A 57,310-nucleotide genomic window follows, 5' to 3' on the forward strand; every position below is an offset into this window, starting at 1 on the left:
TGGAAGCTCAGGCGGTCGAGCAACTGGAATTCCATTTGTTCGTCGCTCAGGTTGAACAACTGCTGGATCAGCAGGACGCGAACCATGAGTTCGGTCGGGAACGGAGGACGCCCGCCGCGTTCGCGGCCGGGACGTGGAGCCGCTTCGTCAACCGCATCGGCAAGCGCGATGAAGTCGACATGCTGCCCCATCACCTTGAGCGCATCACCAAGCTTGTTCAGCTTGGCTTCGCGCTCTTGGTCGGCAAACAGACTCGTCTTGATCATGAAATTGGGGCAGCAACGTGGAGCCGCTATGATGCCACGGCTGGGTCGGTTTTTCGAGGTCCCCGCCAGTTGTATGCCAGCTTCGATTCGTCATCGTAATACTGCCCCTGGAAGCGGATCGGACAGTCTGTCTTGCTGACAATCGTTTCTTCAACCTCGCCCCACAGATTGCTTTTCGCCTGCCAGGCAATAGCTCCGTCGGCATCGATCAGTTCCTTCGGCGTGCCGATGTGGTCCAGCACCACCGCGTACGTCTGGCTTGTTTCCTTGCCTTTGCGCCGGATCGTCTCGGTCTTGGCAAGCGGGCGGAAGCTGTCGGGCTCGTAGTCCCAGGTGGCGCAGATCTCCTCGATGAGCTCCGAGCCGCCATTGCCATCCGGCTTTCTTCCAAAACGCCGCTCTTCCGCAACCGTGTGACCATCCCACAGGTAATTAACCTCTGTAAAGCGCGCGGCGCTATCGCTCGGAACCTGCTTTTTGGTCAGCCTGCGGCCTAAGGCATCGTATGTGTATTCCCAGGCATCGCCGTCGGGCGTGATCACGCGCTTGAGACGGTTTTCGCTATTCCACACATAGTGCCAGTGCTGTTGCCGGCCCCAGCGCTTGCCTTCGATACGGGCAATCACGCGGCCTTCCGGGTCGTATTCATACTTGACCTTTCCAGCCTGCATGAGCCTGCCGCGCTGGTGAACGCGCTGCCCCAGCGTATCGGCATTGCTGTCGTCGGTGCCCAGCATCGCTTTTTGCTTGATGGCGTCGATCAGATTGCCCGCCAGATCATAGGCATATTGCTCGCCGCCATTGTCACGGCGCGCTTGCGTCACCCGGCCAACTTTGTCGTAGCCGATGTCGATGACGCCAGCGCTGCGCTCGCCCAGCTTGCGCGGGTTGCCGTTGCCGTCGTAATTGACAGCACGTTCCTGCAGCGTGCGCCCCTGCTGGCCCTGGTCCGACGCAATGCCGGTCCACTGGCGCGTCAGGCGGTTCAGCTGGTCATATTGCTGATCGATGCGGACGCCACCCGGCAATTGACGGCCCGTCTCGCGCCCGCTGCCGTCATGGCGGAAGCTGAACGTCTGCGCATCGGGCAGCGTCAGCTCGATCGGCAGGCTGTTGGCGTCGAATTCCCACACGCTGCTATGCCCGCCGGAACTGGTGCGCTCGGTACGCCGGCCCATCAGGTCGTAATCGCTGGTGATGCTGCGGCCGTTCTGGGTTTCCCTGACAACACGGCCCTGCTCATCGCGCTCGAAGCGGATGTCGCTGTCGGCGTTGACGGCGCTACTCAAGCGGCCCAGGACATCGTAGGTATAGCGGGTGCTGCCCTCGCTGGCGATCTGCTCGAGCAACTGGCCCGCGTGGTTGCGCAGGTAGCGCGTGTGCTGGCCCGAAGGCGTGCGTTTCCCGATCATCAGACCGTCGGCATCGACCTCGTATTCGACCCTGCGGCCGGCGAAATCGGTTTCCGCGATCACGTCGCCGGTGGCGTTCCGCACATAGCTCCAGCGCTCGCCGGTCGGGTTGATAACGGCAACCAGACGCAGCTCGGTATCGTACTCGTAGCGCGTGACGGCGCCGTTGGCCTCGGTGGTTTGCTTCAGCCTGTCGAAGACGCCGTAGGCATGGCGGGTCACGTTGCCCAGTGCATCGGTGCGCGCGATGCAATTGCCTTCAGGATCGTACTTGGCAAGGTGGCGCGCGCCATCGGGCAAGGCGATCTCCAGCGGCTTCCCTTCGACGTTGTAGACGTAGTGGCTGGTATTCTGATGCGGATCGGTACGCGCGGTAACGCGGCCAAAGGCGTCGCGCGTGAGCCGGGTGGGGTTGCCCAGCCAATCGGTGGCACTGGTCAGCAAGCCGCGCTGATCGTGCGCAAAGGCCGCCGTGGCACCGGCTGGATTGACGACGCGCAGCACATTGCCGTGCGCGTCGTGCTCGAAGCGCGTCCACGCGCCGTTCTCTCCGATCTGGATCAGGTTGCCGCGTTCGTCGTAATCGCGTTCGACGCGCTTGCCGTCAGGCGAGGTCATGGCGACCGGAAGGTCGAGCTGGTTGTAGACGACGACGGTTTCTTTGCTCAACGCATCGATGTGACCGACCAGATTGCCACGCGCATCGTATGTCCAGCGCAGAACCGCCTCGCCCGGCGTGAGCGCAGTGATCAGGTTGTAGTGCGCGTCGTAGTCGAACTTGCTCACCCCGCCGCGCGCATCGACTTCCTTGATGACCTGGAGTGCGTCGTTGTAGTGGAATTCGGTTGGGTGACCCAGTGAATCGGTGTAAGTGTTGACCTTGCGCATGTCGTCGTAGACAAAGCCGCCGGTCATGTGGCCGCCGCGACCGCCGCTGGTCTGCTCGCAGCGCCCCTTGGCGTCGTAGCGGTAGCCGATCCAGACACCGTTGCGGTCTTGCCAACGCGTCAACCGATGGGCATCGTCATAGGTGTAGGTAAGCGGCAAGCCGCTGCTGTTGACGATGGCCGACAGCTCGCCGTCAGCATGATAGGCGTAGCTGACCAGTGTGGTCTGTGCACCGCTCGCGTCCAGCAAACTGATGCGGGTAATGGTGTGTTCGCTCGCCTCGACCTTGAGCCGCGTGCCACCGCTGTGGCGCACCTCGGTCAGCACCGCGCCGTCGTAGATCAGCGCAATCTGGTTGGCGTTGCGGTCGGTAATGGCCGACAAATGCCAGTGGGTCGCATCGCGCTGATCGAAGCGCAAGGTGGGCTGATGGTGTTGCTCAAGTAAAAAGTGGCCGTCGTGTCGCGTGACGCTGTAAGTTTGATACACGCAATGAATGACGCTCGCCCCCGGCTCCGGCAAGTCGAAACGCATCGATGCGCCGTCCTCGGCGTGGAAGACCAGTTCCGCCTCGCCGACGACTTCGATCCATTGGCCCCAGGTGCTGGCCCAGGCTTTGCCAAATACCGTGCCGCTCGGATTGCCCGAGTTGTGGAGGCGGCGCAGCACGATGGGCAACGCGCCCGGCAAGGCGAGATCGGTCTGTTCCAGAATGACGTTGCCGGTGATGACGTCGATCGGATCGCCGCACTTGCAGATTGTCCCGTCCGGACGTTCCTTGGCGGGGTTAAATTTGCTCATGCCAGGCACGCCTTCTTTGATAAAGGCAGTGGCCGGTGTCTTCGGATTGGCAATGAACCTGTTGCCAAGTCCAGTCCCGATTTTTGCGCCCCGCGCGCCCCCGCGCCAGGCGCCGAGCAGCATCATCGCCTTCTGGCCGTCCGAACCTTGGCCGAAAAGCTCGCCGCCGGCCCATGCCCCGACCTCAGCGCCCGCATAGCCGGCCGCAAATGCGGCACCCACGACCAGCGGGCCGGCCAGCAACAAGCCCGCACCCACGCCTGCGACGAGCAATACCGTGTGCACATCGTCCGATACCTCGGGCGTGATCAGTTCGGCAAGCGTAGTGTCCGTCGGGCCACCCACGAAGACATTTGGCGAGCCGGACTGTATCTTTGCGCTGCACAGAATCAAGTCGCCCACGCGGGCGAACGGCTTGCCGTTGACGAACACCGTGGACGAGCCTTCCGCCACAAGCTGAGGCGTGGGGGCGTGGCTGGCGCAGACCGCGGTATCGACCTGGGCACGCGCCACCGCCTTGCCGTTCGCAAACACATTCGGCGAGCCGGTCTTGACCTGCCCAGTCACGTTGGCGCCAAAGATCTGACTGGTCACGTTCATCGAGCCGACCACTTCCCCGACACCGGCGCCACCGGCCGCTGCGGCTACCACCCCAGCGACGGCGACGAGAGCCAGTCCGCCGGTGGCGACGACGACCGCACCGACCAACACGCCCGCCAGCGCGCCCGCGACCAAGCCGACCACCAGGCCGGCCACGGCATGGCTATGCGCAATGGGATCGTCGATACGTCCGGCCGCCGCGCCCAATCACGACTCCTGCGCCGGCTGGGCCACGGCTGGCATCGGCGCGTGCAGGCGCATGCTGCCAAGCATGGCCTCGAACGCCAGATTCCACTCGTCCTTGAAGGGGCCATGACTGGTACCGGTCAACAACAATGCCTTGGCACGGTCAGCGCTTGCGCTCTGGACGAACACGGCGACCTGGCGCTGGTGCATGTCGCTGTCACCGTTGCGCCAGGTAAAATGCAACTCAACGGCCGCCGAGCCGTCGACGACCAGCGCGCGCTGGCCTATCAGTTCGAATTTCGGCAATGCCTTGCGCATCTCGTTGGCCAGTGTGCCGGCGAAAGCTTCCACGGTCGTTTCGGCGAAGGCCTCGGCGCGCGAGATGACGAACGAGAAATCGCTCGGGCCGCTGTCGTTGATGATGAATTGATTGACCGTGCGGTCTTTCAGGCTCGGGTGCAGGTCGAAGCTTGCTTCGTCGAGATTGTATTGGCTCATTGCTGTGGTTGTTGTTGGTGGAATAGGATCGTGGGCTCAAGCCGTAGTGGACGTTTTGGCCCCGCTGAGCTCATCGCCAGCCAACCGGCTGATCGAGAATTGGACTGTGGCCACGCTTGCACAGGAAAAGGCAAATGTGCCGCATTTCCCGCTCTGCCCGAGCCGATAAGCTGGGCCTGGCGGTGTCGTCCAATCTGCTGTCATTCTGCCATCGGACTTGCATTACACTTAACTCTTAGCAATTTTTCTAGTGTTAATGTTATCATTTACAAATCAGAATGCAGTGATAGCCCTTGATCCTCCAGCCGATGCAAACCGCTGTATCCGGCTCCCGCCGTTCAGGCCGCGCCGCCCAGGATGTCATTTCCGGACAGCTCTGCCGACAACTTCCAGAACAATAACGAAAAGCAATATGCACGCCAATCCCGCATTCCCGCCGCCCGCATCGACAGCCCGGCCCGCTTACCTGCCCTGGTATGTCCACGTCGGCTTGATGGTGTTCACCTTGAATACCTTCTTCTTCGCGCACGTCTTTTTCGGAACCAGTTTCTATTTTTGGGTATGGTCGACCATCATTCCCGGCATGCTCCTTGCCGTTGCAGGAAAGGGCAACCGGCTGTTTTTCGCGGCGCTCCTGGTGCTGGTCAATGCGATTGCGTTCGCCGGGCTGGGATTGCTGGAGATCGATAGCAATGCCATCGGCGTGTTCTCAGGCATGCTCATCTGCATCCTGGTGGTACTGTGGCCCGCCCTGCTCTTCTGGCTGGCGCATACGCTCAATATGCGCCAGCGCACGCAATCCACCCAGGCCGGCGGAACGGTTGCACATGGTGGGTGGCAGCAGTCATGACATACATCATTGTCGATTTCGAGGCAACCTGCTGTAACAACGGGCACATTGCGCGCGATGAGATGGAGATCATCGAGATCGGTGCGGTTGCCTTGCACGGCAATGGCCCGTTTACGCTCGGCGAGTTCCAGGCCTTCGTCAGGCCAGTCCGGCACACGCAACTGACAGCCTTTTGCAAACAGCTGACCAAGATCCCGCAGCAAAAAGTCGACAGCGCGGATGGCTTTGGCGCAGTGATGGAACGCTTCTCCATCTGGATAGCCTCATTCGATCAGGCGATTTTTTGCAGCTGGGGCGACTACGACAAGCATCAACTACGGCAAGACTGCGAATACCATGGCATTCGCTATCCGTTTGGGGATGAACACATCAACATCAAAAAGCGCTTCGCCGACAACATGAGCATGCGCAAGCCTTGTGGACTCGAACAGGCACTGGCCAAGGTCGGCCTGGAGTTTGAAGGCCAGCCGCACCGGGGCATCGACGACGCCCGCAACATGGCCAATTTGGCGCCGTATCTGTTCTTTTGATGCGCCGGGATCATCCAGTCGATCAGGATATTGGTGTCGAACAGCACTAGTCCCGCCATGCGGACCTCAACTCTCTTTGGTAGTCCAAGCCGTCGGCCGGGATATCCGGTCGCCGCGCCCAAATATCTGCAACTTTCTTTAGAGCAGCCATACGGCGGGCACGACGTTTTTCGATCGACTCTTCCGCTAACGCGTCGGCTACCGCGTTGGCTGGCGCGGTGGCAGCGATGACATGAGGGTCATCGCGCGATTGCTTCAAAATTGCCATAGCGGACCTCCAATCAGGTGAATGCCGGTGTCGGCATAGCGTATCGCAAACCGGAAATACCCCCTTCCCCCCTCTTGCCAAGTTCACGTCGCCGCTAGAAAAACTGCCGCCAGTCCGCCAGCCAATCCGGAAAGCGCTGCGCTTCCATCGGCCGGGCGATGTGATGGCCCTGCGCGTACGTGCAGCCCAGTCCCTGCAAAAAGTCCCAGTCCTGGCGCGTCTCCACACCCACCGCGCACGACTTGCGGTCAAGGCTGCGCGCCAGTCCCAGGCAGGAACTGAGCACGGTCGCCAGCGAACGTTTGCGCGAGGCGCCGTCGACAAAGCTGCGGTCGATCTTCAATTCCGAAAACGGCACGCGCGCCAGTTGCTGCACGTTCGAGCGCCCGGTGCCGTAGTCGTCTACCGCCAGGCCGTAACCCATCATGCGCAGGCGCAGCAGGCGTTCCAGAAAACTCGGGTCATTGGTCAGCACCGCCGATTCGGGCAGCTCGAAGGTAAGAAGCGATGGCGCCACGCCGTGCCGGCCGGTGCACACGCCAATCTGGCGCAGAAAATCCGGATGACCGATGGTTTCCGCCGACAGATTGAGCGAGATCGCGGCGGGCAGTCCCTTGTCCTGGAAGGCGCGGCAATGTTCGGCCGCGCCTTCAATCATGGTCCAGTCGAGAAAGTCGATGCGGTGGTTCTGTTCCAGCGCGTCGATAAAGGCGGCCGGCCCCAGCACGCCGTGCTCGGGGTGGATCCAGCGCGCGAACACTTCCAGCCCCTTCACCTCGCCGCTGGCCAGCTCGATCTTGGGCTGGAAAAACGGCTCGAACTGGCGCGCCTGCAGGCCCACGCCCACCTGCGCAAAGCTGAAACGCGGCACCGCGCGGCGCTCCTGCACCGGGGCTGCCGGCGGCGTGTAGTGCGACAGCACCGCTTCCAGATGGCCGCCGGTGAGCGGCTTGGGGATGGTGCCGAGCAGGTCGAGCCCATACGCGAGCGCCAGGCTTTCGACCGAAAACAGCAGGCTGGCGTGACAGCCGCCGGTGATGATGGCGCGCGTGCCGGTATTGAGCACGGTGATGTCGCGTATCAGCTCCAACCCGTCGCGCCCGGACAGGGCCAGGTCGATCACGGCGATGTCGATCGGCGGGCCGGCCGGCGCTTCGATCTGGCGCAGCGCGGCGTCGCCGTCGGCGGCCACGCTGATGCGGCTCGCGCCCAGGCGCCCAAGCATGTCGATCAGGGTCTGGCGCTGCGCTGGGTCGCCGTCGGCGACCAGAAAATGCAAGTGGGCGATGTCCATCATATCTCCGCTGAAGTCCGAGTATTGACATTACCCCGGGATTGCAGCGTCGTCTATGCTGTCAAGAAACTGTTTCGCCTGACTTTGATGAAATCTGCCTCGACTGTTCAAAAAAACCCACAGGTGCACAGGCGGCTAGCTTGCACAAGAACCAGCCCCAGACGCAACGGGGCCTTCCTCAAGTAGCAGGTCTGTGCAGGCAATCCAACACCAGCGCATCCAGGTCCACCCACGCATCTTCCAGACGAGCAAATTGTTCCAGGCGGACCGTCGGTGGCCCGTCATAACTGAGGAACATATTGCGCACAACCTGAGGCAGGGTATACAAAGAGCCCACAAGGTCCTTATCGATCACAGTTTCGTGCTGCAATACGTCAGCCAGCTCCGACAGCAGCCCCTTGAGCCTGTCCAGCTCCGCATCCTCGTACAGGCGCGTCATGCGCACGGTAAAGGCGAACTCCTCCATGCAATCCATGACTTCCCGCTTGAATTCGCTGTTCATTCAACAACTTCCAGGACGCGGACGAGCTTCATGCCGATTGAATCTGCCGCAACTGTTCAAAGAAACAGACAGCCGCGCACGCGGCCACGTTGAGCGATTCGATCTGGCCCAGGTGCGGAATGACGACTTGATGGGTTGCCAAGGCCAGCAAATCGTGCGCCACGCCCTGCCCTTCGTGCCCGAGCAGCCAGGCCACCGGGCGCGCCAGGTCGACGTCGTACAGGCGCTGCTCGGCGTAGCCGCTGGTGGCCAGCACCGGAATCGCGGACGCCTTGACCAGTGCGGCCAGGTCGACGTTTTCGTGGATGTCGACCACGAAGTGCGCACCCATGGCCGCGCGCAGCACCTTGGGCGACCAGCAGAAGGCCGTGCCGCTGCTGCAGTAAACCTGGGTGATGCCGGCCGCCGCCGCGCTGCGCAAAATCGAGCCGACGTTGCCCGGGTCTTGCAGGTTGTCCAGCAGGACCGCCGAGGCGGTGAGCACGCCCGGCGCGGCCAGCACCGGGGTGGCGATCAGGAACATCAGGCCGACGCCGTGTTCGACCTGGCTTAAAGCGTTGTACAGCGCGTCCGGCATGGCGGTGACATGCGCGCGTGCTGTTTCGCACTGCATGACGATGTCGGCCACTTCCGGATTGGCCAGCGCGCCTTCCGAGACGATGCAGTGCAGCGGCGCGCCGCGCAGCGCCAGGTACGACTGGCACAGGTGCACGCCGTCGAGCAGGGTCTGGCCGGCCTTGCGCCGCGCCTGCGAACTGCCGGCGAGGTGTTTCAGGTCCTTATAGAGCGGATTGTCGCGCGAGGTGATGGTTTTCATGCGGCCTCGCCAAAATCGAACGACATGTCCATGCCGACGATGGTGTTGGCCACCGATACCGGCAAGGTGGCGCGCACGGGCGCGAACGAGCGCCGGTGCACCGGGCAGGCACCGTGCTCGCGCAGGCGCGCCAGGTGCAGCGCGGTGCCGTAGCCCTTGTGCTGGTCGAAGCCGTACTGCGGATACAGTTCGTGCAGCGACACCAGGGCGGCGTCGCGCGCGGTCTTGGCCAGGATCGAGGCGGCCGAAATGGCGTGCACCTTGTCGTCGCCTTCAATAATCGGGTGGCAGCGCACCTGCATCACCGGGCTGCGGTTGCCATCGATGAGGGCGATGGTCGGCATGGTGGACAAGGCTTCCACCGCGCGCCGCATGGCCAGCATGGTGGCCTGCAAGATGTTGATGCTGTCGATTTCCTCGTGCGAGCATTCGGCAATCGCCCAGGCCAGCGCGTATTCCTTGATCTGCGGGGCCAGCGCTTCGCGCTTCTCGGCGCTGAGCTTCTTGGAGTCGCGCAGGCCCTCGATCGGGCGGTCCGGATGCAGGATCACGGCGGCGGCGAACACCGGGCCGGCCAGCGGGCCGCGCCCCGCTTCGTCGACGCCGCAGACGATATCGTCCGGCGTGAACGGATAGGCGTTCTTTTTCAGCCCCGGGTAGAAATTGACTTTTTTGGTTCTCATGATGACTTCTTCGATGCCGCGATAACGCGCATGACGGCGGCCGCGCTTTCCTGCGCGCTGTTGCGCAGCAGGCTGTGGTGCATCTCGGTGAAGCGCTGCACCAGCAGCTTGCGGTTGGCCGCGTTGTTAAGTTGTTCCCACATGGCGTCGGCCAGTTTTTGCGGGGTGACATCGTGCTGCAGGATTTCCGGCACCAGGAATTCGCGCGCGAGGATGTTCGGCAGCCCGATCCACGGCTGGTAACCCATGTGGCGCATGATCTCGTACGAGGCACGCATGACTTTGTACGCAATGACCATCGGCTTCTTGAACAGCGCCACTTCCAGGGCCGCCGTGCCGGACGCCACCAGCACCGCGTCGGCGGCGGCAATCGCTTCGTGCGAGCGGCCGTCCAGCAGGTCGATGCGCACCGACTGCAAGCCGGCGTTGGCGATCAATTCGGTGAAGTACTGGCGCTGGCGCTGGCCCGCCATGGGCGCCACGAAACGCAGCTCCGGGTCGCGCGCGGCCAGCAGCTTGACCGCGCCCACAAACGGTTCGGCCAGGTATTTGAGTTCGCCCATGCGGCTGCCCGGCATGAGCGCGATCACGCGCGCATCGAGCGGCATGCCGAGCGCCGTGCGCGCCGCCGCCACGTCGGGCTCCGTGGGAATGAGCTCGGCCAGCGGATGGCCGATGTAGGTGCATGGCACGCCGGCCTTGCGGTAGATCTCTTCCTCGAACGGGAAAATCACCAGCATGTGCGAGACCGCCTTGATGATCTTCTTGATGCGCCCACCGCGCCAGGCCCAGATCTGCGGGCTGACAAAGTGCACGGTCGGGATCCCGGATTCTTTGAGCTGCTGTTCGAGCCCGAGATTGAAGCCCGGGTAGTCGGCGCCGATGAACACGTCCGGACGCTCGGCCAGCAGGCGGTCGCGCAGCGTGTTCTGGATGCCCTTGATCTCGCGGTAGCGCGGAATGATTTCGAACAGGCCGCGCACGGTCAGGCGGTCCATCTCGATGTCCGACACGAAGCCTTGTTCGGCCATGCGCGGGCCGCCAATGCCGTGGAAGCGCGCGTCGGGAAGGAGCGGGCGCAGGCCGGCCAGCAGGCGCGCGGCGAGCATGTCGCCGGATACCTCGCCCGCTACCAGTGCAACAGACACCCCGGCCGAAGCGGCGCCGGCGCCCCGCCCTGAATCAGCGGACAATGCCACGGGACGCAGTCCCCAAAAATGCCAGCATGGCGCCGATATCAAGCGCGGCATCGGGCGATTCGTGCTGCTGGTCGACCAGGGCCGCCTTGGCTTCTTCGAGCGTCATGCCGGAGCGGTAAATGAGCTTGTAGGCGGCGCGCACGCCGTCGATCTGCGGCCGGGTGAAGCCGCGCCGTTTCATGCCTTCGATGTTGACGCCGTGGGCGCTGGCCGGATTGCCCGAGACCAGCACGAACGGCGGCACATCCTGCGTGAGGCTGGTGTACATGCCGATAAAGGCATGCGCGCCGATCTTGCAGAACTGGTGCACGCCGGCGAAGCCGGACAGGATCGCCCAGTCGCCCACTTCCACGTGCCCGGCCAGCTGGGCGTTGTTCGAGAAAATCGTGTTGTTGCCGACCTGGCAGTCGTGCGCCAGGTGGCAGTAGGCCGAGATCCAGTTGTCGTGGCCCAGGCGGGTGACGCCTTCATCCTGCACGGTGCCGGTATTGAAGGTGCAGAATTCACGCACCGTGTTGCGGTCGCCAACTATCAGGCGGGTTGGTTCGCCGTCCCATTTCTTGTCTTGCGGCGGTGCGCCGATCGACGAGAACTGGAAGAACTTGTTGTCCTTGCCGATCGTGGTGTGGCCTTCGATGACCACGTGCGGACCGACCACGGTGCCCGCGTCGATCGACACGTGCGGGCCGATGATCGAAAAGGCGCCGACGTCGACGCTGGAATCTAGCTGCGCGCGCGGGTCGACGATGGCGCTGGGATGGATCGTGGCCATTTAGTTCCCCATCGGCTGGCTCGCGTCGCTCGCGCTGCGGATGGTGCACATCAGTTCCGCTTCGAGCGCGATGGCGCCGTCGACGCTGCCGACCGCCTTGTATTTCCAGATGCCGCGCGAGCAGCGAATGATCTCGATATCCATGCGCAGCTGGTCGCCGGGACCGACCGGGCGCTTGAAGCGCGCGTTGTCGATGCCGACAAAGTAGACGACCGAATTCGCATCGGGTTTCACGCCGATCGACATGAACGACAAAATCGCCGCGGTCTGCGCCATCGCTTCGATCATCAAGACGCCCGGCATGACCGGCTTGTGCGGGAAATGGCCGTTGAAGAACTCTTCGTTGGCGGTGACGTTCTTGATCGCGCTGATCGACTTGTGCGCTTCCCAGTCCAGCACGCGGTCCACCAGCAGCATCGGATAGCGGTGCGGGAGGTATTCCTTGATCTGGCAGATGTCGAGGGTCTTGCCGGGTACGCCTTTGTTGTCGGTAATGGTCATATGTCTTCTATTTTTGTTCTGTGAGTGCCTTGACGGCTTTTTCGAGCGCGCGGATTTTTTCGCGCATCGACGTCAGGTTGCGCAGCAGGACCGCGTTCTTTTCCCAGTCGCTGTTCTTGGCGATCGGGTAGAAGCCGGTGTACTGGCCCGCTTCCTTGATCGAGTTGGCCACCAGGCTGCCGGCGGTGACGTACACCTTGTCGACGATGGTGATGTGGCCCGAGACCATGGCCGCGCCGCCGAAGGTGCAGTACTTGCCGATGGTGGCGCTGCCGGCCACGCCGACGCAGCCGGCCATGGCGGTGTGCGCGCCGATGTGGCAGTTATGGCCGATCTGGATCAGGTTGTCTAGCTTGACGCCGTCTTCGATGACGGTGTCGGCCATGGTGCCGCGATCGACCGTGGTGTTGGCGCCGATATCGACGTCGTCGCCGATCATCACGCGCCCGGTCTGCGGAATCTTGACGTACACGCCGCCTTCGTTGGCAAAGCCGAATCCGTCGGTGCCGATCACGGCGCCCGAATGGATGACGCCGCGCTTGCCGATCTGGCAGCGCGCATGGAAGGTGGCGTTCGCGAACAGGCGGGTGCCTTCGCCGATGACGGCGTCGCGTCCGACGAAGCTGCCGGCGTCGATGACGGCGTTGGCGCCAATCACGGCCCCTGCTTCGATGGTCACCTGCGGGCCGATATGCGCGCTCGGATCGACTTTGGCGCTCGGATGCACGCTCGCGCTGGGATCGATGCCGGCCGGCGCCGCGATCGCATCGAGCGAGGCGAAGTACTGGGCGGCGTAGGCGAAGTAGACGTGCGGGTTGTTGACGACGATGCGCGCGCCCGGAAAGGTCGCGCCGACCAATTCGTCGTCGGCGCTTGAGACGATCATTGCCGCCGCGCCGCTCTGCGCGGCCTGGGCCCGCAGTTTGCTGTTGCTGAGATAACTGATGTGCGAAACGCCTGCGTCAGCCAATGACGCGACACCGGATACCTCGGTATCCGGGTCGCCAATCAGCTGTCCTCCCAAGCGTTCGACCAATTCACCTAGTCGAGTGCCCATCTTCGATTCCTATCTTGTTGTGGGGACCTCGCTAAACCTACTGCGCGGCGCCATTTTCGCCCTGCGATGCTCACCGTACCTTCGTACGGCTGCGCTTCTCGGACGAAACTGACGCTGCTCGCTACGGTTTTTCGGGGTCCCACTGTTTGAATTTATTTGTCGAGCTGTTTCAGGATCTTGTCCGTGATATCGATGCGCGGGCTGGTCCAGGCCGATTCCTGCAGCACGATATCGAGCTTTTCCTGCTCGGCGATCTGTTCGATCAGCTTGTACGCCTTTTGCGCGATGTTGGCGCGCTCTTCGCTTTTCCGCTGGATCAGGTCTTCGCGGAACTCGCGCTGGGTACGCTGCACGTCCTTTTCGAGGTCGAGCAGTTCGCGCGCGCGCCGCGTGCGCTCCAGTTCCGGCAGGGTCGGCGCGTCGGTCTCGAACTTCGCTTCCATCGACTTGAAGCGCGTCACGGTGTCCTGGATCGACTTCTGGCGCTTGGAAAACTCGGCCTCGATCTTGGCGTCGGCGGCCTTGGCCAGCTTGGACTCGGTCATCAGGCGTTCGGTGAAAACGTAGCCAATCCTGCTCGGCGCGGTTTGCGCCTGGGCCAGCGAGCACGCGCACAAAGCCAGCAGGGCAAGATGCTTGGGCCAGGAGGCAGTCACAGTGTTCAACATAGTTCTCCGCAATCTAAAATGGAAACGGTCGCGTGATGCGATCAGAAACCGGTACCCATCTGGAACTGGAAGCGTTCCAGGCGATCGCCAGGTTTCGCGTTCAAAGGCTTAGCATAACTCAACTTGAGCGGACCGACCGGCGAAATCCAGCTCACGCCCAGGCCTGCCGAGTAGCGCAGTTCGTTCAGGCGCATTTTCTGGTCTTCGCTGTAGACCTGGCCGGCATCGGCAAAGCCGAACCAGCGCAGGCTGCGGTCGGTACCGCTGCCCGGGAACGGCATCTGCAGTTCGGCATTGCCGATGATGCGCTTGGCGCCGCCGACGGCGTCGCCGTTGCGGTCGACCACGCCGAGCGACTGGCTCAGGTAACCGCGCACGGAACCGATGCCGCCGCCGTAGAAGTTCTTGAAGACCGGGTACGGGCTGCCCTTGATGCCCTGGCCGTAATCGAGTTCACCGCGCAGCGCCAGGGTGATCTTGTTGGTCAGTGGACGGTACCATTCCTGGTTGTAGATCGCGCGGTAGTATTTGGTGTCGCCAGCGAGGTCGAGTTCGATGTTGAAGCGCTGGTAGCGGCCCGCCGATGGCGTGATCGCGCTGTCGCGGCTGTCGCGCTGCCAGGCGGCGGTGAGCGGCAAGGCGTTGGTGGTGGCGGTGCCGATGCCGCTCTCGATGCCGGTGATCTGGCGCACGTAGTCCTGGTAGCGGGTCGGGCTGGTGATGTCGGTTTCGATGGTGGTGCGTTCCAGGCCGACGCCGAAATAGACGGTATCGGTTTCGGAGAACGGCACGCCGTAGTTGACGCGGCCACCGGTCTGCTTGACCTTGTAGGTACCCTGGTTCAGCGCCGGCGGATTGAGGGTGCGCAGGTACAGTTCGAACTGCTGCGACACGCCGTCTTCGGTGAAGTACGGATTCATGTGCGACAGCGCGATGGTGCGGCTGTAGTCGCTGGTGTTCAATTCCATGCCGACCGTGTTGCCGCTGCCGGCAAAGTTGGCCTGCTGGATCGACGCCGTGAAGGTGAATTTTTCCGCCTGCGAGAACGAGCCGCCGATCAGGAAGTTACCGGTCGGTTTTTCGGTCACGGTCAGGTTGACGTCGACCTGGTCGGAAGTGCCCTGCGCTTCCGGCGTATCGATGGTCACTTCCTTGAAGTAGCCGAGGCGGTCGACGCGGTCGCGCGACATCTTGATCTTGTTGCCGTCGTACCAGGAGCCCTCGAACTGGCGGAACTCGCGCCGAATGACTTCGTCGCGCGTGGTGGTGTTGCCGGCGATGTTCATGCGGCGCACGTAGGCGCGCTTGCCCGGATCGACGAAGAAGGTAAACGCCACCTGGCGCTTTTCGCGGTCGATTTCGGGATTCGCATTGACGTTGGCGAAGGCGTAGCCGAAGGTGCCCATGCGGTCCGAAATGAGCTTGTTGCTCAAGGTGAGCAGGTCGCCCGAGTAGGTCTGGCCGGGGCGCAGGCGCACCAGTTCCTTGAGCTCGTCCTCGCGCCCGAACATTTCGCCTTCGAGCTTGATGGCGGAGACGGTGTACTTCTCGCCTTCGGTGATGTTGATCGTCAGGTAGATGTCTTTTTTGTCGGGCGTGATCGAGACCTGGGTCGATTCGACGTTCGCTTCCAGGTAGCCGCGGTTCAGGTAGAACGATTTGATCGACTCGATGTCGCCGGTCAGCTTGGTCTTGGAATACTGGTCGGCCTTGGTGTACCAGGTGAACCAGCCGGAGGTGCCCAGTTGCAGCACTTCGCGCAGTTCCTTGTCCGAGAAGGTCTTGTTGCCGACGATGCTGATCTGCTTGATGCGCGCGACCTCGCCTTCGTCGACGTTGAACATGACGGTGACGCGATTGCGTTCGATCGGGGTCACGGTGGTGGTGATCTTGACGCCGTACAGGCCGTGCGACAGGTACTGGCGCTTGAGTTCCTGCTCGGCGCGGTCCACGGAGGCCTTGTCGAAAATCTTGGTTTCGCCGACGCCGATTTCTTTGAGCGCCTTGACCAGCACGTCCTTTTCGAATTCCTTGGTGCCGGTGAAGTCGACGGTGGCGATCGCCGGCCGCTCTTCGACCAGCACGACCAGCACGCCCTTTTCTTCTTCCAGGCGCACGTCCTTGAAGAAGCCGGTCGCGTACAGGGCCTTGATGGCGGCGATGCTTTTCTCATCGTTGAACGTTTCGCCGACGCGCACCGGCAGGTAGCTGAACACGGTACCGGCTTCGGTACGCTGGATGCCCTCGACCCGGATATCCTTGACCACGAACGGATTTACTGCAAGGGCTGGTCCGGCGCACAGCGCCAGGACGGCAGCGCCGATTAAGCTGCGACGAAAGAAAGGCAAGGCAAAACGTTCAGAATTTAATTTCATTGGGGTTATTCAATGGTCAATCGTTGGGACAACGTACATATGTATTCGCGGAAGGCGTGGGCGCCGGTTGCACCAGGCGGTTCACGTCATTGAAGAGCGCCAGGGCCATCAGCATCACCAGGAACACGATGCCGGCGCGCTGCGCCAACTCGACTACACGGTCCGGCAGAGGGCGCCCGGTCAAAACTTCCAGCGAATAATACAGCAAAAGCCCACCGTCCAGAACCGGAATTGGTAACAGATTCATCACTCCAAGACTGACGCTGACGACGGCGATAAAGCTCAAAAATTCCATCGGACCCATGCGCGCGGTCTTGCCGGCGTAGTCGGCAATCGTGACCACGCCGGTCAGATTGGTCAGCGAGACCTGCCCGGTCACCATCTTGCCGATCATTTTCAGGCTCATCACGCTTTGCTGCCAGGTGGTCGCCGCGCCGGCGGCAATCGCCTCGAGCGGGCCCAGGGTGACCTCGACCATCTCCGGCTGCGAGATGATCTGGGCATTGATGCGCGAGAGATTAGTGGCTTTATTCAGTTCCGGCGTGACCGCCAGGGTGAGCGTGCGGCCGGCGCGTTCGATGACGAATTCCATGGTGCGTCCGCACGCATTGCCGACCAGCTTCATCAGCACCGAGCCGTCCGGCACGGGTTTGCCGTCGATGCTGATCACGCGGTCGCCAGGCTGCATGCCGGCGCGCCCGGCCGGGCCTGCGGGATCGGGAATCTTGCCGATGGAAACCGGGGTCAGGAAGACGGAAATGCCGAGTTCGCCGAGCAGGTCGCCTTCGACATTCTTCCCGGCCAGCGCAGCCGGCGGCAAGGTGGCGCTGTAGCGCGCCCCGCCCTGCTGGGCGACGTCGAGACGCACGCCGCCCTTGTCGAGCACGGCCTTCAGGGTTTCCCAGCGCAGCTCGGCGTAGGTGCTCACCGCTTCGCCGTTGACGGCCACGATGCGGTCGCCGCCGCGCAGGCCGGCCTGGTAAGCGGGCGTACTCGCTTCCATGCCGCGCACGCGGGTGCCGATTTCGTCCATGCCCACCATATACAGGCTGCCGAAGACCGCAATCGCCAGCAGGAAATTGGCGACCGGACCGGCGGCCACGATGGCGATACGCTGCCAGACACTCTTGCGGGTGAACTCGCGCGCCTGGTCGGCTTCGGACGTGGCGCGGGTATCCGGATCGCGGTCGTCCAGCATGCGCACGTAGCCGCCCAGCGGCAGCATGGAAATGACCCACTCGGTCTGGTCGGCGCCGAAACGGCGCGACCAGATCACCTTGCCGAAGCCGAGCGAAAAGCGCAGCACTTTCACGCCGCACAGGCGGGCCACCGTGTAGTGGCCCAGTTCATGGAAAATGATCAGCGGTCCCAGCGAACACAGGAACGCCAGGATGGTGGTGAGAAAGGTCATCGGGTGGGCAGGTTTATCTGGCGAGGCCGGCGACGATGGCCTGGGCGGCGGCGCGGGCGCGCGCATCGCAGTCCATCACGGCGCCGATGCTGGTGGCCGCGTGATGCGGGTTCTCGTGCATGACGCGCGCGATCACGCGGTCGATGTCGCGAAAGCCGATGCGGCGCTCCAGGAAGGCTTGCACCGCCACTTCGTTGGCGGCGTTGAGCAGGGCCGGCGCGGTACCGCCCGCGTCCAGCGATTCGAAAGCCAGCGCCAGGCACGGAAAGCGCGCAAAGTCCGGCTTGTGGAACTGCAAGGTACCGATGCTGGTCAGGTCGAGCTGGGCCACGCCGGATTCTATGCGTTCAGGAAATGCGAGCGCGTTGGCAATCGGGGTGCGCATGTCGGGGTTGCCCAGTTCGGCGATCACCGAGCCATCCACGTACGACACCATCGAGTGGATCACGCTTTGCGGATGGATCACCACGTCGATCAGGGAAGCCGGCGCGCCGAACAGCCAGTGCGCCTCGATCACTTCCAGGCCCTTGTTCATCATGGTGGCCGAATCGACCGAAATCTTGCGCCCCATCGACCAGTTCGGATGCTTGCAAGCTTCGTCGGGGGTGACGTGCTCCAAGGTCTCGACCGCGCGGTTCAAAAAGGGGCCGCCGGACGCGGTCAGCAGGATCTTGGCCACGCCGGCCGCGCCGGGCTGGCGCGCGTACGAAGCGGGCAGCGACTGGAAAATTGCGTTGTGCTCGCTGTCGATCGGCAGCAAGGTGGCGCCATGCTCGTGCACCGCATCCATGAACAGCTGGCCTGACATGACCAGCGCTTCCTTGTTGGCGAGAAGAATTTTTTTGCCGGCACGGGCCGCGGCCAGGGTCGGCGCCAGACCGGCGGCGCCGACGATGGCGGCCATCACGGTGTCGACTTCAGCGCTGGAGGCGATGGAACAGAGTGCCGCTTCGCCGTGTTCGACCTCGACAGCGAGGCCGCGCGCGCGCAGCAAGGCGTCGAGGCGGGCGGCGGCGTCGGCGCTGCCGACCACGGCGCGCGCCGGACGGAACTGCGCACACTGCTCGGCGAGTTCGTCCACCTTGGCATGCGCGCTGAGCGCATACACCTGGTATTTTTCGGGATGGCGTGCAAGCACGTCCAGGGTGGACACGCCGATCGAACCGGTCGCGCCTAGAATGGTGATGCGTTGCATAGGCGTTCTTTCAAACTTTCTCTCAGACTTCTTTTCAAAGCATCCCGGTATAGATCAGGGCGGCCAGCGGCATGACCGGCACCAGCGCATCAATGCGGTCGAGCACGCCGCCATGGCCAGGCAGCAGGTTGCTGCTGTCCTTGACGCCGGCGCGGCGCTTGAGCTGCGATTCGACCAGGTCGCCCACCACGCTGGCGGCAACCAGCACCACCAGCACCGCCAGCGCCCCACTCCAGCCCAGCTTGGCCTGGAGGTGGACCGGGAAGGTATCGGCCAGCAGCGGGCCGGCGAACATGATCAACAGGGTCGACAGGACCAGCACGGCAATGCCGCCGCCGATCGCGCCTTCCCACGATTTACCTGGGGAAATGGTCGGCGCCAGCTTGCGCTTGCCGAACGCCTTGCCGGAGAAGTAAGCCCCGATGTCGGCGATCCAGACCAGCGCCATGACCGACAGCAAGTACACGGCGGAATGCTTGAAGAACAGCACGATGGCGGCGAAGCAAGCCACGATCGAAATCGCATACATGGTCGCCAGCATGGTGTTGCGTCCGCCTTCGGGCGGCGGCAAGCCGGTTTTCAGTGCGGGCACGAAACGGAACAGCCACAGCAGGGTCGACAGGCCGAACCAGAATTTCACGGCGCTGTTGTCCTTGTACAAGAAAGCGTAGGCAAAGGCGGCGCTCCAGAACAGGGCGACCAAAAAGGCTTGCTTGCGCGAGGACTTGAACAGCTGAAAGCTTTCGGTGATGGCGGCCGTGAGGAACAGCAGCACCACCGCGGCGAAGGCGGGGTAATACCCGCCGAACAGCACCGCCAGCAGGACGACAAGCAAGACGACAGCGGTGATGATCCGGGTAATTAGCATCAGCTTTTCTTTTCAGCCAGTTGGTCGCCGGTGCGCCCGAAGCGGCGCTCGCGGTTTTGATAGGACGCGATGGCCGCGTCCAGGGACTCGATCGAAAAATCGGGCCAGTAGGTATCGGTGAAGTACAGCTCGGAATATGCCAGTTGCCACAGCAGGAAGTTGGAGATGCGCTCTTCCCCGCCGGTGCGGATGAACAGGTCCGGCTCGGGCGCGTAGGCCATGGCCAGATGCTCGGCCAGCTGCTCTTCGGCAAAGGTGGTGATGCCGGGATTGGCGGCAACCATCTTGCTGGTGGCCTGCATGATGTCCCAGCGCCCGCCGTAGTTGGCGCAGATGGTGACCGTCAGGCGCGTATTGTTGGCGGTGCGGCGCTCGGCCGAGGCAATCATGTCTTGCAACTTGGAATCGAAACGCGACAGATCGCCCACGACTTTCAAGCGAATATTGTTTGCGTGCATCTTCGCCACTTCGCGTTCGAGCGCGGTGACGAACAGGCGCATCAGGAGCGAGACTTCTTCTTCGGGGCGGCGCCAGTTTTCGGACGAAAAGGCGAACAGGGTGAGGTACTCGATGCCGCGCTGAATGCAGGCCTCGACACAGCCGCGCACGGCTTCGACGCCCTTGACGTGGCCGGCCACGCGCGGAAGGAAGCGTTTTGTTGCCCAGCGGCCGTTGCCGTCCATGATGATCGCAACGTGGCGCGGCACGCGGGCCACTTCAGGTACTGCTGTCGTCGAACTTTTATAGATCATAAATCCAGACTATCTAGAACAAATGCATGGGAAGCGGACGCCGGGTCCGCCTCCGCGTGGGCAGACCCTGCCTTAGCGTCTTCCCCCTAAGCGGGCCTCCCAAACTCTACACCGTCAGGACTTCTTTTTCTTTTTCAGCAACCAGTTTATCGACATCAATGACGAACTTGTCGGTCAGTTTCTGGATTTCTTCCGATGCACGACGCTCGTCGTCTTCGGAGCAAGCCTTGTCCTTGACCAGCTTCTTGAGCGACTCGTTGGCGTCGCGGCGGATATTGCGGATCGCGATCTTGGCGTCTTCCGCCTCGCCCTTGACCAGCTTGACCATTTCCTTGCGGCGTTCTTCGGTCAGTGGCGGGGTCGGGACGCGGATCATGTCGCCCTGCGACGACGGATTGAGACCGAGGTCGGCATCGCGGATCGCTTTTTCGACCGTGGTCAGCATCTTCTTTTCCCACGGCTGCACGCCGATGGTGCGGGCGTCGATCAGGGTCACGTTGGCGATCTGGGTCAGCGCGGTGGCCGAACCGTAATAATCGACCATGACGTGATCGAGGATGCCGGTATGGGCGCGGCCGGTGCGGACCTTGGCCAGATCGCTTTTAAGGGTGTCGATCGACTTGTTCATGCGCTCTTGCGCGTTTTTCTTGACGTCAGCGATAGTCATGCTGCTCTCCTGTAGCTCTGAATGATATTAAACGTGTACCAGTGTACCTTCGTCTTCGCCCATGATCACGCGTTTGAGCGCGCCCGGCTTGACGATGGAGAACACCTTGATCGGCAGTTTCTGGTCGCGGCACAGCGCGAACGCGGTCGCATCCATCACCTGCAAGTGCTTGGAAATGGCTTCGTCGAAAGTAATCGACTCGTAGCGGGTGGCGTTCGGGTCCTTTTTCGGGTCGGCGGTGTAGACACCATCGACCTTGGTGGCCTTGAGCACGATTTCGGCGCTGATTTCCGAACCGCGCAAAGCGGCGGCGGTATCGGTGGTGAAGAAGGGATTGCCGGTGCCGGCGGCGAACACGACAACCTTGCCTTCTTCCAGGTATTGCAGCGCTTTCGGGCGCACGTAAGGCTCGACCACCTGCTCGATGGCAATCGCCGACATGACGCGGGCGACGATGCCGACGTGGCGCATGGCGTCGGCCAGGGCCAGCGCGTTCATCACGGTGGCCAGCATGCCCATGTAATCGGCGGTGGCGCGGTCCATGCCCTGGGCGCCGGGAGCGACCCCGCGGAAGATGTTGCCGCCGCCAATGACGACGGCCAGCTCCACGCCCAGGTTCGCTACTTCCGCGACATCGGCGACCATGCGCTCGATGGTGGCGCGGTTGATGCCGTAAGGATCATCGCCCATCAGTGCTTCGCCAGACAATTTCAGGAGTACGCGTTTGTAGGCTGGTTTCGACATGGGGGTGGGCTCCAAAAAATGACGGTTTGTATTCGGTCTTGCCATGCGCACACTTTCATGTACGCAGATTAAAAAAACGGGCCTTCCGGCCCGCTTTCACACTTACTGCTTGTTAGCAGCCATTTGCGCCGCAACCTCTGCAGCGAAATCGTCCTGCTTTTTCTCGATGCCTTCACCAACAACATACATCGTGAATGCTTTCACGGTGGTGCTTTTTTCTTTCAGCATCTGTTCGATCGACTGCTTGTCGTTCTTGACGAACGATTGATTCAGCAGCGACACTTCTTTCAGGTACTTCTGGATCGAGCCTTCCAGGCGCTTGGCCAGGATTTCAGCCGATTGTACCGGCTTGCCTGCGGCAACGGCGACGTCAGCATCTTCCTGAGCTTTCAGAGCAGCAACCGAACGCTCTTTTTCGATCAGTTCGGCAGGCACCTGGTCCGACGACAGCGACACTGGCTTCATTGCAGCGATGTGCATGGCCACGTCTTTACCGACTTGCTCGTCGGCGCCGTCGAAGTCAACCACGACACCGATACGGGTGCCGTGCAGGTACGAGGCCAGCTTGCTGGTGGTCTCGAAACGCTGGAAGCGGCGGATGGTCATGTTCTCGCCGATCTTGCCGATCAGGGCGATGCGCACTTCGTCCAGGGTCTTGCCATCGAGTGGCAGGGCCAGCAGAGCGGCGACGTCGGCCGGGTTGTTTTCGGCAACCAGGCGCGCGGCGTTGTTCGCCAGTGCCAGGAAGTCGTCGTTCTTGGCGACGAAGTCGGTTTCGCTGTTGACTTCAACCAGGGCGCCGACATTGCCAGCGATGAAGGTTGCTACAACGCCTTCAGCGGTGATGCGGGTGGCGTTGCTGGTGGCTTTGGTGCCCAGTTTGACGCGCAGGATTTCTTCCGCACGTGCCATGTCGCCATCGGCTTCGGTCAGTGCTTTTTTGCATTGCATCATCGGTGCGTCGGTTTTCGCGCGCAGTTCGCCTACCATCGCTGCTGTAATCGCTGCCATGTGTTTCTCCTAAATTTGTGACATATTCTGTTTAAAAAAAAGGGGGAGCTGCTGCTACCCCTTTTGATTTCCGTGGCGCCTCAGGGGCGCCTGGGGCAATTAAGCCTGCTCGGAGACTTCGACGAATTCGTCGCCAGCCGATTTAACCAGTTCAACGATTTCGTTGGAGGCGTTTGCACGGCCTTCCAGGATCGCATCGGCCACGCCGCGGGCGTACAGCATGATCGCTTTGGACGAATCGTCGTTGCCTGGAATGACGTGGGTCACGCCTTCTGGCGAGTGGTTGGTATCGACGATGCCGATAACAGGGATGCCCAGCTTGCCGGCTTCGGTGATCGCGCCTTTGTGGTAGCCGACGTCGACGACGAAGATTGCGTCAGGAACGCCGCCCATGTCCTTGATACCGCCGATGGCTTTTTGCAGCTTGACCATTTCGCGCTGGAACATCAGGCCTTCTTTTTTCGACAGCTTCTCAACCGAACCGTCTTCAACTTGCGCTTCCATGTCTTTCAGGCGCTTGATCGAGGTCTTGATCGTTTTGAAGTTGGTCAGCATGCCGCCCAACCAGCGCTGGTCGACGAAAGGAACGCCGGCGCGTGCAGCTTCAGCGGCGATGATTTCGCGCGCTTGACGCTTGGTGCCGACCATCAGGATCGTGCCGCGGTTCGATGCGACCTGCTTGATGGTTTTCATGGCTTCTTGATACATACCCATCGTCTTTTCCAAGTTGATGATATGAATCTTGTTGCGGTGGCCGAAAATGAACGGCGCCATTTTTGGGTTCCAAAAACGGGTTTGGTGACCGAAGTGGACACCGGCTTCCAGCATTTCACGCATTGTTACGGACATGTAATTCTCCAGGGTTGGGTCTGGAATCCGGTCAGTCACCATACAGGCACCCTTTGCGACCGGATTCGCGATTTTAACAAGATTTGTGGCACTACTTGAACAACATTGCTCGAAAGCGAATTCAAGCAACCCGAGATTCTAACCGGAATTTGGGATTTTTTCAAGCACCGCGTAGCGCGATCAAGCATTTCCTCGTCAGCCCCGCGCGGGAACGACGCGGGCGTTATCCCTTATAATGGTCGCCATATTTGCACGGGTTTTCGCAACATCCTCCCGCTGTTACTGATTCTTACCGCTTTGTCTCTTACTGCTCCATTGCCGATTGCTAATTATGTCCAACATCTCGATCAAATCCCCCGCCGACATCGAAGGCATGCGCGTCGCAGGCCGCCTCGGCTCCGAAGTGCTCGACTACATCACGCCCTTCATCAAGGTCGGCGTCACCACGGGCGAACTGGACCGTCTTTGCCATGAATACATGGTTAACGTGCAGGGATCGATCCCGGCCCCGCTGAACTATTGCCCGCCGGGCTACACGCCCTACCCGAAAGCCATCTGCACCTCCGTCAACGACGTGATCTGCCATGGCATTCCGGGCGACAAGGCGCTCAAGGATGGCGACGTCGTCAACCTCGACATCACCGTCATCAAGGACGGCTACCACGGCGACAACAGCCGCATGTTCCTGGTCGGCAAACCGTCGATCCTAGCCAAGCGCCTCTCCGAAGTCACCTACGAATGCATGTGGCTCGGCATCGCCCAGGTCAAACCGGGTGCGCACCTGGGCGACATCGGCCACGTGATCCAGCAGCACGCCGAAAAGAACGGCTACAGCGTGGTGCGCGAGTTCTGCGGCCACGGCATCGGCAAGATCTTCCACGAAGAGCCGCAGGTGCTTCACTACGGCCGTCCGGGCACCCTGGAGCGCCTGGAAGCGGGCATGATCTTCACCATCGAGCCGATGATCAACGCCGGCCGCCGCGACATCAAGGAAATGGGTGACGGCTGGACCATCAAAACCAAGGACCGCAGCCTGTCGGCGCAGTGGGAACACACGATCCTGGTCACCGAGACCGGCTACGAAGTGCTGACCCTGTCGGCCGGTTCGCCGCCGCCGCCGGCCTTCATCACCGCGGCCAGCCAGCCCGTCACGGCGTAAGGCCGGACCCGCCATGCCCGCCGCCGCGCTCAAGAAGCAGTCCTGCGACCTCCTCAAGCAAAGGCTGAAAGCCGAGCGGGCGGTGCTGATCGCCGCTTTTCGCGCCGACGGCAAGCCCGAAAAGCTGTTGCGCGGCCTGCGTCACAGCGTCGACGAGGTGCTCACCGAAGCCTGGCGGATGGTCGGCCTGCCCGCCACGTGCGCGCTGGTGGGCGTGGGCGGCTACGGGCGCGGCGAACTGTTTCCGTTTTCCGATGTCGACCTGCTGATTTTGCTGGGCCAACCGGCCGACGCCATCACCCAGGCGCGCCTGGAAGAACTGGTGCAGATGCTGTGGGACCTGGGCCTGGAAATCGGCTCGAGCATCCGCACCATCGACGAGTGCATGAGCGAGTCGAAGGCCGACATCACCGTGCAAACGAGCCTGCTGGAGGCGCGCCTGGTGTGCGGCGACGCGGCCCTGTTCGAACAGTTGCAGCAGCGTTACGCGGGGGCGCTCGACCCGCAGGCGTTTTTCCACGCCAAGGCGGCCGAAATGCGCCTGCGCCACGCCAAGTACGAAGACACGGCCTTCTCGCTGGAGCCGAACGTCAAGGAAAGCCCGGGCGGCCTGCGCGACCTGCAAGTCATTTTATGGGTGGCCAAGGCGGCCGGCCTGGCCAATTCGTGGAGCCAGCTGGCCACGCGCGGCCTGATCACCCAGACCGAAGCGCGCCAGCTGATGGAAAAGGAACGCGCCTTCAAGGATATCCGGGTGCGCCTGCACCTGCACGCCAACCGGCGCGAAGACCGCCTGGTGTTCGATGTGCAGACCCCGATCGCAGAAAGCTTCGGCCTGAAAACCACCGGCGAAGGCATCAACGCGCGCCGCGCCAGCGAATACCTGATGCAGCGCTATTACTGGGCGGCCAAGACGGTCACCCAGCTCAATACCATTATGCTGCAGAATATCGAGGCGCAGCTGTTCCCCGAAGCCAACGAGGCCGAGGCGATCAACGCGCGCTTCAACGATGTCAACGGCCTGATCGACATCGCCCACGACGACACCTTCACCAGAGAGCCCTCGACGGTGCTGGAAGTGTTCGTGCTGATGACCGAACGCCCGCACCTCAAGGGCATGACGGCGCGCACCATGCGCGCGCTATGGCATGCGCGTTTCGAGATCGACGCCAAGTTTCGCGAAGATCCGGTCAACCGCGCCCTCTTCCTGCGCATCCTGCAGGCGCCGGTAGGCCTGGTGCACGCGCTGCGGCGCATGAACGATACCAGCATCCTCGGGCGCTACCTGCCGAATTTCCGCCGCATCGTGGGCCAGATGCAGCACGACCTGTTCCATGTGTACACGGTCGACCAGCATATCCTGATGGTGGTGCGTAACATGCGCCGCTTCACGATGACCGAACACGCGCACGAATACCCGTTCTGCAGCCAGCTGATCGCCAACTTCCGCAAGTCCTGGCTGCTGTACGTGGCGGCGCTGTTCCACGACATCGCCAAGGGCCGCGGCGGCGACCATTCCAAGCTCGGCACGGTCGACGCCGCCCAATTCTGCGAAGAACACGCGATCGGCTCGGAAGACACCGAACTGGTTGTGTTCCTGGTCGAGAACCACCTGACCATGTCGCAGGTCGCGCAAAAGCAGGACCTGTCGGACCCGGACGTGATCGAAGCCTTCGCCAAAGTGGTCAAGGACGAGCGCCACCTGACCGCGCTGTACCTGCTGACCGTGGCCGACATTCGCGGCACCAGTCCCAAGGTATGGAACGCCTGGAAAGCCAAGCTGCTCGAAGACCTGTACCGCGTGACCCTGCGCGTGCTGGGCGGCGAGCCGCACTCGGCCGACCGCGAACTGAAGAACCGCCAGGAAGAAGCGATGGCCACCCTGCGCCTGTACGGCTTGCCCGACATCGCCCACGTCGACCTGTGGAAGCAGCTCGACGTCGCCTACTTCCTGCGCCACGACGCCTCCGACATCGCCTGGCAGACGCGCTGCCTGTGGGATAAGCTGAACAGCGACAAGCCGGTCGTCAAATGCCGCCTGGCGCCGATTGGCGAAGGCTTGCAGGTGGCGGTGTACGTCAAGGACCAGCCCGACCTGTTCGCGCGCATCTGCAGCTATTTCGACCGCAAGAATTTCAGCATTCTCGACGCCAAGATCCACACGACAAGGCACGGCTACGCGCTCGACACCTTCATGGTGACCGAGCAGAGCTTCGCCAAGAGCTACCGCGACATCATCAACCTGATCGAGCACGAGATCTGCGAACTGCTGACCTCGCAGGCGCCCTTGCCGGCGCCCACGCGCGGGCGGCTCTCGCGCCTGTCGCGCACCTTCCCGATCACGCCGACGGTCGACCTGCGGCCCGACGAGCGCGGGCAGTATTACCTGCTGTCCATCGCGGCCAACGACCGCACCGGGCTCCTGTACGCCATCGCCAACGTGCTCACGCGCTACCGCATCAACCTGCACACGGCCAAGATCATGACCCTGGGCGAGCGGGTCGAAGACGTGTTCCTGGTCGACGGCGCCGTGCTCAACAACGCGCGCAACCAGATCCAGCTCGAAACCGACCTGCTCGACGCGCTGCGCGTGTAGCGTTGCAGAACTCCCTTTCCAGAAACCCTTTACGTAACCTTTGCAAAGCAAGCCATGACTGAATTAGTACGCCTCTCCAAACGCATGTCCGAACTCGGGCTCTCTTCGCGCCGCGAAGCCGATGAATGGATCGCACGCGGCTGGGTGCGGGTCGATGGCCAGGTCATCTCCGAACTCGGCAGCAAAGTGCTGCCGCACCAGAAAATCACGGTCGAGCGCCAGGCCGCGGCCGAGCAATCCAAGCGCGTGACCGTGCTGATCAACAAGCCGATGGGCTATGTCAGCGGCCAGGCCGAAGACGGCTACACGCCGGCGGTGGCGCTGATCAAGGCCGAGAACCGCTGGGCCGAGGACCCGTCGCCGGAAACCTTCCACCCCACCCAGCTGCGTTCGCTGGTACCGGCCGGACGGCTCGACATCGACTCGGTCGGTCTCTTGATCCTGACCCAGGACGGGCGCGTGGCCAAGACCCTGATCGGGCAGGATACCGCCATCGAAAAGGAATACCTGGTGCGCGTGCAGTACACCAAGGAAGGCAAGCTGCCGGAATCGGATCTGAAGAAATTGTGCTTCGGACTCTGGATGGACGGTAAACCCTTGCTGGCGGCCAAGGTGCGCTGGCAGAACGACGACCAGCTCAGCTTCACCTTAAGAGAAGGCAAGAAGCGCCAGATCCGCCGCATGTGCGATATGGTGGGCCTGAAAGTGATCGGCCTCAAGCGCGTGCGCATCGGCAAAGTCAAGCTGGGCGATTTGCCGGTCGGGCAATGGCGCTATCTGCGGCCTGACGAGCAGTTCTGACACCCCGGCTGCGATCACTTTTTTACGCGCTCCGATGTCCGCTTTGGGATTGGACGGCCCCTGACGTGACGACCATACTCTGCTGGCGAGCCGTGGCACACCATGGCCGTACCGTCCGCCCGCAGGCGGCGGTCCACCAATCGAGACTGCCAATGTTACAACACCCTGTCATCCCGGCGGGCCGGCTCGCCGCCCCGCTCCTGCTCCTGTTCCTGCCCGCCCTGGCCGGCGCCGCGGCGACCACCTTCATCAACCCGGTCGGCCCTGCCACCTCGTCCTCGGCCGATCCGCACGTCATGCGCCACAGCGATGGCAACTATTACTTCGTTTCCACCGCACCCGGCTGGGACAAGCTCGAGTTGAGAAAATCCCCTTCGCTGTCGGGCATCGGTGCGCGCACGCCGGTCACGGTGTTCGTCAAAACCGCCGCCTGCAGCGGCAATAACTGCACCAGCAAGGAAATCTGGGCGCCCGAGATCAACCATATCAACGGCGCGTGGTATATCTACTTCTCTGGCGCCGGCAGCGACAACCAGCACCGCGTGTTCGCCATCCGCAACCCCAGCGCCGACCCCACCACCGGAACCTGGAGCGCGCCGCTCAAGGTCGCCGACAGCGAGGACAGCTGGGCGATCGACCAGACCGTGGCCAACATCAACGGCCAGCTCTACATGGCCTGGTCGGATATTTCCGGCGGACAGCCGCAGCGCATCAAGATCGCCCGCATGAGCAGCCCGACGGCCTTGATCGGCAAGGGTGCGATCATCTCCACCCCGACCCTGGCCTGGGAAAAATCCGGCGCGGCGGTGAACGAGGCGCCGGCCTTCATCGTGCATGGCAACAAGGTCCACATGAGTATCTCGGCCAGCGGCTGCTGGACCGACGACTACAAGCTCGGCCTGCTCACCGCCAACCTCGGCGCGGACCTGACCATGCCGTCCAACTGGAGCAAGGCGGCCACGCCGATCCTACAAAAAGGCAACGGCGCTTTCGGTCCCGGCCACAACGGCTTTACCAAGTCGCCCGACGGCAGCGAAGACTGGATCGTTTATCACGCCAATCCGGCCACCGGCCAGGGCTGCGGCGACTCGCGCACCACGCGCATCCAGAAAGTGAGCTGGAACGGCGACGTTCCCGTGCTCGGCGCCCCGGTCGCCGCCGCAACGCCCGTGACGCGCCCATCGGGCGAAGGCAGCGCCACCATCTGGTACCGCGTGCGTAACGAGGCCAGCGGCAAGGTGATGAGCATCGACCGGGCCGCCGCCGCCAACGGCGCCGCCATCTGGCAGTTCAGCAACCTCAACAATACCGACCAGCTATGGTCGCTCGACCCGGTCGACGGCGCCTGGCTCAAGCTCACCTCGAACTACAACGGTAACGTGGTCGACGTGACCGGCCACAGTACGGCGCCCGGGGTGGCGGTCAAGACCTATCCCTACGGCGCGACCTACAACCAGCAGTGGCTGCCGGTGCCGGGCACTAGCCAGTATATCGGCATGCGCAACCGCAACAGCGGGCTGATGCTTGACAACCGCGATGGCAGCCTGCTCGATGGCGCCGTGATCCAGCAGTGGAGCGCAAACGGACTGGCGCCGCAACGCTGGCGTTTGGAGCGGGCCAACTAGTGTCCCGAGTTGGAAATTCGTTGATGATTAAATATGGCGAAATCGCACCGAGACAAGGAACAAAGCGCAGACAGGCAAATGCCTGGCGAGCATTTGTGACGCGGTATCGGCGCGATTATCGCCATATTTATTCAACGAATTTCTGACTCGGGACACTAGGATACTCAGCAATCAGTCGTGAACGTGTGGCCGGCCCGGATTCACCTGGGGCCGGGCATATGCGACAGCGTTGGACTGAAAGCGGGCCGCAAGCGCGCTCGCTGACGGCGCGGAAGGCTCGGCCTTCCTGTTCTTTCGGCAAGGGACGAAGCTGCGGCTTGTCTCGGGGCGGCGGTTCAGTCGCTTACCCGCCCATCGGATGGCCAGCGAACAGGCGCTCTTGCATTTCATGGAGTGCGATATTGAGTTCCATCGAACGAGGATGTGCCAGCATTTCTTCCCTTGTTATTCTTGGTAAATCGTCGATATCCTCGAACGCATCGACATCGGCTGACTCCGTATGCATGCCCTCCTTCGCACCTTCCGGAAAAGCCGGGTCGGAGACGTCCGCTCGCGTGCTGACATGGGTAGGCGGCCCACTCGGCTCAACGCCGGCCATGCGCCCGAACAGGGGTTCGAACGACGACGTGCGCGCCGGACCCGCATAGCAAAACCGCGCGCTCAGCGAGCACCACTGATCGATCCACCGCATGGTTTCTTCAAATAGTGCCGCAGTCACCGTAGCGGCATACAGCGCTGGGCCTGCAAAACTGGCGCGCACGGGATCGACCCAGAAATACCGTCCATCCTTACCGCTCCTGAGCCGCCAAAAGCATGATTGCTAACGGTAACGGCATTTCATCACCATTGGCGATGTCGATACATTGAAGACTCACATTCCTGCCGAAAGTTCGCTCGCAGGCCAGCGAAAGTTTGTAAATGGAGGGCCAGTCCCAAGCGGCATCGAGCCGGCCGGCAGCGCGGACGTGGGGCTGGACCAATGCACGCCAGCGTAGCGCGTCGGCCATAGCGCCGTCGTGCACGTGGATGTCGATCAATGAGGCTCCACCCTGGACAGGCAGACGACGCAGATGTGTGGAAGGCATACGCACAGGATGAGTGATTAAAAACGCAATTCTCTTCCTGCCCGACGTGACGCGATAACGAAAAATACAACTCATCGTCAGAAATTTGTGCTCTTTTCCTGTGCGCTGCGGTTGATCAAGCTTGATCAGCAAACCGGTATGGAGCCTGGTTTCACGTACAACAAGAGCAAGGCGCAACAAGGACGCCGCGCGGGTGAAGGTGGCTGGAAATGACAGACATAAGCCGGGTACGCAATAGCACCATCAAGCTGGCCGCAGTGCCGATCAACTGATCGCGAAGGCAGCGGCGCCGTACTCTATATAGATCCGGCTTGTCGGGTAAAGTTCCCGGAAAAAGGTCGATACTGCATGGATATCGGACGGCGCTACCCGGCAGCGTCGCCTCAACCATCCACCGGGCACGCCGCTGCGAGCGTGCCCGGTGTACTGGATTACTTCTCTTCGCTGGCAATGAAGCGGTAGATCACCGCACCGAGCAAGGCACCGACGATCGGCGCCACCCAGAACAGCCACAGCTGACTCACCGCCCAGTCGCCCACGTACAGCGCCACGCCGGTGCTGCGCGCCGGATTGACCGAGGTATTCGTGATGGGAATACTGATCAGGTGAATCAAGGTCAGCGCCAGCCCGATCGGCAGCGGCGCAAAACCGGCCGGTGCCCGCTTGTCTGTCGCACCGAGAATGACGATCAGGAAGAACATGGTCATCACCACTTCGGTCACCAGCGCGGCCAGCATCGAGTAGCCGCCCGGCGAATGCGCGCCGTAGCCGTTCGACGCAAAGCCCTTGCTCACGTCAAAGCCGGCGGCGCCGCTGGCGATGACGTACAGCACACCGCCAGCCGCGATCGCACCGATCACCTGCGCGCCGATGTACGGCAGCAGTTTCGATGCCGGAAAGCGCCCGCCAGCCCACAGGCCGATCGACACCGCCGGGTTCAGGTGGCAGCCGGAGATATGGCCGATGGCATACGCCATGGTGAGCACCGTCAGGCCGAAGGCCAGCGAGACACCGTGCAAGCCGATGCCGACGCCGGGGAAGGCCGCCGCCAGCACGGCACTGCCGCAGCCGCCAAGCACCAGCCAAAATGTGCCGAGAAATTCGGCGCTGTACTGTTTCATGAAGTTATCCTTATCACTGACATGGTTTCGAAAGAAAATACCCGGCCCGACACTTGATGTCGTGTCCGTCAAGAAAGCATGTTGCCAGTGACAAAGAATTATCGCAACAACAAAATTGCGGATTTATTCATGCGAAAAGGGTCGTTGCGCAAGCCCGCAAGATCACCCGTTACCCAGGCGCGGGTAAGTGAACGCGATAAAGTGAATGCTGTTGAGCGCCAGGTGCGTCAGGATGGCCGTTTCGATGCGCTTCGAGCGCAGGAAGGCATATCCGTAGCCCAGTCCGGCCAGCGATGCCAGGCCGACAAAGGTCCACCCTCCGCGCGCGTGCGCCAGCCCGAACAGGAGTGCCGCCACGCACATGGCGATGGCCGGTCCCGCCTTCCAGCGATCCAGCGCGCGGCTCAGTTGCACCTGGATCAAGCCACGGAAAAACGCTTCCTCGGTCACGCAGGTAAACAGCAGATTGAGCGCGATGAACACCGGCGTGTACGCCAACAGCTTGAGGTCCACATCCACATACCCGACCAGCAGCCCGGCCGGCAGCACGAGCAGCGGCGTGCCGAGGATGATCCAGTAATGCCGCCCGACCTCGCGCCACTGCTCGCCGGTGCGCGCCGGCACGCAGAACAGCGCGAACAGGATCAGCCCGGCGGCGGCCGTATCGAAATTGAGCCGGTGCGTCACCGGTTTGGCAGCCGCGCTGACCACCATATCGGTCACCAGCGGCGGATTGACGAATCCCGGAAACCGGTGCATCGACAGCGCCAGCATCATGCACCCCATCGCCACCATCAACAGCACCCGCAGCGGCCCGCTTTGACAGCGCCGCGCCGCATACGCCAGCGCACCCAGCACGGCAATGGCCCCGATCGCCGCCAGCGACAGCAGGCCGCTCGCCACACCGCTCGCGCAGGCCAGCACCAGCATGCACAGCCACGGCGCGACGGTCAATCCCGGACGCAGCTTCACGGGCGCGAGCCACAGCGAACAAACGGCAAGCGCCAGGAGACCATAGGTCGTCACCAGCGCGGCGGAGAGATGCATCATGTGTTTTTCCGATCAGGCTGGCCACGGCAAGAATGGCGGTACGGGAATGGGTGAATGTGCCGGGCACGCCCGCAGGCGGCCAAAGTTGCAAAATTGTAATTGATAAGCGGCTCGTAAGTAAATAGCGGGCAGCGCCTGAGGCAAACCCGCATTGCTTCCCCGCCCCATTCATGGCAGGATGTTCGATTTTCATTGGAGCATCAATGCGCCGCGTTTCCGCACTCGCCATCGGCCTCGTCCTCGCCACCCAGCCGGCCCTCGCCCGGAAACGCGCCGCCGGCGCGGCCACCACGCCGGCGGTCGCCGAAGCGCCGCTGCGCGCGCACCTGTCCTTTCTGGCCGACGACATGCTCGAAGGGCGCGGCACCGGCCAGCGCGGCGGCGATCTGGCCGTGCGCTACCTCGAAACGCAGGCCGCCGCCATTGGGCTCTTGCCCGGCGCCGGCAAGGGCTACCGCCAGTCCGTGAAAATGGTCGGCACCAGAACGCTGCCGACCAGCGCGGTCAGCTTCGAGGTGGGCGGCAAGACGCTCGCGCCCAAGCTGGGCACGCAGATCGTTTTCAACAACGCCAGCGGCAAGCCCACCGTGCGCTTCGAGGCGCCGGTGCTGTTCGTCGGCTACGGCATCAGCGCCGAAGACGAGAACTGGGACGACTACCAAGGCGTCGACGTCAAGGGCAAGCTCTTGATCATGATGGTCAACGACCCGAAGCCGACGGCGGCGGAACCGAACCGCTTCGGCGGCAAGTCGCTCACCTATCCCGGGCGCTGGATGTACAAGTACGAAGAAGCGCTGCGGCGCGGCGCCGCCGGGGTGCTGCTCATTCACACGACCGAGTCAAGCTCCTACCCATGGAGCGTGCCGGCCAACGGCATGAGCAAGGAACAGTTCCACCTGGCCGGCGCCGGCAACGCGCTGCAAGGCTGGCTGCAGGAAGACACCGCGCGCGCGCTGTTCGCCGCCGCCGGCCAGGACCTCGATGCGCTGCGCGCCAAAGCCGACGTGCGCGGCTTCAAGGCGGTCGACCTGAACGCCCGCGCCAGCGTCGCCGTCGACAGCGCGATCCGCCCGGTCGAACAGTTCAACGTGGCCGGCATCGTGCCCGGCACCGATCCCAAACTCAAGGAGCAGGCCGTGATCTACTCGGCCCACTGGGACCACCTGGGCATCGACAGCGTTGAGGGCAAGCCCGATCATATCTGGAATGGCGCGGTCGATAACGCCTCCGGTGCGGCGGCCCTGCTGGCGATGGCGCAGGCGGCGGTGCGCCAGCCGGCCAAACGCACCCAGATCTTCCTGTGGCCGTGCGCCGAGGAACAGGGCCTGATCGGCAGCCTCGGCTACGTGCGCGAACCCCTCTGGCCGCTGGCCAGCACGGCGGCGGACCTGAACCTGGACAGCATGAATTTCGTGGGCACGACGCGCGACATCGGGGTGGCGGGCGCGGAACGCAGCAGCCTGCACGCCAGCGCCGCCAAGGTGGCCAAGGCAATGGGCCTGCGCCTGGCGCCGTCGACGCCCGACCTGGGCGGGGCCTACTTCCGCGCCGACCATTTCAATTTCGCCAAAGCGGGCGTGCCGGCCTTTAACGTGGGGTCGGCCGTGTTCTCGGGCGACGGCAGCTTCGCATTCGACCATGACCACGGCGGCTCCAGCGCCAGGATGGTCGGCTTCAAGGATCATTACCACCAGGTCAGCGACGAGTACAACCCGGCCTGGGATTTGCGCGGCATGGTGCAGCAGGCGCAGTTCACGCTTAATCTGGGGTACGAGGTGGCCAATGCGGCGACCATGCCGACCTGGAACAAGGGTGATCCTCTCGGGAAGATCAAGCGCTAAGCGGGCGAGCCGATTCGGCGCTTTGTGCCACTATGGCCTCCTCACTACCGCGAGGAGGCCGCACATGAACGAACGCATCACCATCGACACGCCGGACGGCAGCTTTGGCGCCTACGTCGCCCGCCCTGCCGCCACGCCGGCGCCGTCCGTCGTCGTCCTGCAGGAGATCTTCGGCATCAACGCCGACCTGCGCGAAACCTGCGACCGGCTGGCCGCGCAAGGCTATATCGCGGTCTGCCCCGACCTGTTCTGGCGCCTCGAACCGAATGTGGAACTGAGCGACCAGTCCGAGGCCGAATGGAAAAAAGCCATGGCGCTGTACAAGGCGTTCGACATCGACAAAGGCGTCGACGACATCGCCGCCGCCTTGGCGGCGGCGCGCGCCCTGCCAGGTGCGACCGGCAAGGCGGGCGTGATGGGCTTTTGCATGGGCGGCCTGCTGACATTCCTCGCCGCCACCCGCGCCAGGCCCGACGCCGCCGTGGCCTACTACGGCGGCGGCACCGAGAAACACGCCGGCGCCTTCAAGACGCTCGCCTGCCCGCTCATGATGCACCTGGGCGAAGCCGACGAATACATTTCAGCGGACGCCCGCGCCACCATCGCCAGGGCCGCCGAGGGCAACCCGCTGGTGAAGATTTTCACCTACCCCGGCCGGAACCATGCCTTCGCGCGCTGGAACGGCGTGCACTTCGATGCGCAGGCGGCGGCGCAGGCCAACGAACGAACGCGGGCCTTTTTCGCGCAGCACCTCAAGCAGGGTTAAAAGCCGCCGCTTATTCGAACAGCTTGAGTTTGAGCTGTACCGAAATCCCGCCATGCAGCCGGTCTTTATAGGTCGGCACCACCGCCACGTTCACGCCCACGCGCTTGTACTCGAACGTGGCGGTCGGAATCGCCGCCAGGAACCAGCCGCCATCGCGCATCTTGGGGTAGCCATCGAAGCCGCCGAACACCGCGCCGAAGCGCACGCCCGCGTACGACAGGGGCTGGTAGTACATGCCCGCATACTTCGAGTGCTGGCGGTCGCTGTTGAAGAAGCGTCCCGCCGTCAGGGCCGAATCTTCCGACAGGCGGTACTCGACGCCAATCCCGGGATTGCGCCCGTTCAGGTCCTTGTCGCTCTGGAAGTGGTAGGTCGCAAAGCCGCTGGTCAGCCACAACTGGCTGCGCTTGGCGCTGCCGTCGAAGGCCTTGGCCTCGGGAGCTGGCGCACCCTGGGCCAGCGCCGGAGCGGATGCCAGCAGGGCTAAACCTAGACCCAAGCCCAGGCCCGTCAAAGTTTTCAATATCATGGTGATCAATCGTCGTCGTCGGGATCGAGGTCGGGGAACATGACCTGGGTGTAGCCAAATTTGCTGAAGTCCGTGATCCGCATCGGATACAGGATGCCGAGCAGGTGGTCGACTTCGTGCTGCACCACGCGCGCATGAAAACCGTCGACCTCGCGATCGATGCGATTGCCATGCTGGTCCACGCCTTCGTAGCGCAGGCGGGTAAAGCGCGGCACGCTGCCGCGCAGCCCCGGCACCGACAGGCAGCCTTCGAAAGCGTCTTCCTTGTCGCTTGAGAGTGGCGTGAGCACGGGATTGATCAGCACCGTCTGCGGCACCGCCGGCGCGTCCGGATAGCGCCCGTTGTCCTTGAAGCCGAAAATGACCAGCTGCAGATTCACGCCGATCTGGGGCGCCGCCAGCCCCGCGCCATTCGCATGGTGCATGGTGTCGAACATGTCGGCGATCAGCGCCTCAATGGCCGGCGTGCCGAACTCGCGTACCGGTTCGGCCACGCGCAGCAGGCGCGGGTCGCCCATCTTGAGAATCTCGCGGACGGTCATGAGAAGTTCTGCTCGCGGTGAAGTTGTTCGAGGAAGGTGCGGAAGCCTTCGCCGGTTTCCGGGTGCTTGAGTCCCATCGCCGTCATCGCCGTCAGGTAGCCCAGCTTGGAACCGCAATCGTAGCGCTGGCCCGCATAGCGGTAGGCCAGCACCCGTTCGGCCGCCATCAGCGCGGCGATGCCGTCGGTGAGCTGGATTTCGCCGCCGGCGCCGGTGCCGATGTGCTCCAGGTAGCGGAAAATCTTGGGCGACAAGATATACCGTCCCACCACCGCCAGGGTCGACGGCGCCACGTCAGGCATCGGCTTTTCGACGATCTGCGACACCAGTTCCAGGTTTTCGCGGTAGGACGTGGCTTTCACGATGCCGTACTGGCGCGTGTTCGCGCGCGGTACCTCTTGCACCGCCAGCACGCTGCATTGCTCGTAGGCGTAGACATCGGTCATCTGCGCCAGCACCGGGCGCTCGCCCGGATCGGTATCCATGAAGTCGTCGGCCAGCAGCACCGCGAACGGCTCGTCGCCCACCACCGGACGCGCGCACAGCACCGCGTGCCCCAGGCCCAGCGGCGCCGACTGGCGGATGTAGATGCAGTTGATGTTCTTCGGGATCACGTTGCGCACCAGTTCGAGCAGTGCTTCCTTGCCGGCCGCTTCGAGTTCCGATTCGAGTTCGTAAGCCTTGTCGAAATGGTCTTCGATGGCGCGCTTGTTACGGCCCGTGATGAAGATCATTTCGGTGATGCCGGCGGCAACCGCCTCTTCGACCGCATACTGGATCAGCGGCTTGTCGACGATCGGCAGCATTTCCTTCGGCTGGGCCTTGGTGGCCGGCAGAAAACGGCTACCCAGACCGGCTACGGGAAAGACTGCTTTTCTAACTGGATTCATCTTGATTCGGTTCCGTGGAAGATGCTGTCGCCAGCAGTGAAAGAAGGGCCGCTTCGTCGAGGAGCGTGATGCCGAGCTCCTGCGCCTTGGCCAGTTTGCTGCCGGCATCCGCACCGGCAACGACGTACGATGTTTTTTTCGATACCGATCCGGCCACCTTGCCGCCGGCCGCTTCGACCAGCGCGCCGGCTTCGTCGCGCGACAGGGTCGGCAGGGTGCCGGTGATGACAAAGGTCTTGCCGGCCATGGCGCCGGTGTTTTTCATCACATGCTCGCCTTCCTTCCAGCGCAGCACGCCCGCCATGGTGCGCACCAGCGCCAGGTTGTCGGCGTCGGTCAGGAATTCGCTGATCGAGCGCGCCACGATCGGGCCGATGTCGGGCACTTCCAGCAGTTGCAGGCCGCCTTCGAAGCTGGCCGCGTGCAGCAGCGCTTCGAGGTTGCCGAAGTGCTGGGCCAGCGCCTTGGCGGTCGATTCGCCGACGTTGCGGATGCCGAGCGCGTAAATGAAGCGCGCCATGGTGGTGTCGCGCGATTTTTCGAGCGCGTCGACCACGTTCTGGGCCGACTTGGCGGCCATGCGGTCCAGGCCCGCCAGCTTGGCCTTGTCGAGCGTGTACAGGTCGGCCGCGGTGTGGACCAGGCCCTTGTCGACCAGTTGTTCGATCAGCTGGTCGCCCAGCCCTTCGACGTCGATCGCGCGGCGCGACACGAAGTGCATCAGGCCGCCCTTCTTCTGGGCGCTGCAATGGGTCCAGCCGCCGGAGCAGCGCGCCACGGCTTCGTCGTCCAGGCGCACGATGGGCGAGCCGCATACCGGACAGTTGGCCGGCATGACGAATTCGCGCACATCTTGCGGGCGACGCTCGGCCACGAACGACACCACTTCGGGAATCACGTCGCCGGCGCGGCGCACGATGACGGTGTCGCCGATGCGGATATCCTTGCGCCGCACTTCGCCTTCGTTGTGCAGGGTGGCGTTGGTGACGTTCACGCCGCCCACGTTCACCTGCGCCAGCCGCGCCACCGGGGTAATGGCGCCGGTGCGGCCGACCTGCACTTCGATGTCAAGCACCTGCGTGAGCGCTTCTTCGGCCGGGAATTTGTGGGCAATCGCAAAGCGCGGCGCGCGCGAGACGAAACCGAGCTTTTGCTGGTGTTCGAGGCGGTTGACTTTATACACCACGCCGTCGATTTCGTAAGCGAGGGCCGGGCGGCGCTTGCCGATGTCGCGGTAGTAGTCGATCAGGCCTTGCGCGCCAACGACCACGGCGCGTTCGCCCGAGACCGGCAGGCCGAGCGTCTGGTACCAGTCCAGCAGGGCCGAGTGCGATGGCGGCATGTCGGCGCCTTCCAGCGCGCCCACCCCGTACGAGAAGAAGCGCAGGCTGCGCGTGGCCGTGATGCGCGAATCGAGCTGGCGCAGGCTGCCGGCGGCGGCGTTGCGCGGATTGGCGAACTCCTTCTGGCCGGCGTCGCGCTGGCGCGCATTGAGCTTGGCAAAATCGGCCTTGTACATCAGTACTTCGCCGCGCACTTCCAGCACCGCGGGTACGGTGTCGCCGTGCAGGCGCAGCGGAATGGCGCGCACCGTGCGGATGTTGGCGGTGACGTCTTCGCCGGTGGCGCCGTCGCCGCGCGTGGCGGCCTGCACGAACACGCCGTTTTCGTAGCGCAGGCTGATCGCCAGGCCGTCGAATTTGAGTTCGGCCGCATACTCCACCTCGTCCGCCCCCAGCCCTTCGCGCGCGCGGCGGTCGAAGTTGACGATGTCGTCGTCCTCGAAGCCGTTATTCAGGGACAGCATCGGGATGCTGTGCGTGACCTGCTTGAACTCCGGCAGCGGCGTCGCGCCCACGCGGTAGGTGGGCGAATCGACCGATACCGCTTCCGGGTGGGCCGCTTCGAGCGCCTGCAGTTCGCGGAACAGGCGGTCGTACTCGGCGTCCGGAATGGTCGGCGCATCCTGCACGTGATAAGAGAAAATGTGGCGATTCAGTTCGGCCGTAAGCTGCGCCATGCGGCCGAGATCATCGCCGTCCTGCGTCGTTGTCGTTGTTGTTGTGGTCACGATGATATTTTCTGTTAGCTGAACAAGCGCATGGCGCGCGTCGAACCGGCCGGAATGTCGGCCGCGTCCATCTCCTGGTAGAAATCGAGCACCTGGCTGTTGATTTCATTGAGCGCCTGGTCGGTCAGCGGCTGGTCGCTGTCGTCGACGATGACGGCGTCCAGGCGGCCCACCAGCGCCCTGGCGCAATCGAGCATGGCGCCGAAGCCGTTGCGCGCCGGCGCCACGCAGGGCACGTCCAGCAGGAGGGTCAGACGCGAGGTGGTGTCGGCGCCCAGGGTGACGTTGGTGGTCAGGGTAAACAGCTGGCCGCCGTCGCCGTCGGGCATGATGTAGCGCCCATCGGGACGCACGTCGAAGCCCTGCTTTTCCAGGGCGCCGATCAGGGTCGCGATCGACCATGGCGCGCCGTACGACATCAGGTTCACGCCCAGCTGCGCATCGTGGCCGGCCACGAAGCGGTGCAAGGTGCGCGACTCGCCCATGACTTCGATCATGTCCGGAATTTCCGGCTCGGCGCCGATGTCGTCGGCCACCGCGCGCAGGCGCGTGACCAGCTCGGAGTACTCGAGTTCGTTCAGCGCCGTGGTGCGGCTGGCCATCTGCACGCCGGCCTGCAGCTTGGTGTACACGCCGCCGTGGACGATCGGTTCCCAGTCGCCGTTGACGTGCAGCCCGATGAAGTGCACCGGCTTGTTGCCGACATGGCGCAGGGTGTGCAGGATCGGCAGGATCTTGTCGCCCCGCACGGGAGCTTCGAGCGCCAGCGGAATGAGCACGTCGATCAGCGGGTCGACCAGGCTGGTAGCCTGTTCGGCGGCCGGCGTGATCAATTCCACCGGTGCCACCGGAACCACCGGCGCCACCGGCGCGCTGGGGGCCACGGGGGAATCGTCGGCACGCGCGGCCCCTGGCGCCGGGCTTGCGGCCGGTGCGCCTGGCGCGGCGGGGACGGGCACCGGCGCCGGCGCATCGGCGGCCACCGGGGCCGGGTTGATGTCCAGGGTCGGTTCGCTGCGCACGATGTCGCCGGGCCGCAGCAGCACGTCGTCGTGCTCGGACGCGAAGGCGCGTTCGACGCTCTTCTTGGCCTTGTGCTCCTGCCATTTGTTGTACGCGAAGACGCCGGCGACGAATACGCCGGCCGCGCCGATCAGGCTCATTTGTAAATCTGTCATGCTGCTTGTGCCTCGGTAGCAAAATTCGCGGCGGACTCCATGTCCACCGCCACAATGCGCGATACGCCCTGCTCCTGCATCGTCACACCGATCAGTTGATTGGCCATTTCCATCGCAATTTTATTGTGCGAGATGAAAAGGAATTGAGTATGGTCCGACATCCGTTTCACCATCCGGCAGAAACGCTCGGTGTTGGCGTCGTCCAGCGGCGCGTCGACCTCGTCGAGCAGGCAGAACGGCGCCGGATTGAGGCGGAACATCGAGAACACCAGCGCGGTCGCGGTCAGCGCTTTTTCGCCGCCCGACAGCAAGTGGATGGTGGCGTTCTTTTTGCCCGGCGGCTGCGCCATGACCTGCACGCCGGAGTCGAGGATCTCGTCGCCCGTCATCACCAGCTTGGCGTTGCCGCCGCCGAAGAGGATCGGGAACAGTTCCGAAAAATGGTGATTGACCTTGTCGAAGGTATCTTGCAGCAGCTCGCGCGTTTCCTTGTCGATGCGCGCGATCGCGTCTTCCAGCGTGTTGATCGCCTCGACCAGGTCGTTGTTCTGCGAGTCGAGGAAGTTCTTGCGCCCGGACGCCTGCGCCAGCTCGTCGAGCGCGGCCAGGTTGACCGCCCCAAGCAGCGCGATGGCATTCGTCAGGCGCGTCACCTCGCCTTGCAGGTAGGACGGCTTCATGTCCGGGTGCAGCTTTTCGGAGAGCGCCGCTTCGTCGGCGTCGACCGTCTTTAACGCTTCGGCGAACTGCTCCTGGTTCAAGCGCGCGGCCTGCTCCTTGAGCTGCATTTCCATGATCCTGTCGCGCTGCGGTTGCAGGCTGCGCTCGGACTGGGTGCGCGCGTCTTCCGCCGCGCGCAGCTGCTGCGTGATCTGGTCGAGTTCATGGCGCGCGTCCGACAGCGCCTTTTCCTGGCTGGTGCGGCGCTCCAGCAGGTCTTGCAGGCCGTCGCTGGCGGCGCCGCTCTCCAACGCTTCGAGCTCCATCTGGCCGACCGCGATCGACTCGCCCACCTGGCTCGCCTGCTGGGTGGCGGTGGCGATGCTGCGGCGCAGTTCTTCGATCTTGCTGCGCTGGGATTTCTCGGCGAACTGCGCCTCCTGCGCGGCGCGTTCGAGTTCGCGCAGCTTTTCGCGCGCGTCGGCCAGCGCCTGTTCGCGCGCCAGGAAGTCGGTCTGGCCGTCTTCGTGCGCGCCCTGCAATTCGGCCAGCTCCATGTCGAGCTGTTCGAACTTTTCTTCGGACTCCATGCGGATCTGCTGCTGTTCTTCTTCCTGCGCCGCGATCTCGGCCAGGTCGGCGCCGATCTGGGTGCTGCGCTGGTTGAAGCGCGCCTCGACCTCGGACTGCTTGACCACCTCGATCTGCAAGGCATGCACGCCCTGGGTGAGCGTGGCGACGCGCTGGCGCGCATCCTGCAGGCGCCGCGCCAGGTCCGACATGGCGGCGTCGGCGCGCACCGCGCGGGCGCGCGCTTCGTCGGCCAGCATGGTCTGCGCGCGCAGCTGCTTGCCGATGTTGTCGATCTCCTGCTGGCGTCCCAGCATGCCATCCTGCTCGCTGTCGGCCGCGTAAAAGCGCACGCTCGAGCCGGTCACCACGTGGCCCTGGCGCGTGATGAAGGAGCCGCCCTGCGGCAGGCGCGCGCGTTCGGCAAAGGCGCTGGCCGTGTCGTCGGCGGCGTACACATTGTGCAGCCAGTCGCCCAACAACCCGCGCAGGCCCGCCTCGTTCAGCTTGAGCAGGCTGGCGAACGGTTTCAGGCCCGGCGTGTCGACAGGTGCGGCGGCGCCGGCCGGCATTGGTGCATACAGCGCCAGCTTGGCCGGCGGCGCATCGCTGAAAAAGGCCTTGGCCCATTCGATGTTCGACATTTCGAGCGCGCCGGTGCGCTCGCGCAGCACCGATTCGAGCGCCGTTTCCCAGCCCTGTTCGATGCCCAGTTTTTGCCACAGGCGCGGCAGCGCATCGAGTTCGTGCTTTTGCAGCCAGGGCTGGACCTTGCCCTGCGTTTGCACCCGTTCCTGCAGTTGCTTCAAGGCCGACAGGCGCGCTTCGAGCTGCGCGTTGGCCGCGGCCTCAAGATTGACCTGGGCCTGGGCGGCGCTGCGTTCTTCTTCCGTACGCTGCTGCTGTTCGGTCGCTTCTTCGAGCAGCATGGTCTGCTCTTCCAGCGCCTGCTGCTTTTCCTCCAACTGCATGCGCAGGTTGGCCAGGTGGCTGCTGTCGGGGAGATTGAGGCCGTTCTTTTCCTGCTGCAGGCGCTCGCGCCGCGTTTGCAGGCCATTGAGAATGTTCGAGGCGTTGCGCTGGTGCGCCGATTCGAGTTCGATCTGCTGCTGCGCCTGCATGATGCGGGCGCGCGATTCGGTGGTCTTGTGCTGGGCCGCGCGCCAGGCCGCGTCCAGCTCGGGCAGGCGTTCGCCCTGGGCCTCGGCGCTCATCTGCGACTGCTCCACGCGCCCGCCCAGCTCTTCGAGCAGGTACTCGGCTTCTTCGATCTGCTGCTGGTAGTCGCCGCTTTGCGTCTGCCAGCCGTTGCGCTGGGCGTTCAGCGCCAGCAACTGGTTGTGCAGGCGGCTGCGCGATTCGATCACGAACTTGATCTGCGCTTCCAGGCTGCCGATTTCGGAGTTGGTCTGGTACAGGTGGCCCTGCGCCGTATGCAGGCGGTCGCCCACCGAAAAGTGCGCCTGGCGCAGGTGCTCCAGATCGAGTTCGACGTGGCGCAGCTTGGCGGTCTGCTCTTCCAGGTCGGTCTGGGCCTGTTCCATCTCGCGGAAGTAGCGATTCTGCTCGGTCTGCGCTTCGTTCTTGCGCAGCAGCCAGAGGAGCTTCTGCTTTTCTTCCTGGTCCGCCTGCAGCGAGTGGAATCGGTTGGCGACGACCGCCTGCGCCTCGAGTTTTTCGAGGTTGGCGTTCAGTTCGCGCAGGATGTCTTCCACGCGCAGCAGGTTTTCGCGCGTGTCGTTCAGGCGGTTTTCGGTCTCGCGCCGGCGCTCCTTGTACTTCGAGACGCCGGCCGCTTCTTCCAGGAACACGCGCAGTTCTTCCGGGCGCGATTCGATGATGCGCGAGATCATGCCCTGGCCGATGATGGCGTAGGCGCGCGGACCGAGCCCGGTGCCGAGGAAGATGTCCTGGATGTCGCGCCGGCGCACCGGCTGGCTGTTGATGTAGTAGGTTGAGGTGCCGTCGCGCGTGAGGGTGCGCTTGACGGCGATTTCGGCGTACTGGCCCCATTGGCCGGACGCCTTGCCGTCGTTATTGTCGAAGACCAGTTCGACCGAGGCGCGCCCGGCCGGTTTGCGGTGGGTCGAGCCGTTGAAAATGACGTCCTGCATGGACTCGCCGCGCAGCTCGGAGGCCTTCGATTCGCCCAGCACCCAGCGTACCGCGTCGATGATGTTCGACTTGCCGCAACCATTGGGACCGACCACGCCAACCAGCTGCCCCGGCACCTGGAAATTGGTGGGATCGACGAATGACTTAAATCCCGACAATTTGATGGAAGACAGGCGCACGTTGTATAGCTAGCTCGGGAATCCTAAAGGTGGCCATCATACCATTTGTTGTCATGTTTTCGGGGATGGGGCGTAGGCCGGGGGGTGAGTTCTTTGCCAAGCGACGATGCCTTGGGTTCCCGCCTTCGCGGGAACGACGGATCCAACGGTATAGGTCATCGAGAAACTGGCCGGCAAGCGGGCAAATATCAAAAACACACGTAATTGAAGTAGCGTTCGTCCTTCGGGCACGGCGGCGAGTACGGATTGCGGGTCGGCCCCCAGGTGGCCGTGGTGTACACCCGGTCGGCCCCGGACAGGCCGAGCGCCAGGCCCGTCATCCACTGCTGGGAACTGTGCGCTTCGCCCTTGTAGGGAATGCACAGCACCGCCACGCTGAGCGCAATCAGGATCGGGCTCGGTTGGAACTGGCGGTTCGAGCGCACCAAGGCGATGAAGGCGGCGGCGCAGGCCAGGCCCAGCATGCAGCCGAGGATCGCTTCCGATACGCTGTGCGTGTCGACCATGACGCGCGAGAGCGTCACACCCAGCGCCAGCAACACGCCGACACTGACGGCCACGTAGCGCCACAGCTTGGGTCGTCCGCACAGCGCCAGGTAGGCGGCCACCGGGAACACGGCGGCGGCGCGCGCGGCGTGGCCGCTGAAACCGGCGAAATGGACCGCTTCGATGCCGACGCCCCAGCCGAGAAAGGCGATCTTGCTAGCGATGACAACCATCAGGGTGGCGCCGAACAGCAGGCACCAGTACAGGGCGCGGCGGCGGCAGTGGGCGGCGGCCAGCCAGACGGCGATGGCCGCGCCCAGGGGTGCGGTGACGGCAATGCCGCCCAGCGCGCTAAGGTGATACCAATTCATAGACAAAAGCCGGAAGTGAAAAAAGCCGGGCCAGGCCGGTACTACGGCAGCGGTCAGGCCCGGTCCGAATGATACGCGAATGTTAACAATGTGCGGATACTAACGGAACACCCCTGCGTGCGCGCCCGTCTCAGGCGGCAACCGATTGCGCCTTTTCCGAGTCGCTGAGCGCCTCGTCCATGGCCTGCGACAGCGCCCGGCTGACCACGCCCTCGACCGTCATCACGCGCACGCGCTGGGCGCGGTAGGCTTCGATGAGCTTGTCGGACGAGAGCGAAAATGCTTCCTGGCGCGCTCCGGTGGAGAAAATGTACAGGGTGCGCAGCGGGCTGATCCAGGCCAGCTTGACCTTGCGGATGCTGCCGTCCGGATCGGTAAATTCGATCCACATATTGCGTTCGAGGGCGTCGACGCCGAGTTCCGCATCGTCCAGCTCGGCATGGGCCGCTTGTTCGGCCTCGGCCAGCGCTTCGTTTTCCTTTTCCAGCCGGCGCATCGCGTCTTGCTGGGCAACTTCGACGGCGATTTCGAGCTGGCGTTCCGGCGTGATGTCGAGCGGTGCGCGGACTATTGACGCGTGGCACTCGGCCAGGTCGGCGAAAAACTGGATGCGGTCGGCATCTTGCCACTTGATGACGTCGAGCCATTTGTTCAGGGTCGCCAGCAGGCTCGGCAGCTTGCCGATCAGGTCGCGCCGCTGTTCGTGCGTGATCTTCGGCTTGACGCTCCAGATCAGCTCATCCATGGTCTTGGTCGCATTGCCGACCGCGCCCGGCTTGTCTTCCTCGACGCTGTAGGCGACCGTCATCACGGAGGTCCACTTCTTTTCAAGAAAGGTTTCCAGCATGGCGACCACCTGGCCGCTGCCGACCCGGGCCGCGACCGCGGTCCTGGCCGAGCGGGTGGCGGCGGTGACTTTTTCCTTGCGCAGGGCATCGGCGATTGGCGCCGCAATGGCGGTGGCCGCCGCATGCTCCTCGGCCTTGATGGTTTCTTCGAGCTCGGCCACGACTTCCGAAAACACATCGGCCGGCGCGCCGCCGTCGTCCTGGTCGCGCCCGACCCGCTCGACGCCGCGCTGCATCACCTGGAACAGCGGATCGTCCGGGCCGGAGCGCTGCTCCAGGCCCATGGTCGACATCAGGTCGATCATGCGGCGCGCCGGGTGCGTTTCTTCGAAGAAGAAATTCTTGTCGGCCAGCGCGGCCTTGAGCACCGGAATTTGCAGCGACTGGATCAGGTCGCGCGAATCCTTGGGAATGTTCGGATCGAGGAAGACCGTCTCGAAAATCTTCGACAGCAAGTCGATGGTGCTCTCGTCGCCGCGCGAAAGTGTCCCTTTTGGAATGCTTTCCTTCAAGCGCGGCAAATAGAACACGTTCCCCGTCTGCGCTTCGACCGGCGTCGGCGCGATATTGCCGAACTGGGCCGGCAAGCCGCCCTGGAAGCCCTGGAAACCCTTGAGCACGTCGAGCAGCGAGGCCGGCACCAGCACCTGGCCCTCCCCCGACTGGCCGAAGCCGCCCGCGTCGATACCGCCGCCGCCGCCGGACTGCGGCGCCGCGAAGCCGGGCGCGGCATGCACGCCCTGCCCTGCCGGTCCGCCCTGGGCCGGCGGGCCGCCCTGCCATGGCGCGGGCACGCTGGCCTCGGCGCCAGCGGCGCCGGGCGCGCCATGGAACGCGGCCGCGCCGCTCGGGCGCCAGCCGCCGCCGGACGGCGCCATGGCCGGCAGGTCGGGAATCATCGGAATATCGAACGACGAGGCCGGGGCCTGCTCCTCATCGCTGAGGAACTGGCGCAATTGCTTGGCCAGCTCGGCCTGGCTGCTGGCGCGCGCCTTCTTGGCCGCGACCGCGCTCTCGGTTTTCTTGATCTTGAACGCGTCCACCGAACCGGGCTGCACGTTCTTGTTGATCAGCAGATCGCACAGGGCGTCGTACATCGGCGCGAAATCGAACAGCAGCGAGGGGCGCAGCATCGGCAGGATCAGGCTGTGGGCATCCGGGTCCGGTTCGAACTCGCGCCAGGCCTGCTGCAGCGCCGACAGGAACATCTCGGGCCGGAACGGGTTCTGGCTGATGCGCAGCACTTCGCGTTCGAGCAGGAAACCGAGGCGGACATTGAGCGTGGCGATCTGGGTCGCATACTGCATTTCGAAGGGGCGGCTGATGGCGTCGAACACGACCCGGCTGTCCATCTCTTCATAAGGCACCAGCTCCAGCGTGGCCGGCAGGGCCGCCACGGTTTTCTTGGGCGACGGCGCCAGCACATCGATTTCGGCGCGCATGGCGCGCACGATGCCGGAGGCGGCCACATGGAAGAAAGCGTAAGTGTTGTTTTTTAGCAGATTACCCGATTTCACCCGCAGGAACACCGTGCGCGCATCGAGCGCGGGATCGGTCACATCCAGCAACGCCGCAACGAGGCGCGTCGCTACCGCCATCAATTGGTCATTGACGTGCTTGGTCACGCTGCCCAGCAGCGTATCCAGCAACTCGTGGCGTGACGGACCTGTCTTCCTTGCAGCGGTGGAGGGTGAAGGTGGAGCCATTGTCTGCTCGTTCGGGGTTAAAGATCTTTTGCCATAACAAACATTCTCTCACATTATTGCCGACCGGCAACCGGAAAGTTTGAAACAAAGTGTTATTTTTTGTTTAAGCGCAGGATGAGTGTGCTCATTCTTGCTTTTCCCTCAAGAAGAAGCCTCACATCGTCATTTCAACTGTTGATTAGAAACAAACTCAAGGCTAGAAGTTTCTCTAACATAATAACAATTCCACAGAGCAACCTCTTTCTCAAGGACCTCGCCATGATCGCCAGCCGCCGCACCGATCTCAAGCTGACACTGACGCTGTGCTTCGCCATCCTGGTCGGCCTCGGAGCCTGGCTGGCCGCCGTACTGCTCAGTCAGCTTGCGCTGATGCAGCCGGTAACGGCAGCGGCCGCCCAAAGTTTAGCCGACAATGGCGGCGCCCTGCGCTTTGTCGCCGCCGGTGCGGCCGATGCCACCAACACCGGGGCCGAGGCCGAGGCCAACTACGCCAGCGCGCGCCTGTGGGTGTGGTTTTGTATCGGCGCCAACGGCGCCGGGGCGGCCCTGCTCGGCTTGTGGCTCAGGGCGGCCGTGAGCGTGCCCGCCACGCCGGCGCAGCACCCGCCCGCTGCGCCGCCGGCACAGCGCCCACCCCTTGCGCTGCCGGCGCCGCGCGGCAACCTGATCGAACGGGCCATGCACGCCGGCGGCGCGCGCGGCGCCGGCGTCGACAGCGCCTCCCCTGGCGCCATCGGCAGCCGGCCCGGCCCGCTATCGCCAGGCTGCGGGGACGCAGCGGCGCGGCTGGCGCGGGTGGCGCGCATCATCGACAACCTGGCCTTCCAGACCACCTTGCTCGCGGTCAACGCCGCCGTCGAGGCTGAACGCGGCAGCCGCATGCCGCCGCGCGCTTGAGTCGATTCTTATCAGAATGTATTTCAATTTTGTAGGAACTAATCCTACACGAGTTCAAGGTGGATTCCGATACCTCTTCAACAGTGCGGCTCGCATGATTGTGTCACCGGAAACGCTGACGAGAGCACTTCCTCAGCACCATCGGCGAGCACGACATTTTCAAACTTCGAAAAGGAATGAACATGAACTCGAATCAGAAAAGCGGTCAAGGCAACAAGCAGAGCGATAGCTCCAGTTCCAACAAGCAATCGGGCTCGCAAGGCTCCGGCAGCGGCTCGGGCAGCAAAAGCGGCGGGACCCAGGGCGGCACGCATGAGCAGCACGTCGAAGCCGGCCGTCAAAGCCACAAAAATGACGACAGCAATTCGAAACAGTCCGGTTCGGGCTCGGGCAGCAAACAGTCGGGATCGTCTTCCGGCAGCGGCAACAAAAGCGGCGGCAGCAAAAGCTGATTAGTCTGATACCGCAGGCGTCGCCGGGTTTCCGGGCGGCGCCATGCAGCAGGTTAACAGGAATCAATTGAGAGAGTCTGCATCGGCCTGGCCGTTGACAGGCTCTTTTTTTGGCCGTTGCGGCCGGTATCGGAAGGCGGCCCAGCTAATGGCTGAGCCTGCGCTTCAAATATTGCGAATACGCACGCCTTTGGGTGGCGCGAAGTCGGCCACGTCATTGACCATGCGCGCCACCTTGGCGTCGCGCGCGGTCAGGTGCAGGTCGGAATACTGGTGGATCGCCCACTGCTCCGGCTGCAGCTCGATATGCTTGCGCAGGATCGATTCGGTGCGGGCGTCGTCGGCGCGCAGCCCTTCGACGATGATATTGAGTGCGTCCGGACGCGCCCCCGGCGAGGCCGTGGCATGCGACTTGTGCACCATGAAACGCGCCGTCTCGCTGGCGTAGCGCCGGGTCCCGGACAAAAACAGGATCACGGCGATCGACGCCACCGCTCCCGCGTTGTACATCACAAACTTGACCGGGGAGTTGAAAAGGAAGTTGTACAGGCATAGCCCGTCGCTGACATAGCCGCCGTTGGACTGGATCAGCACGTGCGCCGTTTCGACGCCGTTCTCGGTCATGCCGGACACCGCTTCGAACACGCGATGCACCATATCGCTATTGACATCACCCGACAAAGTAAACCAGGCATCCGTCGATGGGGTCGTTTTTTCTTCGCTCATGGCTGTCTGCTCGCAAAGTAGATGAATTATTTTAACAAATCGGGCAAACCATGGGTTTCCGTGCGCCCCTCATTCGTGCGCGCCCCCCGCACCCCCTCTGCAAGGTTGACAGTTACGCCCTGCTGGCATATCCTCCTCAGTCTTGATCGGGAGAGGGCAGCGCAGGCTGCCGCCGAAGGGGCATCACCCAAAAACTCTCAGGCAAAAGGACCGGTCAGGGGTCGGCGGCGCACAGCGCCCCCGGCTGAACTCTGGAGAGCGGCCGCGGCACCATGCCGGCGGCCCACCGAAGGGGCAGGCGGACTCGCATCCGCTATCTCTCAGGTACCAAGGACAGAGGGGCGCGAAGCATCACGGAACGGCAGAGCCGTATCACGTCTGCTCGTCGTACCCCCATTCACTCTGCCTTGAGGATTCCATGACGCTTAAAGCGACTCCGCTCAATTCCGCACACCGCGCCGCCGGCGCCAAGATGGTCGATTTCGGCGGCTGGGACATGCCCGTCAACTACGGCTCGCAAATCGAAGAACACCACGCCGTGCGCAGCGATGTCGGCATGTTCGACGTCTCGCACATGTGCGTGGTCGATATCGAAGGCGACAACGTCCGCCCTTTCCTGCGCGGCCTGCTGGCCAATAACGTCGACAAGCTGCAAGTGGCCGGCAAGGCCCTGTATTCGTGCATGCTCAATCCGCAGGGCTTCGTCATCGACGACCTGATCGTCTACTTCTTCAGCGAGACCTGGTTCCGCCTGGTCGTCAACGCCGGCACCGCCGAAAAAGACGTGGCCTGGATCACAGCCCAAAACGACGCCACCGGCAGCGGCGTGACCATCACCCAGCGCCGCGACGGCAACGACCCGATGGCGCTGATCGCCGTGCAGGGCCCGAACGCGCGCGCCAGGGTATGGCAGGTGCTGCCGACCACCCAGGCCGCGTCCGAGCCCCTGAAACCGTTCAACGCCGTCATCGTCAAGGACACCGCCTTCGGCGACGTGATGGTGGCGCGCACCGGCTACACCGGCGAAGACGGCTTCGAGCTGGCCTTCCCCGCTGCGCAGGCCGACGCACTATGGAACGCGCTGGTGGCCGCCGGCGTCAAGCCGGCCGGCCTGGGTGCGCGCGACACCTTGCGCCTGGAAGCGGGCATGAATCTGTATGGCCAGGACATGGACGACACCGTCAACCCGCTCGACGCCGGCCTGGCGTGGACCATCGATCTGGTCTCCGAGCGCGACTTCATCGGCAAGACCGCGCTCAAGGCCATGGGCCAGAACGCGCAGTACGTGGGCCTGATCCTGCGCGAAAAAGGCGGCATTTTGCGCGCGCACCAGAAAGTGGTCGCCGCCGACGGCGCCACCGGCGAAATCACCAGCGGCACCTTCAGCCCGACCATGCAGGAAGCGATTGCGCTGGCGCGCGTGCCGATGGGCGTGGCCGTGGGCGACACCGTGCACGTCGAAATCCGCGACAAAAAGCTGGCCGCCAGCGTGATCAAGCTGCCGTTCGTGCGAAACGGTAAAATCCTCGCTGCCTGATTCCTGGCACCACCTACATTACGTCATATTTACCTTACCGCGACCTCTTGGAGCAAACACAATGAACATCCCAGCCGACCTGAAATACACCGAGTCCCACGAATGGGTGCGCGCCGAAGCTGACGGCACCCTCACCGTCGGCATCACCGAATACGCGCAGGACGCGCTGGGCGACATCGTCTTCGTCGAACTGCCGAAAGTCGGCAAGATCCTCACCGCCGGCGACGACGCCGCCGTGGTCGAATCGGTCAAGGCCGCCAGCGACATCTATGCGCCCGTGTCGGGCGAGTGCATCGCCGTCAACGACGCCGTCGCCGACGCGCCGGACTCGATCAACACCGACGCTTACGCGGCCTGGCTGTTCAAGCTCAAGCCGAGCGACGCCGGCGCCATCGACGGCCTGCTCGACGCCACCGCCTACGGCAAAGCTACCGCAGAGTAAAAACTCCTGGCCGCCCCGATGACCATCGCGGCGGCCATTTTTTCAGTTCGCCGCCGCCATTCGCTGCGGCAGTCTTTTTTCGGCTCCCACTACCATGACCCGCACCAGCCTGACCCAACTCGAAGCACGCGACTCGTTCATCCCGCGCCACATCGGCCCCTCCGCCGCCGAACAGGCGGCCATGCTTTCCACGCTCGGCTATCCGTCGCGCGCGGCGCTGATCGACGCCATCGTGCCCGCCAACATCCGCAAGAAGAGCAAGCTGGAACTGGGCCAGTTCTTCGAGCCGATGCCGGAACAGGCGGCGCTGGGCAAACTCAAGGCGCTGGCCGCCAAGAACAAGGTCATGAAGTCGATGATAGGCCAGGGCTACTTCAACAGCCATACGCCGGGCGTCATCCTGCGCAATATTTTCGAAAACCCGGCCTGGTACACCGCGTACACGCCCTACCAGCCGGAGATCTCGCAAGGCCGCCTGGAAGCGATCCTGAACTTCCAGCAAATGATCACCGACCTGACCGGCATGGGCATCGCCAACTCGTCGATGCTCGACGAAGGCACCGCCGCCGCCGAAGCCATGACCCTGATCCAGCGCGTCGGCAAATCGGCCTCGAACGTGTTTTATGTGGCTGACGACGTGCTGCCGCAAACCCTGGAAGTGGTGCAGACGCGCGCCGAGCCGATCGGCGTGGAAGTGCGCACCATCGCCGCCGCCGACATCGGCGGTCTGACCGAGCCATGCTTCGGTGTGCTGATCCAGTACCCTGGCGTGAATGGCGACGTGCGCGACTACCGCGCCGCCGTCGAAAAACTGCACGCGGCCGGCGCCATGGTCGTTGCCGCCGCCGACCTGCTGGCCCTGACCCTCTTGACGCCTCCGGGCGACTGGAGCTGCGACGTGGTTGTCGGTAACAGCCAGCGCTTCGGCGTGCCGCTCGGTTTCGGCGGCCCGCACGCCGGCTACCTGTCCACGCGCGACGAATTCAAGCGCAGCATGGCCGGCCGCCTGGTGGGCGTGACCATCGACGCGCAGGGCAACAAGGCCTACCGCCTGGCCCTGCAAACGCGCGAGCAGCACATCCGCCGCGAAAAAGCCACCTCCAACATTTGCACCGCGCAGGTGCTGCTGGCCGTGATGGCCTCGATGTACGCCGTCTACCACGGTCCGAAGGGCCTGCAGCGCATCGCCCAGCGCGTGCACCGCTTCACCGCCATCGCCGCCGCCAAACTCGGCCAGCTCGGCTACGAGATCGTCAACACCACCTGGTTCGATACGCTGACCATCAAGAGCGCGCGCGCGTCCGAACTGCACGCGATCGCCATCGAACACGGCGTCAACCTGCGCAAGGTCGACGACCAGCACGTCGGCATCTCGCTCGACGAAACCACCACCCGCGAAGATATCGCGCTGCTGTGGACGATCTTTTCGCAAGGCGTCCCGAACGCCCCGGCGTCGCCGGACTTCGACGCGTTTGATGCAAGTGCGCAGAACGCCTTCCCGGAAGCGCTGGCGCGCACCAGCACCTACCTGACCCACCCGACCTTCAACCGCTACCACGCCGAACACGAAATGCTGCGCTACCTGCGCGGCCTGGCCGACAAGGACCTGGCGCTGGACCGCACCATGATCCCGCTCGGTTCCTGCACCATGAAGCTCAATGCGACCAGCGAAATGATCCCGGTGACCTGGCCCGAGTTCTCCAACATCCACCCGTTCGCGCCGGACGCACAGACGGTCGGCTACCGCGAAATGATCGGCCAGCTCGAAGACATGCTGTGCGCACTGACCGGCTACGCGGCCGTGTCGCTGCAGCCGAACGCCGGCTCGCAGGGCGAGTACGCGGGCCTGCTGGTGATCAAGGCTTACCACGAGTCGCGCGGCGAAGGCCACCGCAATATCTGCCTGATTCCGTCGTCGGCGCACGGCACCAATCCGGCGTCGGCCAATATGGTCGGCATGAAGGTGGTCGTCACCGCCTGCGACGCCAGCGGCAACGTCGACCTGGCGGACCTCAAGGCCAAGGCCGAACAGCACAGCGCCAACCTGGCCTGCGTGATGGTCACCTACCCGTCGACCCACGGCGTGTTCGAAGAAGGTATCCAGGAACTGTGCGAGATCATCCACTCGCACGGCGGCCAGGTCTACATCGACGGCGCCAACATGAACGCGCTGGTCGGCGTGGCCGCGCCGGGCAGCTTCGGCGGCGATGTGAGCCACCTGAACCTGCACAAGACCTTCTGCATCCCGCACGGCGGCGGCGGCCCTGGCGTCGGCCCGATCGGCGTGGGTGCGCACCTGGCCAAGTTTTTGCCGAACCAGCGTTCGACCGGCTACACGCGCGACCAAGCCGGCATCGGCGCGGTCAGCGCGGCGCCATTCGGCTCGGCCAGCATTTTGCCGATTTCGTGGATGTACATCGCGATGATGGGCGGCGAAGGCCTGACCGCCGCCACCGAAACGGCGATCCTGGCCGCGAACTACATCGCGCGCCGCCTGGCCCCGCATTACCCTGTACTGTACACGGGCCACGACGGCCTGGTGGCGCACGAGTGCATCCTGGACCTGCGCCCGATCACCGACGCCACCGGCATCAGCAACGAAGACGTGGCCAAGCGCCTGATGGACTTCGGTTTCCACGCGCCGACCATGAGCTTCCCGGTGCCGGGCACGCTGATGATCGAACCGACCGAAAGCGAATCGAAGGCCGAGATGGACCGCTTCATCGACGCCATGATCGCGATCCACGCCGAGATCGTGAAGGTCGAGCGCGGCGAGTACGACCGCATGGACAACCCGCTCAAGGGTGCGCCGCACACGGCCGAAGTGGTCACCGCCGACGTCTGGGAGCACAAGTACAGCCGCGAGGCGGCCGCCTTCCCGGTGGCGTCGCTGCGCAAGCAGAAGTACTGGCCGCCGGTCGGCCGCGCCGACAATGTCTACGGCGACCGTAACCTGTTCTGCGGCTGCGCGCCGATCAGCGACTACGAGTAAGCGCACTCGCCGTTATCAGGGCCGCCGGGAAGCGAGCCGCAGATGCGGCGCGGTCTTCTTCGGCGGCTCTGCCGTTTCAGGCACGCTGTCGTCGAACTGAAATCCGCCGACCGCTTGCGACAGGGCTAGCGCCTGGCTCTGCAGCCGTCGGGCTGCCGATGCCGCCTCTTTCACCAGCACCGAATTGTGGCGCGTCATCTGCTCCATCTCGACGATCGCCGCGCTCACCGCGCCGATACCGCCGGCCTGGCCCGCGCTCGCCTGCCCGATGCGGCCGACCGTCTCTCCCACCTGCTGCACCGACAGTGCGATGCCGGCCATGCGCGCGCCCGCGTCCGAGGCGCTGGCGCTGGCGCTGTCGATGTCGGCCAGCGACTGCGCGGTCAAGGCCGTGATCTCGTGCGCGGCGCCGGCCGTGCGCTGCGCCAGCGCGCGCACTTCTCCCGCCAGCGCGGCCAGGCCGCCGCCCTGCTCCCCAACCCTGCCCGCTTCCAGCGCCGCATTGAGCGCCAGCGCATTGGTCTGGCCGGACAGCTGATCGATCACGCCGACCAGCTGCGCCACGCGCTGCGCGTTGGCGCGCAGCGCCGCCATCGACAGCACCAGGCGGTCGACCACGCCGCCGCCGCACAGGGCCTGCATCGACGCCTCGTCGGCCAGCAGGTTGGCGCTGTGCGCGCCCTCGACCGCGCCGCCGGCCGCCGCGCCAAGCTGGCCCACCGTGCCGGCCGCGCGCTGCAGCACGCTGGCCTGGGCCGCATTCCTGCGCGACAGGCCGGCGCTGCCGCTGGCGATGCCGCGCGAGGCCGAATCGATCGAGCGCGCCGAGGCCTGGATGCTTTTCAGGGTGACGTTCAGGGAGCCGATGGCCGCATCGAGCGTGCGCGCGCTGTCGGCGATTTCGTCGCTGCCGTAGCTGCGGTTCTTGACCGTCAGGTCGCCGCTGGCGAGTTCCCCGGCGCTCCGCTTGACGTCCGCCACGCCGCGCAGCAGCGCGCGCCGCACCAGCGTGGTGATGCCGAGCGTGGCGGCCACCGACAGCGCCACCAGCAGCGGCATCAGCACCGACAGGGCTGCAAAATCGGCGGCCGCGCGGCTTGAGGCGTGTTCGCTCAGTTCCTGCTCGAAGCGCGCCAGTTCCGCCAGCCGCAATGCCACCACGCCGAAGGCCTGTTCGGCCTTGGACATGGCGTTTGCACTCATCGAATGGTCGACCTGGGAAAACTCGATTACGTCGAGGATGGCGCGCACGTAGGTCGCGTGCGCGGCCCCGGCCTGGGTGATGAAGCGCTGCTCGGGGCCATGGCCTCCGGTGCGCCGCGCCAGGGCCGCGAACTTGCGTTCGATGGCGGCGTGGCGCTGATAGATATCCTGGCCCAGCCCATCGATACGCGGCGCCGAAAAACTGGCGCTGATCCAGGTCAGCAGCTGGTACATGCGCGCGTGCGCCTGCTGGACGTCGGTCGCCAGTTCGCCGGCTTCGCGGATGCGGGCGGCGCGCTCGTTGACGATCATGTCGACCGCCTGGTTCTGGCGCACCATCGCATACCACGCGCTGCCGGAGGAGACGATCAGCAGCAGCAGCACCATGCAGGGAGCGAGCAGCAGCTTGGGACCGATACGCAGGCGTTCGAGCATGTCAGTGCTTGTAGACGCCGGCTTCGAGGGCCACGTCGCCAATCCGCAACACATACGTGGTCTTGGCTTCGACCTTGCCGTTGACCGGATTCTTGAACTTGTAGTCGACCCAGCCGCGCCCCGGACCGTTGGCGATCGCAATCATCTCGTGGCGGAACAGCTTGCCGTCGGCGTCAGGCACGTCGCGCAGGTCCTTGCCGATCAGGGCCACCGTCGGATGGGCCACCGTGATGCCGCCCAGGTCGCGCATGGCCAGGTACAGGGCGCCCTGGTTGTACTCGGGGTCGCGCGCAATGATCCGGCGGATCATTTCCTCCTTGCCCTTGAGGCGCATGAAGCGCGCGCCCTTTTCGGCCAGTGCGACCGCATCCTTTTCGCTCGGCTCGGCCGCGGCGGCCGTGCCGCCGGCCGCCGCCGCGCCCCAGAAACAGGCCAGCAAGACGCCGGCCTTGATGAGAATCTTCACAATGATGTCCTTCAACGTCGGTGAACGCGCATTCCGGTGCCGGCGCAGGTATGATTGTCTGCCAGTGGGCTTGCGCGAGATGAGTTCGCGCAATGTTTCCTGAGCGCATAGGTTAATTTACGCGTTCGCGCGGGGCGCCGGTTTGCGCAGGATCAATCGTGCGGACCGCGCCAACCCAGCCAAGGAAGAGAGATGGATCGTTCAGTTGTCGCCCTGTTGTTATCAGGTCTCGTGTTTCCGGGCACCGGCCAGTTTTACCTGGGCCGGCGCGCGCGCGCCTGCCTGTTCATCCTGCCGACCCTGGCCG

General features: G+C 63.6%; 50 protein-coding genes and 2 riboswitches (1 of these 52 cut by a window edge). Of the genes, 14 read left to right on the forward strand and 36 right to left on the reverse strand.

Annotated features, from left to right (window positions below; all coding sequences use genetic code 11):
- From F2P45_RS20030 to F2P45_RS20040, 3 genes are all read right to left on the reverse strand, one after another.
- A partial coding sequence (locus tag F2P45_RS20030) for a transposase (RefSeq protein ID WP_166879074.1) occupies positions 1–266 on the reverse strand: 266 nt, incomplete at its 3' end.
- A gap of 26 nt (positions 267–292) precedes the next feature.
- On the reverse strand, positions 293–4,174 hold the full coding sequence (locus F2P45_RS20035) for a PAAR domain-containing protein (RefSeq protein ID WP_166879077.1): 3,882 nt from the start codon (positions 4,172–4,174) through the stop codon (positions 293–295).
- Positions 4,175–4,651 (reverse strand): DcrB-related protein, encoded by a 477-nt coding sequence (locus F2P45_RS20040; RefSeq protein ID WP_166879079.1) that lies wholly within the window; start codon positions 4,649–4,651, stop codon positions 4,175–4,177. It abuts the gene before it with no gap.
- 412 nt (positions 4,652–5,063) lie between these two features.
- On the opposite strand from F2P45_RS20040, the gene F2P45_RS20045 reads away from it, so the two are divergent.
- Positions 5,064–5,501, forward strand: a complete 438-nt coding sequence (locus F2P45_RS20045; protein WP_166879082.1) for a hypothetical protein — start codon at positions 5,064–5,066, stop codon at positions 5,499–5,501.
- Entirely contained in the window at positions 5,498–6,031 is a 534-nt protein-coding gene (locus F2P45_RS20050; RefSeq protein WP_166879085.1) for a 3'-5' exonuclease, read from the forward strand. Before F2P45_RS20045 ends, F2P45_RS20050 begins: the two co-directional genes overlap by 4 nt.
- A gap of 362 nt (positions 6,032–6,393) precedes the next feature.
- Here F2P45_RS20050 and F2P45_RS20055 read toward each other — a convergent pair whose 3' ends face one another.
- The 18 genes from F2P45_RS20055 to rpsB all read right to left on the reverse strand — a co-directional run bounded on the left by F2P45_RS20055 (position 6,394) and on the right by rpsB (position 23,664).
- Positions 6,394–7,593, reverse strand: coding sequence for an EAL domain-containing response regulator (locus F2P45_RS20055; protein WP_166879087.1), 1,200 nt, complete (start codon positions 7,591–7,593; stop codon positions 6,394–6,396).
- 178 nt (positions 7,594–7,771) lie between these two features.
- A complete protein-coding gene (locus tag F2P45_RS20060) occupies positions 7,772–8,095 on the reverse strand; it encodes a hypothetical protein (RefSeq protein WP_166879090.1) in 324 nt (107 codons plus the stop codon).
- A 28-nt stretch (positions 8,096–8,123) separates the two neighbouring features.
- Positions 8,124–8,912: a TrmH family RNA methyltransferase gene (locus F2P45_RS20065; RefSeq protein ID WP_166879092.1), complete on the reverse strand. Its 789-nt coding sequence runs from the start codon at positions 8,910–8,912 to the stop codon at positions 8,124–8,126.
- On the reverse strand, positions 8,909–9,595 hold the full coding sequence (gene rnhB, locus F2P45_RS20070) for a ribonuclease HII (RefSeq protein ID WP_166879095.1): 687 nt from the start codon (positions 9,593–9,595) through the stop codon (positions 8,909–8,911). The genes F2P45_RS20065 and rnhB overlap by 4 nt, the downstream gene beginning before the upstream one ends.
- Positions 9,592–10,704, reverse strand: a complete 1,113-nt coding sequence (lpxB, locus tag F2P45_RS20075) for a lipid-A-disaccharide synthase (RefSeq protein ID WP_229505189.1) — start codon at positions 10,702–10,704, stop codon at positions 9,592–9,594. The genes rnhB and lpxB overlap by 4 nt, the downstream gene beginning before the upstream one ends.
- A 73-nt stretch (positions 10,705–10,777) precedes the next feature.
- Entirely contained in the window at positions 10,778–11,566 is a 789-nt protein-coding gene (gene lpxA, locus F2P45_RS20080) for an acyl-ACP--UDP-N-acetylglucosamine O-acyltransferase (RefSeq protein WP_166879101.1), read from the reverse strand.
- Complete coding sequence (gene fabZ / locus F2P45_RS20085) at positions 11,567–12,067, reverse strand: 3-hydroxyacyl-ACP dehydratase FabZ (protein ID WP_054262906.1); 501 nt, start codon at positions 12,065–12,067, stop codon at positions 11,567–11,569.
- A gap of 7 nt (positions 12,068–12,074) precedes the next feature.
- On the reverse strand, positions 12,075–13,124 hold the full coding sequence (lpxD, locus tag F2P45_RS20090) for a UDP-3-O-(3-hydroxymyristoyl)glucosamine N-acyltransferase (RefSeq protein WP_166879104.1): 1,050 nt from the start codon (positions 13,122–13,124) through the stop codon (positions 12,075–12,077).
- A 152-nt stretch (positions 13,125–13,276) separates the two neighbouring features.
- Positions 13,277–13,792, reverse strand: a complete 516-nt coding sequence (locus F2P45_RS20095) for an OmpH/Skp family outer membrane protein (RefSeq protein WP_166879107.1) — start codon at positions 13,790–13,792, stop codon at positions 13,277–13,279.
- A gap of 41 nt (positions 13,793–13,833) precedes the next feature.
- Positions 13,834–16,167, reverse strand: a complete 2,334-nt coding sequence (gene bamA / locus F2P45_RS20100) for an outer membrane protein assembly factor BamA (protein WP_166879110.1) — start codon at positions 16,165–16,167, stop codon at positions 13,834–13,836.
- A gap of 16 nt (positions 16,168–16,183) precedes the next feature.
- Positions 16,184–17,578 carry an RIP metalloprotease RseP gene (gene rseP / locus F2P45_RS20105; protein WP_166879114.1) on the reverse strand — a complete coding sequence of 465 codons (1,395 nt, stop codon included), beginning with the start codon at positions 17,576–17,578 and terminating at the stop codon, positions 16,184–16,186.
- 13 nt (positions 17,579–17,591) lie between these two features.
- Positions 17,592–18,773, reverse strand: a complete 1,182-nt coding sequence (gene ispC, locus F2P45_RS20110) for a 1-deoxy-D-xylulose-5-phosphate reductoisomerase (RefSeq protein ID WP_166879116.1) — start codon at positions 18,771–18,773, stop codon at positions 17,592–17,594.
- 34 nt (positions 18,774–18,807) lie between these two features.
- Positions 18,808–19,641: a phosphatidate cytidylyltransferase gene (locus F2P45_RS20115; RefSeq protein WP_166879119.1), complete on the reverse strand. Its 834-nt coding sequence runs from the start codon at positions 19,639–19,641 to the stop codon at positions 18,808–18,810.
- On the reverse strand, positions 19,641–20,393 hold the full coding sequence (gene uppS, locus F2P45_RS20120; protein ID WP_166879122.1) for a polyprenyl diphosphate synthase: 753 nt from the start codon (positions 20,391–20,393) through the stop codon (positions 19,641–19,643). Before uppS ends, F2P45_RS20115 begins: the two co-directional genes overlap by 1 nt.
- A gap of 106 nt (positions 20,394–20,499) precedes the next feature.
- Positions 20,500–21,060 (reverse strand): ribosome recycling factor, encoded by a 561-nt coding sequence (frr, locus tag F2P45_RS20125; protein WP_166879124.1) that lies wholly within the window; start codon positions 21,058–21,060, stop codon positions 20,500–20,502.
- Positions 21,061–21,087: 27 nt separating this feature from the next.
- Positions 21,088–21,804 (reverse strand): UMP kinase, encoded by a 717-nt coding sequence (gene pyrH, locus F2P45_RS20130; protein WP_054262915.1) that lies wholly within the window; start codon positions 21,802–21,804, stop codon positions 21,088–21,090.
- A 102-nt stretch (positions 21,805–21,906) separates the two neighbouring features.
- The gene (gene tsf, locus F2P45_RS20135; protein WP_166879127.1) at positions 21,907–22,815 is read right to left on the reverse strand and encodes a translation elongation factor Ts; all 909 of its coding nucleotides are present in this window, start codon (positions 22,813–22,815) and stop codon (positions 21,907–21,909) included.
- Positions 22,816–22,914: 99 nt separating this feature from the next.
- Positions 22,915–23,664 (reverse strand): 30S ribosomal protein S2, encoded by a 750-nt coding sequence (gene rpsB, locus F2P45_RS20140; RefSeq protein WP_166879227.1) that lies wholly within the window; start codon positions 23,662–23,664, stop codon positions 22,915–22,917.
- 331 nt (positions 23,665–23,995) lie between these two features.
- On the opposite strand from rpsB, the gene map reads away from it, so the two are divergent.
- The 4 genes from map to F2P45_RS20160 all read left to right on the forward strand — a co-directional run bounded on the left by map (position 23,996) and on the right by F2P45_RS20160 (position 29,845).
- Positions 23,996–24,823 (forward strand): type I methionyl aminopeptidase, encoded by an 828-nt coding sequence (map, locus tag F2P45_RS20145; protein WP_166879129.1) that lies wholly within the window; start codon positions 23,996–23,998, stop codon positions 24,821–24,823.
- Positions 24,824–24,836: 13 nt separating this feature from the next.
- Entirely contained in the window at positions 24,837–27,419 is a 2,583-nt protein-coding gene (locus tag F2P45_RS20150) for a [protein-PII] uridylyltransferase (protein ID WP_166879132.1), read from the forward strand.
- Between the two features lie 54 nt (positions 27,420–27,473).
- Positions 27,474–28,220, forward strand: coding sequence for a pseudouridine synthase (locus F2P45_RS20155; protein ID WP_166879135.1), 747 nt, complete (start codon positions 27,474–27,476; stop codon positions 28,218–28,220).
- A 152-nt stretch (positions 28,221–28,372) separates the two neighbouring features.
- On the forward strand, positions 28,373–29,845 hold the full coding sequence (locus tag F2P45_RS20160; RefSeq protein WP_166879138.1) for a family 43 glycosylhydrolase: 1,473 nt from the start codon (positions 28,373–28,375) through the stop codon (positions 29,843–29,845).
- A gap of 343 nt (positions 29,846–30,188) precedes the next feature.
- On the opposite strand, the gene F2P45_RS20165 is transcribed toward F2P45_RS20160, so the two are convergent.
- The 4 genes from F2P45_RS20165 to F2P45_RS20180 all read right to left on the reverse strand — a co-directional run bounded on the left by F2P45_RS20165 (position 30,189) and on the right by F2P45_RS20180 (position 33,101).
- Complete coding sequence (locus F2P45_RS20165; protein WP_166879141.1) at positions 30,189–30,605, reverse strand: hypothetical protein; 417 nt, start codon at positions 30,603–30,605, stop codon at positions 30,189–30,191.
- A gap of 28 nt (positions 30,606–30,633) precedes the next feature.
- Positions 30,634–31,110, reverse strand: coding sequence for a hypothetical protein (locus F2P45_RS20170; protein ID WP_166879145.1), 477 nt, complete (start codon positions 31,108–31,110; stop codon positions 30,634–30,636).
- Between the two features lie 251 nt (positions 31,111–31,361).
- Positions 31,362–32,051 carry an aquaporin Z gene (aqpZ, locus tag F2P45_RS20175; RefSeq protein ID WP_166879148.1) on the reverse strand — a complete coding sequence of 230 codons (690 nt, stop codon included), beginning with the start codon at positions 32,049–32,051 and terminating at the stop codon, positions 31,362–31,364.
- 162 nt (positions 32,052–32,213) lie between these two features.
- Positions 32,214–33,101 (reverse strand): CPBP family intramembrane glutamic endopeptidase, encoded by an 888-nt coding sequence (locus F2P45_RS20180; protein WP_166879150.1) that lies wholly within the window; start codon positions 33,099–33,101, stop codon positions 32,214–32,216.
- Between the two features lie 203 nt (positions 33,102–33,304).
- On the opposite strand from F2P45_RS20180, the gene F2P45_RS20185 reads away from it, so the two are divergent.
- Positions 33,305–34,942, forward strand: coding sequence for a M28 family peptidase (locus F2P45_RS20185; protein WP_166879153.1), 1,638 nt, complete (start codon positions 33,305–33,307; stop codon positions 34,940–34,942).
- Between the two features lie 64 nt (positions 34,943–35,006).
- The gene (locus F2P45_RS20190) at positions 35,007–35,708 is read left to right on the forward strand and encodes a dienelactone hydrolase family protein (RefSeq protein WP_166879156.1); all 702 of its coding nucleotides are present in this window, start codon (positions 35,007–35,009) and stop codon (positions 35,706–35,708) included.
- Positions 35,709–35,718: 10 nt separating this feature from the next.
- Here the strand turns inward: F2P45_RS20190 and F2P45_RS20195 are convergent, their stop codons facing one another.
- The 8 genes from F2P45_RS20195 to F2P45_RS20230 all read right to left on the reverse strand — a co-directional run bounded on the left by F2P45_RS20195 (position 35,719) and on the right by F2P45_RS20230 (position 47,853).
- Positions 35,719–36,207 carry a hypothetical protein gene (locus F2P45_RS20195; protein ID WP_370663288.1) on the reverse strand — a complete coding sequence of 163 codons (489 nt, stop codon included), beginning with the start codon at positions 36,205–36,207 and terminating at the stop codon, positions 35,719–35,721.
- Between the two features lie 35 nt (positions 36,208–36,242).
- Positions 36,243–36,779 carry a peptide deformylase gene (def, locus tag F2P45_RS20200; RefSeq protein ID WP_166879158.1) on the reverse strand — a complete coding sequence of 179 codons (537 nt, stop codon included), beginning with the start codon at positions 36,777–36,779 and terminating at the stop codon, positions 36,243–36,245.
- Positions 36,776–37,669, reverse strand: a complete 894-nt coding sequence (gene galU, locus F2P45_RS20205) for a UTP--glucose-1-phosphate uridylyltransferase GalU (protein WP_166879161.1) — start codon at positions 37,667–37,669, stop codon at positions 36,776–36,778. Before galU ends, def begins: the two co-directional genes overlap by 4 nt.
- On the reverse strand, positions 37,656–39,689 hold the full coding sequence (gene ligA / locus F2P45_RS20210) for an NAD-dependent DNA ligase LigA (protein ID WP_166879232.1): 2,034 nt from the start codon (positions 39,687–39,689) through the stop codon (positions 37,656–37,658). The genes galU and ligA overlap by 14 nt, the downstream gene beginning before the upstream one ends.
- 65 nt (positions 39,690–39,754) lie before the next feature.
- Positions 39,755–40,918, reverse strand: coding sequence for a cell division protein ZipA C-terminal FtsZ-binding domain-containing protein (locus F2P45_RS20215; protein WP_166879163.1), 1,164 nt, complete (start codon positions 40,916–40,918; stop codon positions 39,755–39,757).
- A complete protein-coding gene (smc, locus tag F2P45_RS20220; protein WP_166879165.1) occupies positions 40,915–44,442 on the reverse strand; it encodes a chromosome segregation protein SMC in 3,528 nt (1,175 codons plus the stop codon). The genes F2P45_RS20215 and smc overlap by 4 nt, the downstream gene beginning before the upstream one ends.
- A 188-nt stretch (positions 44,443–44,630) precedes the next feature.
- On the reverse strand, positions 44,631–45,299 hold the full coding sequence (locus F2P45_RS20225) for a phosphatase PAP2 family protein (RefSeq protein ID WP_188130186.1): 669 nt from the start codon (positions 45,297–45,299) through the stop codon (positions 44,631–44,633).
- Between the two features lie 130 nt (positions 45,300–45,429).
- A complete protein-coding gene (locus F2P45_RS20230) occupies positions 45,430–47,853 on the reverse strand; it encodes a DUF1631 family protein (RefSeq protein WP_166879169.1) in 2,424 nt (807 codons plus the stop codon).
- 258 nt (positions 47,854–48,111) lie between these two features.
- Between F2P45_RS20230 and F2P45_RS20235 the strand changes: the two genes are divergently transcribed.
- Both F2P45_RS20235 and F2P45_RS20240 read left to right on the forward strand, forming a co-directional pair.
- Positions 48,112–48,750 carry a hypothetical protein gene (locus F2P45_RS20235; protein WP_166879171.1) on the forward strand — a complete coding sequence of 213 codons (639 nt, stop codon included), beginning with the start codon at positions 48,112–48,114 and terminating at the stop codon, positions 48,748–48,750.
- A 182-nt stretch (positions 48,751–48,932) separates the two neighbouring features.
- A complete protein-coding gene (locus tag F2P45_RS20240) occupies positions 48,933–49,202 on the forward strand; it encodes a hypothetical protein (RefSeq protein ID WP_166879175.1) in 270 nt (89 codons plus the stop codon).
- A 165-nt stretch (positions 49,203–49,367) separates the two neighbouring features.
- Here F2P45_RS20240 and F2P45_RS20245 read toward each other — a convergent pair whose 3' ends face one another.
- Positions 49,368–49,928, reverse strand: coding sequence for an ATP-dependent Clp protease proteolytic subunit (locus tag F2P45_RS20245; protein WP_166879178.1), 561 nt, complete (start codon positions 49,926–49,928; stop codon positions 49,368–49,370).
- Positions 49,929–50,065: 137 nt separating this feature from the next.
- A riboswitch (glycine riboswitch) is annotated at positions 50,066–50,151 on the forward strand.
- Between the two features lie 18 nt (positions 50,152–50,169).
- Positions 50,170–50,275: riboswitch (glycine riboswitch) on the forward strand.
- A 71-nt stretch (positions 50,276–50,346) separates the two neighbouring features.
- Here F2P45_RS20245 and gcvT point away from each other — a divergent pair.
- From gcvT to gcvP, 3 genes are all read left to right on the forward strand, one after another.
- Positions 50,347–51,465 (forward strand): glycine cleavage system aminomethyltransferase GcvT, encoded by a 1,119-nt coding sequence (gene gcvT, locus F2P45_RS20250; protein ID WP_166879181.1) that lies wholly within the window; start codon positions 50,347–50,349, stop codon positions 51,463–51,465.
- A gap of 61 nt (positions 51,466–51,526) precedes the next feature.
- Positions 51,527–51,907 carry a glycine cleavage system protein GcvH gene (gene gcvH / locus F2P45_RS20255; RefSeq protein ID WP_166879185.1) on the forward strand — a complete coding sequence of 127 codons (381 nt, stop codon included), beginning with the start codon at positions 51,527–51,529 and terminating at the stop codon, positions 51,905–51,907.
- 94 nt (positions 51,908–52,001) lie between these two features.
- Positions 52,002–54,899 carry an aminomethyl-transferring glycine dehydrogenase gene (gene gcvP / locus F2P45_RS20260; protein ID WP_166879188.1) on the forward strand — a complete coding sequence of 966 codons (2,898 nt, stop codon included), beginning with the start codon at positions 52,002–52,004 and terminating at the stop codon, positions 54,897–54,899.
- 15 nt (positions 54,900–54,914) lie between these two features.
- On the opposite strand, the gene F2P45_RS20265 is transcribed toward gcvP, so the two are convergent.
- Complete coding sequence (locus tag F2P45_RS20265) at positions 54,915–56,537, reverse strand: methyl-accepting chemotaxis protein (RefSeq protein WP_166879190.1); 1,623 nt, start codon at positions 56,535–56,537, stop codon at positions 54,915–54,917.
- 1 nt (position 56,538) lies between these two features.
- Positions 56,539–56,976: a cache domain-containing protein gene (locus F2P45_RS20270; protein ID WP_229505190.1), complete on the reverse strand. Its 438-nt coding sequence runs from the start codon at positions 56,974–56,976 to the stop codon at positions 56,539–56,541.
- Positions 56,977–57,195: 219 nt separating this feature from the next.
- Here F2P45_RS20270 and F2P45_RS20275 point away from each other — a divergent pair, with 219 nt between their 5' ends.
- A protein-coding gene (locus F2P45_RS20275; protein ID WP_166879192.1) for a hypothetical protein crosses the window boundary here: on the forward strand, positions 57,196–57,310 show its 5' end (the start). It continues 242 nt past the right edge of the window; only the first 115 of its 357 coding nucleotides appear in the window; it begins with the start codon at positions 57,196–57,198; its stop codon lies off the right edge, out of view.

This window comes from Massilia mucilaginosa, from assembly GCF_011682145.1.
In the GTDB taxonomy this organism is placed as follows: Bacteria; Pseudomonadota; Gammaproteobacteria; order Burkholderiales; family Burkholderiaceae_D; genus Telluria_A; species Telluria_A mucilaginosa.

Excerpts from the sequence above, each read along its gene's own strand:
- F2P45_RS20040 (WP_166879079.1), bottom strand. The coding sequence starts at position 4,651 with ATGAGCCAATACAATCTCGACGAAGCAAGCTTCGACCTGCACCCGAGC.
- F2P45_RS20045 (WP_166879082.1), top strand. The coding sequence starts at position 5,064 with ATGCACGCCAATCCCGCATTCCCGCCGCCCGCATCGACAGCCCGGCCC.
- F2P45_RS20050 (WP_166879085.1), top strand. The coding sequence starts at position 5,498 with ATGACATACATCATTGTCGATTTCGAGGCAACCTGCTGTAACAACGGG.
- F2P45_RS20055 (WP_166879087.1), bottom strand. The coding sequence starts at position 7,593 with ATGGACATCGCCCACTTGCATTTTCTGGTCGCCGACGGCGACCCAGCG.
- F2P45_RS20060 (WP_166879090.1), bottom strand. The coding sequence starts at position 8,095 with ATGAACAGCGAATTCAAGCGGGAAGTCATGGATTGCATGGAGGAGTTC.
- F2P45_RS20065 (WP_166879092.1), bottom strand. The coding sequence starts at position 8,912 with ATGAAAACCATCACCTCGCGCGACAATCCGCTCTATAAGGACCTGAAA.
- rnhB (WP_166879095.1), bottom strand. The coding sequence starts at position 9,595 with ATGAGAACCAAAAAAGTCAATTTCTACCCGGGGCTGAAAAAGAACGCC.
- lpxB (WP_229505189.1), bottom strand. The coding sequence starts at position 10,704 with ATGCTCGCCGCGCGCCTGCTGGCCGGCCTGCGCCCGCTCCTTCCCGAC.
- lpxA (WP_166879101.1), bottom strand. The coding sequence starts at position 11,566 with ATGGCCACGATCCATCCCAGCGCCATCGTCGACCCGCGCGCGCAGCTA.
- fabZ (WP_054262906.1), bottom strand. The coding sequence starts at position 12,067 with ATGACCATTACCGACAACAAAGGCGTACCCGGCAAGACCCTCGACATC.
- lpxD (WP_166879104.1), bottom strand. The coding sequence starts at position 13,124 with ATGGGCACTCGACTAGGTGAATTGGTCGAACGCTTGGGAGGACAGCTG.
- F2P45_RS20095 (WP_166879107.1), bottom strand. The coding sequence starts at position 13,792 with ATGTTGAACACTGTGACTGCCTCCTGGCCCAAGCATCTTGCCCTGCTG.
- bamA (WP_166879110.1), bottom strand. The coding sequence starts at position 16,167 with ATGAAATTAAATTCTGAACGTTTTGCCTTGCCTTTCTTTCGTCGCAGC.
- rseP (WP_166879114.1), bottom strand. The coding sequence starts at position 17,578 with ATGACCTTTCTCACCACCATCCTGGCGTTCCTGTGTTCGCTGGGACCG.
- ispC (WP_166879116.1), bottom strand. The coding sequence starts at position 18,773 with ATGCAACGCATCACCATTCTAGGCGCGACCGGTTCGATCGGCGTGTCC.
- F2P45_RS20115 (WP_166879119.1), bottom strand. The coding sequence starts at position 19,641 with ATGCTAATTACCCGGATCATCACCGCTGTCGTCTTGCTTGTCGTCCTG.
- uppS (WP_166879122.1), bottom strand. The coding sequence starts at position 20,393 with ATGATCTATAAAAGTTCGACGACAGCAGTACCTGAAGTGGCCCGCGTG.
- frr (WP_166879124.1), bottom strand. The coding sequence starts at position 21,060 with ATGACTATCGCTGACGTCAAGAAAAACGCGCAAGAGCGCATGAACAAG.
- pyrH (WP_054262915.1), bottom strand. The coding sequence starts at position 21,804 with ATGTCGAAACCAGCCTACAAACGCGTACTCCTGAAATTGTCTGGCGAA.
- tsf (WP_166879127.1), bottom strand. The coding sequence starts at position 22,815 with ATGGCAGCGATTACAGCAGCGATGGTAGGCGAACTGCGCGCGAAAACC.
- rpsB (WP_166879227.1), bottom strand. The coding sequence starts at position 23,664 with ATGTCCGTAACAATGCGTGAAATGCTGGAAGCCGGTGTCCACTTCGGT.
- map (WP_166879129.1), top strand. The coding sequence starts at position 23,996 with ATGTCCAACATCTCGATCAAATCCCCCGCCGACATCGAAGGCATGCGC.
- F2P45_RS20150 (WP_166879132.1), top strand. The coding sequence starts at position 24,837 with ATGCCCGCCGCCGCGCTCAAGAAGCAGTCCTGCGACCTCCTCAAGCAA.
- F2P45_RS20155 (WP_166879135.1), top strand. The coding sequence starts at position 27,474 with ATGACTGAATTAGTACGCCTCTCCAAACGCATGTCCGAACTCGGGCTC.
- F2P45_RS20160 (WP_166879138.1), top strand. The coding sequence starts at position 28,373 with ATGTTACAACACCCTGTCATCCCGGCGGGCCGGCTCGCCGCCCCGCTC.
- aqpZ (WP_166879148.1), bottom strand. The coding sequence starts at position 32,051 with ATGAAACAGTACAGCGCCGAATTTCTCGGCACATTTTGGCTGGTGCTT.
- F2P45_RS20180 (WP_166879150.1), bottom strand. The coding sequence starts at position 33,101 with ATGATGCATCTCTCCGCCGCGCTGGTGACGACCTATGGTCTCCTGGCG.
- F2P45_RS20185 (WP_166879153.1), top strand. The coding sequence starts at position 33,305 with ATGCGCCGCGTTTCCGCACTCGCCATCGGCCTCGTCCTCGCCACCCAG.
- F2P45_RS20190 (WP_166879156.1), top strand. The coding sequence starts at position 35,007 with ATGAACGAACGCATCACCATCGACACGCCGGACGGCAGCTTTGGCGCC.
- def (WP_166879158.1), bottom strand. The coding sequence starts at position 36,779 with ATGACCGTCCGCGAGATTCTCAAGATGGGCGACCCGCGCCTGCTGCGC.
- galU (WP_166879161.1), bottom strand. The coding sequence starts at position 37,669 with ATGAATCCAGTTAGAAAAGCAGTCTTTCCCGTAGCCGGTCTGGGTAGC.
- ligA (WP_166879232.1), bottom strand. The coding sequence starts at position 39,689 with ATGGCGCAGCTTACGGCCGAACTGAATCGCCACATTTTCTCTTATCAC.
- F2P45_RS20215 (WP_166879163.1), bottom strand. The coding sequence starts at position 40,918 with ATGACAGATTTACAAATGAGCCTGATCGGCGCGGCCGGCGTATTCGTC.
- F2P45_RS20225 (WP_188130186.1), bottom strand. The coding sequence starts at position 45,299 with ATGAATTGGTATCACCTTAGCGCGCTGGGCGGCATTGCCGTCACCGCA.
- F2P45_RS20230 (WP_166879169.1), bottom strand. The coding sequence starts at position 47,853 with ATGGCTCCACCTTCACCCTCCACCGCTGCAAGGAAGACAGGTCCGTCA.
- F2P45_RS20235 (WP_166879171.1), top strand. The coding sequence starts at position 48,112 with ATGATCGCCAGCCGCCGCACCGATCTCAAGCTGACACTGACGCTGTGC.
- F2P45_RS20240 (WP_166879175.1), top strand. The coding sequence starts at position 48,933 with ATGAACTCGAATCAGAAAAGCGGTCAAGGCAACAAGCAGAGCGATAGC.
- F2P45_RS20245 (WP_166879178.1), bottom strand. The coding sequence starts at position 49,928 with ATGAGCGAAGAAAAAACGACCCCATCGACGGATGCCTGGTTTACTTTG.
- gcvT (WP_166879181.1), top strand. The coding sequence starts at position 50,347 with ATGACGCTTAAAGCGACTCCGCTCAATTCCGCACACCGCGCCGCCGGC.
- gcvH (WP_166879185.1), top strand. The coding sequence starts at position 51,527 with ATGAACATCCCAGCCGACCTGAAATACACCGAGTCCCACGAATGGGTG.
- gcvP (WP_166879188.1), top strand. The coding sequence starts at position 52,002 with ATGACCCGCACCAGCCTGACCCAACTCGAAGCACGCGACTCGTTCATC.
- F2P45_RS20265 (WP_166879190.1), bottom strand. The coding sequence starts at position 56,537 with ATGCTCGAACGCCTGCGTATCGGTCCCAAGCTGCTGCTCGCTCCCTGC.